The 57,671-nt window shown below is 72.1% G+C and carries 47 protein-coding genes (2 of these 47 only partly in view); 24 read left to right on the top strand and 23 right to left on the bottom strand.

Features of this window, described 5'->3' with window-relative positions; genetic code table 11:
* The 4 genes in view from L7N97_RS06115 to L7N97_RS06100 are tightly spaced (at most 9 nt apart) and all read left to right on the top strand, a layout consistent with a single transcriptional unit that may run on beyond the window.
* Window positions 1–467 carry the 3' portion of a putative selenate ABC transporter substrate-binding protein gene (locus L7N97_RS06115; RefSeq protein ID WP_237477453.1) on the top strand. Its footprint begins 418 nt before the window's first position, so 467 of the gene's 885 nt are visible here — the last part of the coding sequence; the start codon falls outside the window, past its left edge; the stop codon is at window positions 465–467.
* A gap of 7 nt (window positions 468–474) precedes the next feature.
* The gene (locus tag L7N97_RS06110) at window positions 475–1,155 is read left to right on the top strand and encodes an ATP-binding cassette domain-containing protein (protein ID WP_237477452.1); all 681 of its coding nucleotides are present in this window, start codon (window positions 475–477) and stop codon (window positions 1,153–1,155) included.
* A gap of 3 nt (window positions 1,156–1,158) precedes the next feature.
* The gene (locus tag L7N97_RS06105) at window positions 1,159–2,712 is read left to right on the top strand and encodes a PhnE/PtxC family ABC transporter permease (RefSeq protein WP_237477451.1); all 1,554 of its coding nucleotides are present in this window, start codon (window positions 1,159–1,161) and stop codon (window positions 2,710–2,712) included.
* Window positions 2,713–2,721: 9 nt separating this feature from the next.
* Complete coding sequence (locus L7N97_RS06100) at window positions 2,722–3,384, top strand: TQO small subunit DoxD (protein WP_237477450.1); 663 nt, start codon at window positions 2,722–2,724, stop codon at window positions 3,382–3,384.
* Between the two features lie 387 nt (window positions 3,385–3,771).
* Here the strand turns inward: L7N97_RS06100 and L7N97_RS06095 are convergent, their stop codons facing one another.
* The 3 genes from L7N97_RS06095 to L7N97_RS06085 form a co-directional block, all read right to left on the bottom strand.
* Window positions 3,772–4,983: a cysteine desulfurase-like protein gene (locus tag L7N97_RS06095; RefSeq protein WP_342398953.1), complete on the bottom strand. Its 1,212-nt coding sequence runs from the start codon at window positions 4,981–4,983 to the stop codon at window positions 3,772–3,774.
* A 323-nt stretch (window positions 4,984–5,306) separates the two neighbouring features.
* Window positions 5,307–5,978 carry an amino acid ABC transporter permease gene (locus tag L7N97_RS06090; RefSeq protein WP_237477448.1) on the bottom strand — a complete coding sequence of 224 codons (672 nt, stop codon included), beginning with the start codon at window positions 5,976–5,978 and terminating at the stop codon, window positions 5,307–5,309.
* 27 nt (window positions 5,979–6,005) lie between these two features.
* Window positions 6,006–6,821: a transporter substrate-binding domain-containing protein gene (locus L7N97_RS06085; protein ID WP_237477447.1), complete on the bottom strand. Its 816-nt coding sequence runs from the start codon at window positions 6,819–6,821 to the stop codon at window positions 6,006–6,008.
* A 203-nt stretch (window positions 6,822–7,024) separates the two neighbouring features.
* Between L7N97_RS06085 and L7N97_RS06080 the strand changes: the two genes are divergently transcribed.
* Window positions 7,025–7,732 (top strand): FadR/GntR family transcriptional regulator, encoded by a 708-nt coding sequence (locus L7N97_RS06080; protein WP_237477446.1) that lies wholly within the window; start codon window positions 7,025–7,027, stop codon window positions 7,730–7,732.
* 380 nt (window positions 7,733–8,112) lie between these two features.
* Here L7N97_RS06080 and L7N97_RS06075 read toward each other — a convergent pair whose 3' ends face one another.
* Complete coding sequence (locus L7N97_RS06075; protein ID WP_237477445.1) at window positions 8,113–8,946, bottom strand: GNAT family N-acetyltransferase; 834 nt, start codon at window positions 8,944–8,946, stop codon at window positions 8,113–8,115.
* On the opposite strand from L7N97_RS06075, the gene L7N97_RS06070 reads away from it, so the two are divergent.
* Window positions 8,945–10,237, top strand: coding sequence for an NAD(P)/FAD-dependent oxidoreductase (locus L7N97_RS06070; RefSeq protein WP_255721621.1), 1,293 nt, complete (start codon window positions 8,945–8,947; stop codon window positions 10,235–10,237). The two genes, L7N97_RS06075 and L7N97_RS06070, sit on opposite strands and share 2 nt — an antisense overlap.
* 52 nt (window positions 10,238–10,289) lie before the next feature.
* Here L7N97_RS06070 and L7N97_RS06065 read toward each other — a convergent pair whose 3' ends face one another.
* On the bottom strand, window positions 10,290–11,666 hold the full coding sequence (locus tag L7N97_RS06065; protein WP_237477443.1) for an aminotransferase class III-fold pyridoxal phosphate-dependent enzyme: 1,377 nt from the start codon (window positions 11,664–11,666) through the stop codon (window positions 10,290–10,292).
* Between the two features lie 243 nt (window positions 11,667–11,909).
* On the opposite strand from L7N97_RS06065, the gene L7N97_RS06060 reads away from it, so the two are divergent.
* Genes L7N97_RS06060 through L7N97_RS06040 form a run of 5 tightly spaced genes read left to right on the top strand, consistent with a single transcriptional unit; the run spans window position 11,910 to window position 17,230 of the window.
* Window positions 11,910–12,581: a haloacid dehalogenase type II gene (locus L7N97_RS06060; protein ID WP_237477442.1), complete on the top strand. Its 672-nt coding sequence runs from the start codon at window positions 11,910–11,912 to the stop codon at window positions 12,579–12,581.
* A gap of 16 nt (window positions 12,582–12,597) precedes the next feature.
* The gene (locus L7N97_RS06055; RefSeq protein ID WP_237477441.1) at window positions 12,598–13,878 is read left to right on the top strand and encodes an NAD(P)/FAD-dependent oxidoreductase; all 1,281 of its coding nucleotides are present in this window, start codon (window positions 12,598–12,600) and stop codon (window positions 13,876–13,878) included.
* Window positions 13,875–14,567 (top strand): GntR family transcriptional regulator, encoded by a 693-nt coding sequence (locus L7N97_RS06050; protein WP_237477440.1) that lies wholly within the window; start codon window positions 13,875–13,877, stop codon window positions 14,565–14,567. The genes L7N97_RS06055 and L7N97_RS06050 overlap by 4 nt, the downstream gene beginning before the upstream one ends.
* The gene (locus L7N97_RS06045) at window positions 14,564–16,042 is read left to right on the top strand and encodes an aldehyde dehydrogenase family protein (protein ID WP_237477439.1); all 1,479 of its coding nucleotides are present in this window, start codon (window positions 14,564–14,566) and stop codon (window positions 16,040–16,042) included. Before L7N97_RS06050 ends, L7N97_RS06045 begins: the two co-directional genes overlap by 4 nt.
* Before the next feature lie 27 nt (window positions 16,043–16,069).
* Window positions 16,070–17,230, top strand: a complete 1,161-nt coding sequence (locus L7N97_RS06040) for an amidohydrolase (RefSeq protein ID WP_237482063.1) — start codon at window positions 16,070–16,072, stop codon at window positions 17,228–17,230.
* 139 nt (window positions 17,231–17,369) lie between these two features.
* Here the strand turns inward: L7N97_RS06040 and L7N97_RS06035 are convergent, their stop codons facing one another.
* The gene (locus L7N97_RS06035) at window positions 17,370–17,696 is read right to left on the bottom strand and encodes a helix-turn-helix domain-containing protein (protein WP_237477438.1); all 327 of its coding nucleotides are present in this window, start codon (window positions 17,694–17,696) and stop codon (window positions 17,370–17,372) included.
* A gap of 421 nt (window positions 17,697–18,117) precedes the next feature.
* Here L7N97_RS06035 and L7N97_RS06030 point away from each other — a divergent pair, with 421 nt between their 5' ends.
* The 6 genes from L7N97_RS06030 to L7N97_RS06005 are packed head-to-tail and all read left to right on the top strand — an operon-like array spanning window position 18,118 to window position 24,885.
* The gene (locus L7N97_RS06030; protein WP_237477437.1) at window positions 18,118–19,701 is read left to right on the top strand and encodes an ABC transporter substrate-binding protein; all 1,584 of its coding nucleotides are present in this window, start codon (window positions 18,118–18,120) and stop codon (window positions 19,699–19,701) included.
* Between the two features lie 16 nt (window positions 19,702–19,717).
* Window positions 19,718–20,674 carry an ABC transporter permease gene (locus L7N97_RS06025; RefSeq protein ID WP_428981048.1) on the top strand — a complete coding sequence of 319 codons (957 nt, stop codon included), beginning with the start codon at window positions 19,718–19,720 and terminating at the stop codon, window positions 20,672–20,674.
* A complete protein-coding gene (locus L7N97_RS06020; protein WP_237477435.1) occupies window positions 20,671–21,528 on the top strand; it encodes an ABC transporter permease in 858 nt (285 codons plus the stop codon). Before L7N97_RS06025 ends, L7N97_RS06020 begins: the two co-directional genes overlap by 4 nt.
* Before the next feature lie 8 nt (window positions 21,529–21,536).
* On the top strand, window positions 21,537–23,360 hold the full coding sequence (locus L7N97_RS06015) for an ABC transporter ATP-binding protein (RefSeq protein WP_237477434.1): 1,824 nt from the start codon (window positions 21,537–21,539) through the stop codon (window positions 23,358–23,360).
* A 59-nt stretch (window positions 23,361–23,419) separates the two neighbouring features.
* Window positions 23,420–24,130, top strand: a complete 711-nt coding sequence (locus tag L7N97_RS06010; RefSeq protein WP_237477433.1) for an HAD-IA family hydrolase — start codon at window positions 23,420–23,422, stop codon at window positions 24,128–24,130.
* Between the two features lie 26 nt (window positions 24,131–24,156).
* Entirely contained in the window at window positions 24,157–24,885 is a 729-nt protein-coding gene (locus L7N97_RS06005; RefSeq protein ID WP_237477432.1) for a cupin domain-containing protein, read from the top strand.
* Between the two features lie 22 nt (window positions 24,886–24,907).
* Here the strand turns inward: L7N97_RS06005 and L7N97_RS06000 are convergent, their stop codons facing one another.
* The 5 genes from L7N97_RS06000 to L7N97_RS05980 all read right to left on the bottom strand — a co-directional run bounded on the left by L7N97_RS06000 (window position 24,908) and on the right by L7N97_RS05980 (window position 31,845).
* Window positions 24,908–26,236, bottom strand: coding sequence for an NAD(P)/FAD-dependent oxidoreductase (locus L7N97_RS06000; RefSeq protein ID WP_305069250.1), 1,329 nt, complete (start codon window positions 26,234–26,236; stop codon window positions 24,908–24,910).
* A 62-nt stretch (window positions 26,237–26,298) separates the two neighbouring features.
* Complete coding sequence (locus L7N97_RS05995) at window positions 26,299–28,287, bottom strand: hydantoinase B/oxoprolinase family protein (RefSeq protein ID WP_237477431.1); 1,989 nt, start codon at window positions 28,285–28,287, stop codon at window positions 26,299–26,301.
* Window positions 28,287–30,308: a hydantoinase/oxoprolinase family protein gene (locus L7N97_RS05990; RefSeq protein WP_237477430.1), complete on the bottom strand. Its 2,022-nt coding sequence runs from the start codon at window positions 30,306–30,308 to the stop codon at window positions 28,287–28,289. Before L7N97_RS05990 ends, L7N97_RS05995 begins: the two co-directional genes overlap by 1 nt.
* An 84-nt stretch (window positions 30,309–30,392) precedes the next feature.
* Entirely contained in the window at window positions 30,393–31,286 is an 894-nt protein-coding gene (locus L7N97_RS05985) for a LysR family transcriptional regulator (protein ID WP_237477429.1), read from the bottom strand.
* A gap of 67 nt (window positions 31,287–31,353) precedes the next feature.
* A complete protein-coding gene (locus L7N97_RS05980; RefSeq protein WP_237477428.1) occupies window positions 31,354–31,845 on the bottom strand; it encodes an Lrp/AsnC family transcriptional regulator in 492 nt (163 codons plus the stop codon).
* 308 nt (window positions 31,846–32,153) lie between these two features.
* Between L7N97_RS05980 and L7N97_RS05975 the strand changes: the two genes are divergently transcribed.
* Genes L7N97_RS05975 through L7N97_RS05965 form a run of 3 tightly spaced genes read left to right on the top strand, consistent with a single transcriptional unit; the run spans window position 32,154 to window position 35,662 of the window.
* On the top strand, window positions 32,154–33,086 hold the full coding sequence (locus L7N97_RS05975) for a 2-hydroxyacid dehydrogenase (RefSeq protein WP_237477427.1): 933 nt from the start codon (window positions 32,154–32,156) through the stop codon (window positions 33,084–33,086).
* Between the two features lie 28 nt (window positions 33,087–33,114).
* Window positions 33,115–34,578 (top strand): NAD-dependent succinate-semialdehyde dehydrogenase, encoded by a 1,464-nt coding sequence (locus L7N97_RS05970; protein ID WP_237477426.1) that lies wholly within the window; start codon window positions 33,115–33,117, stop codon window positions 34,576–34,578.
* Window positions 34,579–34,606: 28 nt separating this feature from the next.
* The gene (locus tag L7N97_RS05965; protein ID WP_237477425.1) at window positions 34,607–35,662 is read left to right on the top strand and encodes a tartrate dehydrogenase; all 1,056 of its coding nucleotides are present in this window, start codon (window positions 34,607–34,609) and stop codon (window positions 35,660–35,662) included.
* Window positions 35,663–35,979: 317 nt separating this feature from the next.
* On the opposite strand, the gene L7N97_RS05960 is transcribed toward L7N97_RS05965, so the two are convergent.
* The 4 genes from L7N97_RS05960 to L7N97_RS05945 form a co-directional block, all read right to left on the bottom strand.
* A complete protein-coding gene (locus tag L7N97_RS05960) occupies window positions 35,980–37,938 on the bottom strand; it encodes a CHASE2 domain-containing protein (RefSeq protein WP_237477424.1) in 1,959 nt (652 codons plus the stop codon).
* 68 nt (window positions 37,939–38,006) lie between these two features.
* The gene (locus tag L7N97_RS05955; RefSeq protein WP_237477423.1) at window positions 38,007–38,450 is read right to left on the bottom strand and encodes a hypothetical protein; all 444 of its coding nucleotides are present in this window, start codon (window positions 38,448–38,450) and stop codon (window positions 38,007–38,009) included.
* 23 nt (window positions 38,451–38,473) lie between these two features.
* Window positions 38,474–39,043, bottom strand: a complete 570-nt coding sequence (locus L7N97_RS05950) for a hypothetical protein (RefSeq protein ID WP_237477422.1) — start codon at window positions 39,041–39,043, stop codon at window positions 38,474–38,476.
* Between the two features lie 59 nt (window positions 39,044–39,102).
* Window positions 39,103–40,812, bottom strand: coding sequence for a caspase family protein (locus L7N97_RS05945; RefSeq protein ID WP_255721619.1), 1,710 nt, complete (start codon window positions 40,810–40,812; stop codon window positions 39,103–39,105).
* A 610-nt stretch (window positions 40,813–41,422) separates the two neighbouring features.
* Between L7N97_RS05945 and L7N97_RS05940 the strand changes: the two genes are divergently transcribed.
* Window positions 41,423–42,322 (top strand): efflux RND transporter periplasmic adaptor subunit, encoded by a 900-nt coding sequence (locus L7N97_RS05940; protein ID WP_237477420.1) that lies wholly within the window; start codon window positions 41,423–41,425, stop codon window positions 42,320–42,322.
* Window positions 42,323–42,370: 48 nt separating this feature from the next.
* Here the strand turns inward: L7N97_RS05940 and L7N97_RS05935 are convergent, their stop codons facing one another.
* The 4 genes from L7N97_RS05935 to L7N97_RS05920 form a co-directional block, all read right to left on the bottom strand.
* Complete coding sequence (locus tag L7N97_RS05935; RefSeq protein ID WP_237477419.1) at window positions 42,371–45,490, bottom strand: efflux RND transporter permease subunit; 3,120 nt, start codon at window positions 45,488–45,490, stop codon at window positions 42,371–42,373.
* Between the two features lie 49 nt (window positions 45,491–45,539).
* Complete coding sequence (locus tag L7N97_RS05930) at window positions 45,540–46,331, bottom strand: permuted SH3 domain-containing protein (protein WP_237477418.1); 792 nt, start codon at window positions 46,329–46,331, stop codon at window positions 45,540–45,542.
* Window positions 46,332–46,459: 128 nt separating this feature from the next.
* A complete protein-coding gene (locus L7N97_RS05925) occupies window positions 46,460–46,891 on the bottom strand; it encodes an OmpA family protein (RefSeq protein WP_237477417.1) in 432 nt (143 codons plus the stop codon).
* Between the two features lie 762 nt (window positions 46,892–47,653).
* On the bottom strand, window positions 47,654–49,129 hold the full coding sequence (locus L7N97_RS05920) for a caspase family protein (protein WP_237477416.1): 1,476 nt from the start codon (window positions 49,127–49,129) through the stop codon (window positions 47,654–47,656).
* Between the two features lie 596 nt (window positions 49,130–49,725).
* On the opposite strand from L7N97_RS05920, the gene L7N97_RS05915 reads away from it, so the two are divergent.
* Window positions 49,726–50,157, top strand: a complete 432-nt coding sequence (locus L7N97_RS05915; protein ID WP_237477415.1) for an SH3 domain-containing protein — start codon at window positions 49,726–49,728, stop codon at window positions 50,155–50,157.
* A 131-nt stretch (window positions 50,158–50,288) separates the two neighbouring features.
* Here L7N97_RS05915 and L7N97_RS05910 read toward each other — a convergent pair whose 3' ends face one another.
* The 4 genes from L7N97_RS05910 to L7N97_RS05895 form a co-directional block, all read right to left on the bottom strand.
* Window positions 50,289–52,199 (bottom strand): tetratricopeptide repeat protein, encoded by a 1,911-nt coding sequence (locus L7N97_RS05910; RefSeq protein ID WP_237477414.1) that lies wholly within the window; start codon window positions 52,197–52,199, stop codon window positions 50,289–50,291.
* A 348-nt stretch (window positions 52,200–52,547) separates the two neighbouring features.
* On the bottom strand, window positions 52,548–52,745 hold the full coding sequence (locus tag L7N97_RS05905) for a hypothetical protein (protein ID WP_237477413.1): 198 nt from the start codon (window positions 52,743–52,745) through the stop codon (window positions 52,548–52,550).
* Between the two features lie 271 nt (window positions 52,746–53,016).
* On the bottom strand, window positions 53,017–54,984 hold the full coding sequence (locus L7N97_RS30160) for a rhamnan synthesis F family protein (protein ID WP_237477412.1): 1,968 nt from the start codon (window positions 54,982–54,984) through the stop codon (window positions 53,017–53,019).
* A gap of 38 nt (window positions 54,985–55,022) precedes the next feature.
* Complete coding sequence (locus L7N97_RS05895) at window positions 55,023–56,303, bottom strand: nucleotide sugar dehydrogenase (RefSeq protein WP_237477411.1); 1,281 nt, start codon at window positions 56,301–56,303, stop codon at window positions 55,023–55,025.
* Between the two features lie 140 nt (window positions 56,304–56,443).
* Here L7N97_RS05895 and L7N97_RS05890 point away from each other — a divergent pair, with 140 nt between their 5' ends.
* Both L7N97_RS05890 and L7N97_RS05885 read left to right on the top strand, forming a co-directional pair.
* Window positions 56,444–57,469 carry an NAD-dependent epimerase gene (locus L7N97_RS05890; RefSeq protein WP_237477410.1) on the top strand — a complete coding sequence of 342 codons (1,026 nt, stop codon included), beginning with the start codon at window positions 56,444–56,446 and terminating at the stop codon, window positions 57,467–57,469.
* Between the two features lie 31 nt (window positions 57,470–57,500).
* Window positions 57,501–57,671: the start of a DEAD/DEAH box helicase gene (locus L7N97_RS05885; protein WP_237477409.1), read on the top strand. The gene runs 3,225 nt beyond the window's last position; 171 of the gene's 3,396 nt are visible here — the first part of the coding sequence; the start codon lies at window positions 57,501–57,503; the stop codon falls past the right edge of the window.

The raw sequence follows: 57,671 nt of genomic DNA, 5'->3' as shown, positions 1-57,671 counted from the left end.
GCCGCACCTTCACGTTCGGCGCCCGCACCTCGACCTCCGGCCGCGTCATGCCGGAATACTACATCCGCGGAGCCTTCGACGGGAAGGAGCCGGGGCAGATCTTCTCCCGGGTCGGCTTCTCGGGCGACCATTCGCGCACGATCCAGCTCGTGCAGTCGGGCGCCTACGACCTCGGCGTCGTCGATTATTCGGTGTGGGACCTCGACCGGAAGGCCGGCAAGGTCGACGAGTCCAAGGTGTCGGTGATCTGGCGCTCGCCGCCCTTCCCCGACTACCAGTGGACGGTGCGGGGCGACGTCGACGGAACCTACGGGGCCGGCTTCACGCGGAAGCTCCAGGACACGCTGGTGGGCATCACGGACCCCGCCATCCTGGCCCCCTTCGGCCGCTCGAAGTTCGTGCCGGCCGACGATGCCGAATACGCCCCCGTCGAGGCCGTCGCCAAGGCGGCCGGGCTCCTGGACTGAGCGGCCGGTGGGCGGGGCATGCCCCGCGGCGGGGGCCGCGATCCGCGTCACGGAGGCGGCCGTCGGCTACGCGGGCCGCACCGTGCTGCGCGATCTCGACTTCGCGGTGCACGAGGGTGAGCGCGTGGCGCTGCTCGGGCGCTCCGGCGCCGGCAAGTCGACCCTGCTCAACCTCGTCTACGCCCGCGCCGGGGGCCGCGCCGCGCTGGTGCCGCAGGGGGCCGCGCTGGTGCGCAGCCTCAGCGTCTTCCACAACGTCTACATGGGCCGGCTCGACCGCCACTCGGCCCTGTTCAACCTGCGCACCCTGATCCGCCCGCGGCGGCGCGAGGTCGAGGAGGTGCGCGCCGTGCTGGCCGAGGTGGGGCTGGAGCCGGAGATGTTCCGGCGGGCGGGTGAGCTGTCGGGCGGCCAGGGGCAGCGCGTGTCGGTGGCCCGCGCGCTCTACGACGGGCGCCCCGTGGCGGTGGGGGACGAGCCGGTGTCGGCGCTCGACCCCCGGCAGGGCGCCGCCGTGCTGGACCGCCTCGCGGCGCGCCACGGCACGCTGGTGCTGGCGCTACACGACGTGCGGCTCGCCCTCGGCATCGCCACCCGGATCGTCGCGCTCGACGGCGGCCGCATCGCGCTCGACGCGCCGGCGGCGGACCTCGGGCCCGCCGACCTCGCGCGCTTCTACGCGGGCTGAGCCGTGACGGACGCCCCGCTCCGCCAGCCCCTCGCCCCCTTCCGGCCCGGCTTCGTCAACACGAGCCTCGCCTTCCTGCTGCTCGGGGTGGTCGCGCTCCGCTTCGGCGACCTCGCCGTCACGGCCTCGCACCCGTTCGCCGAGCTGTCGCGCCTGTTCAGGGGCCTGCTCACCCCGGACGTGCTCGCGGTGAATGGGCGGGCGCTGGCCGACACCGTGGCCTTCGCGCTGCTCGGCGTCGGCGCCGGGGGCGCGTCCGGGCTCGCGCTCGCACTGGCGTTCCCGAGGTCCTTCGCGGTGCGGGTGCTCTGCGCGCTGCTGCGCTCCGTGCACGAGCTGTTCTGGGCCCTGCTCCTGATGCAGGTGCTGGGGCTCGGGCCGCTCACCGGCGTGCTCGCCATCGCGCTGCCCTACGCCGGCATCTTCGCCAAGGTCTACGCCGAGATGATCGATGAGGCGGACCTGTCGGCCCTCCGCGTGCTGCCCGTCGGCACGGGCACCGCCTCCGCCTTCCTCTACGCTCGCCTGCCCGACCTCCTGGAGCAGTTCGGCCATTACGCCATGTACCGGCTCGAATGCGGGCTGCGCTCGACCCTGGTGCTGGGCTTCATCGGGCTGCCGACGATCGGCTTCGAGCTCGACGCCTACTTCAAGGCGGGGGAGTTCAGCCAGGCGTCCGCCCTGCTGTTCTGCTTCTACGCCCTCGTGGCGACGCGGCGGCTGTGGGCGCGGCCGCGGGCCGTCCCCGTCCTGGTGGTCGCCGCGGTCGTGGTGCTGCCGGCCGGCCTGCCCGGCGGCCACGCGCTGGCGAATCTCGCCCGCTTCCTCGGCCACGACGCCGTGCCGGCCCCCCTCCGGGGCGCCGACCTCGCCTCGGCGGCGCCCTGGGCCGCCTTCGCGCGCTGGCTCGGCGACATCCTCCTCCATCAGGCGCTGCCGGGCGCGCTGCGCACGCTGGTGCTGTCGCAGATGGCCCTCTGCGCCACCGCCCTCCTGTCGCTCGTGCTGTTCCCGCTCGTGTGCCGGCGGTTCGCCGGCCCCTGGGGGCGGCCGCTCGGCCGGGCGCTCCTCGTGGTGGCGCGCTCGACCCCGGACTACATGCTGGCCTACGTGCTGCTGCAGACGCTCGGCCCCTCCATGCTGCCCGCCGTGATCGCGCTCACGCTGCACAACGGCGCCGTCATCGGCTACCTGATGGGCCGGCAGGCCGACGCGCTCGCCTACCGGCCCGACGCGCCGGCGCGCGGCTCCGACCTCTATCTCTACGAGACGCTGCCGCGGCTCTACGGCCAGTTCCTGGCCTACGCGCTGTACCGCTGGGAGATCATCCTGCGGGAGAGCGCCATCTTCGGCATCCTCGGGGTCGCGACGCTCGGCTTCTACGTCGACGGCGCCATCTCGGAACTGCGCCTCGATGCGGCGCTCGTGCTGATCGCCGCCACCGCGCTCCTGTCCCTGTCCGTCGACGCCGTCTCGCGGTGGCTCCGGCGCGCCCTGCGGGTCGGCGACCTCCCGGTCCGCCTCCAGCAGGGCTGCCGGCCCGCCGCAGATCCTTGAGGCCAATCCATGTCGAACCCCTTTGAGGACGCTCTTGCGTTCCTGTCCGCCAACACGGGCGACTTCCTCGCCCTCGGGCTCTGGCGCTTCGCCCTGCTGGCGCTCTTCTACGCGCTGCTCGCGGCGAGCCTGTTCGTCGCCGTGCTGAACCTCGCCGACGACCCGGAGCAGCGCCGCGGCTCGACGCTGTGGTGGTTCTTCGTGCGGGTGATGATCGGCTGCATGTGGTTCCAGGGCACGCTGTGGAAGCTGCCCTTCGGCCTCCACAACGGCCTCCACTACTGGACCGAGCAGATGGTGGGGCGGGCCTCCTTCGCGGTCCAGGCGGATCTCGTGAAGGACGTGGTGCTGCCGCACTTCCTCCTGTTCAACCCGCTGGTCTACTTCGCCGAGCTGTTCTTCGCGGCGGCGCTGATGCTGGGCGTCGTCGTGCGCCTGTCCGGCACGCTGGCGGCGCTGTTCACCGTCAACCTGTGGCTCGGCATCTACAACCAGCGGCCGGGCGACCCGTCGGAGTGGCCCTGGAGCTACGTCTTCCTGATCTTCGCCTGCGGGTCCCTCGCCGTGCTGCCGGCCGGCCGCGCGCTCGGGGTCGACGCCTGGCTGCGGCGCGAGGTCTACGCCGTGCGCGAGCGCCTGGGCTGGGGGGCGTTGATCGGACCGCTCACGTGAGGGCGTCCGGCGGGCCGTCGATCCTGCGCGCGAAGGGCGCCGCGGCCCCGTGGCCCGATCCCGAGCGCGGCCCTGACCTTCGGGCCTCGTGCCGCTTCGAGCCGCCGCCCGATTCCCTCGACGTTCAGCACGGTCGGCGGATCCTGGGTGTAGCGCGCCGGGACGGGGCGCCGCGACGGGTCCGGCCGGTCGAGCGTGGCGTTGAACAGGAATCTCAGGCCCGACACCACATCGTCGATGGCGGGCGGCTTCACCCCGCTGTCGGCCTGATGGTGCCGGAGCGGAAGCCGTCCGCCATGGCGATGCCCTCGCCCTGGTGCTGATCGACGTGGACGTGGCCGTCGATGCCGCCGAGCGGCCCCGACGGATCGGTCAGGACAGGCCTCCTCAGCGCAGCGCTTCGTCGAGGGCGGCGGCGAGCCGGTCAACCTCGCCGAGCGTGTTGTAGTGAACCATCGACACGCGCACGACGCCGCCGTCCCCCGCGAGGCCCAGCCGCTCGACGAGGCGGCGGGAATGGAAGTCGCCGTACCGGATGCCGAGCCCGTGCCGGTCGACGGCGGCCACCACCGCGGCGCTGTCGCACCCTTCCGCCTTGAAGGAGATCGTCGGCACGCGCTCCGGCCCGGCGGTGCGCCGGCCGATCACGCGAACATCGTTGCGCGAGCCGAGGTAGTCGAGCAGCCGCGCCCCGACGAGCGTCTCCTGCTCGGCGATGTCGGCGAAGGCGCGCTCCACCGCGGCGCGGTCGCCCGTGCCGCCGCCGAGTTCGTCGAGATAGTCGACGATGCCGGCCGAGCCCCAGGCGAGCTCGTAGTTGGTGTTGCCGGGCTCCAGCTTCTGCGGCACCTTCTCGCGGCCGTAGAAGTAATGGTAAAGGCCGTCGAGTTCGAGCAGCTTGTCGTATTTGCCGTAGAGCACGGCGAAGTGGGGCCCGTAGGTCTTGTAGAAGCTGAACACGTAGTAGTCGACGTCGAGCGCACGAACGTCGACGGCGCGGTGGGGCGCGTAGGCGACCGCGTCGACCGAGATCTCGGCGCCGCGGGCGTGGACGCGGCGGGCGATCTCGGCGATCGGGTTCACGGTGCCGAGGATGTTGGAGCAATGCGTCACGGCGACGAGCCGCGTGCGCTCGCTCATCAGCGCGTCGAGCTCGTCGAGCGACACCTCGAAGGTGCTCTCGTCGAGCCCCCAGGTGCGGACCACGATCCCGCGCTCCTCCAGGGCCCGCCACGGGCCGATGTTGGACTCGTGGTCGAAGTCGGTGACCACGACCTCGTCGCCGGGGCGGAGCCGGCCCGCCATGGCGCGGGCCAGGAACTGGAACATCACGGTGGTGGAGGGGCCGAGCACGACCTCCTCCGGTCGCTCGGCGTTGACGAGCCGGGCGATGCGCGTCCGCGCCTCGGTCAGGCGCTCCACCGCGCGGCGCGACTGCGGGTAGGAGGCGCCCGTCTGAACGCTGGTGGTGAGCAGGTAGTCGCGCACACGGTCGGCGACGCGCTCCAGCACCAGCGAGCCGCCGGCGTTGTCGAGGTAGCCGAAGCCGTCGGCGAGGGCCGGGAACTGGCGGCGGACGTGGTCGATGTCGAGCGTCATGGTCTTTCGGTTCCGTTCGGGGGGGCGGCCGGCGACGAGGATCGCCGCCGGAAGGCGGTGTTCGATCGTGTCGCCGCCCTTGCCGCGCTCGAAGGCGAGCATCAGCATGTCGCCGCCCGCGTCGAGCGCCACCATGGGGGCGTGCCATTGGCCGTGCCCGTAGCGGATGACGTCGCCGCGCCCGCCCAGGAAGGCGCGCGTCCCGGCCTGGTCGGGCAGGCCGTCCGGGCCGGTCGGCGCCAGCACGGCGCCGAAGGGCGCGAAGGCGGCGGCGTCGAGCGGCTCGGGTCGCAGGAGCAAACGGTGGGATCCCTCATCGGCGGTCATCGGGCGCGGCGCCGGAGGCGCGCCTCGTAGAACCCGACGAAGCGCACGCAGGGCAGCAGCAGCGCGACGTAGATCGCCGCGGCGCCGATCAGCGGGGTCGGATTGGCGGCCAGCGCCTGGGCCTGGGTGGCCTGCTTGAGCAGGTCCGGCATGGCGACGACCGAGGCCAGCGCCGTGTCCTTGAACACGTTGATGGCGTTGGAGGTGAGCGGCGGCACCACGAGCCGGACCGCCTGGGGCAGCACGATGCGCCACATCCAGAGCGGCGGCGGCATGCCGAGCGCGCGGGCGGCCTCGACCTGGCCGGGCGGCACCGCCTCGATGCCGGCGCGCAGGATCTCGGCCGAATAGGCGGCCGACACGAGACTGAGCGCGGCGGTGGCCGAAGCGAAGGGCGACAGGCGCAGCCCGATGAAGGGCAGCGCGTAGTAGATGACGATCAGCAGCACCAGCACCGGGATGGCGCGGAACACGTCGATGTAGGCGACCGCCGCGAAGCGCGCAGGCGACGCGCCGTAGAGCCGGAGCAGCACCAGCGGCAGGCCTCCCGCGAAGCCGAGCGCGACCGCGGCGGCGCCGAGGCCCAGCGTCACCCAGAGCCCGGTGAGCAACAAGGGCAGCGCGTCGCGGAACACGCCCCAGTTCAGGAAGGTGTCGACGAGCGACACGGCCGCGCGCGGCCTTCACGCCCCGCCTCAGGGCTTCGGGATCTCCGCCTTCACCACGGTGCTGGTGGTGGCGTCCGGAGCGACGCCGAACCACTTCTCGTGCAGCTTGGCGATGAAGCCCTCGGACTTCAGCGTCGTCAGGACGGCGTCCACCTTGCCGACGAGCGGGCTGTCCTTGGCGAACATCACCGAGTAGCGCTCGCCCGTGGGGATGCGCTCGACGACCTTGTAGGCCGGCTTGTCCTTCACGTAATACTGCAGCGCCGGGATGTCGCTGACGTAGCCGTCGATGCGGCCCGCCGCGAGGTCCAGCATGGCGGGCGCCAGCCCCTCGTAGCGCCGGATCTCGGCGAACTTGTCCTCGGCCTGGTGCTGCGTCGCGTAGATGTCGCCGGTCGATCCCGTGTCGACGCCCACCACCTTGCCGGCCATGCCCTTGAGGTCCGCGATGCCGGACTTGGCCATCACGCTCAGCGACTGGTCGCTGTCGTAGTAGGGCTGCGCGAAGGACACGCTCGCGAGGCGCTTCGGCGTGATCGTGATGGACGACACGGCGGCATCGATCTGGCCGGACTGAACGGCCGCGAACAGGCCCGTGAAGGGGATGTTGACGAAGGTGACCTCGTCGCCGAGGCGCTTCGCCACCTCCTTCATGAGGTCGATTTCGAAGCCGACCGTTTCGCCGTGCGCGTCCTGGAACTCCCAGGGCAGGTTGCCGATGTTGGCGCCGACCTTCAGGGTGTCGGCGGCCTGCGCACCGTGCAGGCCGAGACCTGCCGCTCCGAGGGCGAGAGCGGCGACGAGAGCGAGACGGCGCGTGACGGGACCGGGGACGAGGCGCATCGGCGTTCTCCGAACAGCAGGCCTGCCGCGCCCATCGCGCGATATTGGCCTGACCGGTTTGACCGTCGTCAGACTGCATGGGATCGTCGCCGGCGACAAGGCGTCGTTGGCTCGAGCGATGGAGAGATGATGGGCGGGGACGCGGAAATATTCGGCTCAACGCCCGCCGCGGGGGCATCTCGGTTCCGCGGCGCCCCCGCTCCATGAACTGGTCGCCCCTGGCCGAACCCGCGCCGGGCGACCGGGTGCCGGTGTCGCGCGGCGTCGCGGAGCGCCTGCAGGCCTTGATCCTGCAGGGCGGCCTCGCGGCCGGCGACAGGCTGCCGTCGCAGAGGGATCTGGCGGCGCGGCTCGGCGTCAGCCGCCCGAGCCTGCGCGAGGCCATGGCGGCGCTCGAGACGATGGGGCTGGTGGTGGTCCGGGTCGGCAGCGGCGTCTACGTCGCTTCGCCCGACCTCCGCGCCCCGCCGTGGCGCTTCGCGGACCGCTGCAGCCCGCGCGACGTCTACGAGGCGCGCCTGGGCCTGGAAGGCTACGCGGCGCGCCTCGCCGCGGCGCGGATGACTGCCGGCGGATCGGCGCGCCTGCAGGCGCCCATCGAAGCCATGGCGGCGGCCCTGGCGCGGGGCGACGTGCCCGCCATGGCGGAGGCGGACGTGCTCTTCCACGACCTCGTGGTGGAGCTGGCCGGCAACCCGGTCCTGGCCGGGATGATCGGGCCGATGCGCGACATGGTGGTCGAGAGCCAGCGCCTGCCGATGGCGCGGGCCGACCGGCTCGCGGAAACGCTGGCCGAGCACCGCGCCATCGCGGCCTGCCTGAGGACGGGCGATGCGGCTGCCAGTGAGGAGGCCATGACGTGCCACATCAGGGCGGCGGCCGACCGCTACGGCATAGCTCTCCTCGAGTGACGGGCCGAGAGGCCCAGTCGTGCCGCCGAACCGATCGGATCGGGCGGATGGGCGACGCGATGTTCCGCGGGATCCTGCGTCTGTCGGTGCAGGCCGAGACGCCCCGCCTGTTTCATGCGACGTCGTCCGGCTCCGCATCGACACAGACCCGGAACCGTGTCCGCCATCCGGCGCCGCGCCATGCACCTCGTGCGCGCCGCCTATGACGAAGGCAGCCTCGCGGTCGGCCGCGAGAACAGCAGATCTCGCCGGGCTCACAGCCGAACCAACGATGTGGAGCCGGGGCGGATCCCCCCGATCCGGTGCGCCGTCCATCGGATCGACCGCGCCCGGCCCGCCGGATCGACCGACGTGACCCGGCGACGGTGGGAGCCGTGCGCCTATCCCAACGCTTGAGAGGCCAGCCCGAAGACCTGCGGCCCTCGAGGAGGCCGCGGTTCTCCGCCCCGGAGCATGGTTCTCACCTCGCCGACCCGGCTCAGCCCCGCGCCGTTCAGCCAGTCCGAAATGATGCGAGCATCGTCCGGGATATCGGCGCGGAGAAAGCCGCCTATCCGCACCGCGGCGGCCGACAGCAGCGCCAGAGCGTCCTCTCCGTCCGTCGCGACCAGCGGGCCGAGGATCTTCCCGCGCCCGAAATCCCTCACCAGCAGATAACCCGTGATGCCGCCCGGACGCTCCGACACCCAGCCCTGCGAAAGGGGAAGCAGGGTTGCCAGGGTCGCGGTGCGGTCCCCCCCGAAGGCGCGCAGGTCGAGGGCCAGGACGGACGCACGGTCGGCCTCCGTCAGGGGGCGCACGTCGGCCGTCGTCGCGACCGCGAGCGCGGAGTCGGCGATGACGCCCTGGTGCTGGTGGATGCCTCCGATCTCCTCGAAGCCGAAGCTGCGGTAGAGGCGGAGCCCCTCGACCGTGGCGTTGAGCTGGATGCGGCGCTCGCCCGCCGCCTCCACGGCAGCCGCCATGAGCCGGCGTCCAATGCCGGATTTCTGCTGGGTCGGCGACACGATCACCATGCCGAGCGTGGCGAAGTCCGCGCCCTGCGGCCACCACATCGCGGCGCCTTGCAGGGCGTCGCGCGCGTCCACGGCCGCGAAGCCTCGGCCGAGGCCGAACATCAGGCGCCAGTCCTCGACGCGGTGAGGCCAGGCGACCGCGCGGGACAGGCCGTGCGCGGCCTCGAGATCTCCGGCCGTCAAGGGCCGCAGCTCCATGGTTTCGCTTCCGGACATCCCGACGACCCCAGCATCACTTTCGTACATCCCTCCAATACAGTATGAGCATCGAAGCGCTCAACGAGCATATTTCGCGGAGCGGCTGCGGCACTTGCAATTTCATCCAAGATCGGCGGCCCGCGGGGCGAGTAGGTTCGTCGGCCGGATGATCGACGCTGGAGGGCGAAGGAACGTGGCCAGGATCGTGATCGTCGGCGGCGGCATCGTCGGCCTGTCGACGGCCCGCGCCGCGCTGAAGCGCGGCCATGCCGTGACGCTGCTGGAACGGGGCGCGCTGCCCAACCGCCAGGGGGCGTCCTACGACCAGCACCGGATGATCCGCATGCATTATGGCGCCCACGAGGGCTACATGCGCATGGTGGGCCAGGCCTTCGAGGCCTGGGAGCGGGTGTGGGACGACCTCGGCGCCCGGCACTTCGCCGACGTCGGGGGCCTCGCCGTGTCGCTCGCGCCCGGCGACTACACCGACGTCACGCGCGACGCCTTCGAGCGCGCCGGCGTCGCCCACGAGGTGCTCGACGCCGCGGCGGTCGAGCGCCTGTGCCCGCACCTCACCGTGCCGGAGCGGGCCTGGGGCCTCGTCGCCCATCCCGGGGGAGCCCTCTACGCCGACCGCATCGTCGACGGGCTGATCGCCCACCTCGGGGCGCAGGGGGCCGACCTCCGGCCGGAGACGCCGGCCGTCGCGGTCGACGCCGCCGCGGGGCGGGTCACCCTCGCGTCCGGCGAGACGGTCGAGGGCGACCTCGTCGTGGTGGCGGCCGGGGCCTGGCTGCCGGAACTGCTCCCCGGCGAGTTCGGCCAGCAGCCGACCTGGCGGCAGGCGCTCTGCTACGTCGAGCCGCCGGAGCGCTACCGCGCGCGCTGGTCCACCGCGCCGGCCATCGTCGTCATCGGCGATTGCGGCATCTACACGCTGCCGTCGTCCGACGGCACGGGGCTCAAGTTCGGCAACGGCCCGCACCGGCGCGAGGCCCGGCCGTCCGAGGGCTTCGGCGCCGACCTCGCCGAGGCGGACAGCATCATCGCGGCCTTCTCGCCCTACCTGCGCGACTCCGGGGAGTACCGCCCGCTGCGCATGCAGGTCGGCTATTACGCCATGGACCCGAGCCGCCGCTTCCGTTTCACGAGGGACGGGCGGCGCGTCGTGGTGACCAACTGCGACGGCCAGATGTTCAAGTTCGGCCCGCTGATCGGCGAGGAGTTGGTGGCGAGCTTCGAGGGGCAGCGCAGCTTCGACGATCTCGCCCGCTGGGCCGCGGGGCACTGAGGAGGCGGGGCGGCCCGCGCGGCCGCCCCGATCCGGAGCGCCAGCCGGCCCGTCAGCGGAGCGCGGCCCGCACGGCGGGGTCGGCCAGCACGGCGTCGAGGGTCGAGCCCAGCCGCTCCACGATGAGATCCACGTCCGCCTCCGTGCAGCACAGGGGCGGCGCGAAGCCGATCATGTCGTCCGCGAAGGCGCGGAAGATGAGCCGGTTCTCGAGGCCCGCCGCGGCGAGCTTGCCCGCGACGCCGAGGGCCCGGTCGGGCTTGGTCCTGCGCGCCTTGTCGGTGACGAGTTCGAGGCCCTGCAGCATGCCGCGCCCCCGCGTCTCGCCGACGAGGGGGTGGTCCGCGAAGCCGGCCAGGCGTTCGGCGAAGTAGGCGCCGACGCGCCGGCCCTGCGCGAGCAGGCCGCCCTCGTAGAGGTCCAGGACCGCGAGGCCGACGGCGGCGCTGACCGGGTGGGCCGAGTAGGTGAGGCCGTGCCCGATCGTGGCACCCTCGGGCGAGCCGTCGCGGATCGTGCGGTAGACCTCGTCCGACATCAGCACCGCGCCCATCGGCACGTAGCCGGACGTCAGACCCTTGGCGATCGTCATCATGTCGGGGACGATCGCCTCGTCCTCGCAGGCGAAGAGCGGGCCGGTGCGGCCGAAGCCGGTGATCACCTCGTCGGCGATGAACAGGATGCCGAGGTCGCGGCAGGCCTGCCGCATCGCCGGCAGCCAGCCCCTCGGCGGGACGATGATGCCGCCCGAGCCCGTGATCGGCTCGACGAAGAAGGCCGCCACCTTGTCGGCGCCGACCTCCTCCACCTTGGCGCGCAGCTCGGCCAGCGAGGCCGCGATGATGGCCTCGGGGTCCGTGCCGACCGGGTTGCGGTACGGGTAGGGGTTCGAGATGTGGTGCTGCCAGGGGAGCGGCAGGTCGGAGTCGCGGTGGAAGGCGGGCAGGCCCGTGACGCCGGCGCCCGTCGTCGACGAGCCGTGGTAGCCGCGCTGGAGCGCGATCACGTGGCGCCGCTCGGGCGTGCCCTTCGCGTGCATGTAGAAGCGCACGAAGCGCAGCGCGCTGTCGATCGCGTCGGAGCCGCCGAGGGTGAAGAAGACGTGGTCGAGGTCGCCGGGCGCGAGCGCCGCGAGCCGCGCCGCGAGGCGGATCGACGGCTCGGCCGCGTAGCCGAAATAGCCCGTCGCGTAGGGCAGGCGCATCATCTGCTCGGTCGCGGCCTCGACGACGCTGCGCTGGCCGTAGCCGACGTTGACGCACCACAGGCCCGCGAAGCCGTCGAGCAGGGTGCGACCCCCGGCGTCGGTGACGTAGGCCCCTTCGCCGGCCGTCAGCACGTGCGGCCCGCGCGCCTCGTGGTCGCGCCACGACATCACCGGGTGGATCAGGTGGGCGCGGTCGAGTTCCGCGAGGTCGTTGGCGAGCATGGGGGAGTCCGATCTGTTCGGTGCGCCCCCGAGTATCGAGCCGGGCCGCAGAAGATGCTGCGGATGTGGCCGGGGCGGCCGGCACGTTTTGCCGAAGGCGCCGCCCCGATCGGCGCGGTCCCCCACCGGAGCCGGGCGCGCGGCCCCGCGACGGCGATAGTAGGATTGTTGACAATCTGAGCCGGAGGCGTTTCCTTCCCGCGGACAGGCCGTCGAAGGCCTCCAGTCCCCGGATGGCAGCCCATGACCTCCAGCTTCAGGCCGAAATACATCTCGTTCGACTGCTACGGCACGCTGACGCGGTTCCGCATGGGCGAGATGGCGCAGGAGCTCTGCGGCGACCGCGTCCCCGCCGACCGCATGCCGGCCTTCGTCAAGGACTTCTCGGCCTACCGCCTCGACGAGATCCTCGGGGCCTGGAAGCCCTACGCCGAGGTGATCGGCAACGCGCTGCGCCGCACCTGCGCGCTCCACGGCGTGCCCCATCGCGAGGACGACGGCCGGGCCATCTACGAGGCCGTGCCGACCTGGGGTCCCCACGCCGACGTCCCGGCCGGCCTGTCGAAGGTCGCGGACCGGATCCCGCTGGTGATCCTGTCCAACGCGTCGAACGCGCAGATCCACAGCAACGTCGGGAAGCTCGGTGCGCCCTTCCACCGCGTCTACACGGCCGAGCAGGCGCAGGCCTACAAGCCGCGGTTCCAGGCCTTCGAATACATGCTGGACCAGCTCGGGGCGAAGCCGGAGGAGATGATGCACGTCTCGTCGAGCTTCCGCTACGACCAGATGTCGGCCTTCGACCTCCACTTCGGCGCCCGCGTCTGGGTGGCGCGCGGCCACGAGCCCCGCAACCCCGCCTATTTCACCCACGAGATCCCGGACATCGGCGGCCTCGCGGCCTGCGTCGGGCTTTGAGGCGGAAGGGCGTCCCGTGAAGCTCGCATCCTACTGGCACGACACCGCCCCGGCCTTCGCGGGGAGCGCTCCCGGCCCGGTCGGCGGCAAGGTCGACGTCGCGGTGGTGGGGGGCGGCTTCACGGGGCTGTCGGCGGCCCTCGCGCTGGCGCGGCGCGGCGCGAGCGTGGCGGTGCTGGAATCCGCCCACGTCGGCGCGGGCGCCTCGGGCCGCAACGGCGGGCAGTGCAACAACGGCTTCTCGCAGGACTTCACGGCCATGGAGGCGCGCTTCGGCTTCGACAGGGCCGTGGCGCTGTACAGGGCCTTCGACGCCGCCGTGGACACGGTGGAGCGCCTCGTCGCCGAGGAGAACATCGACTGCAGCTTCGCGCGGACCGGCAAGCTCAAGCTCGCCGCCAAGCCCGCGCATGCCGAGAAGCTCGCCCGCGCCCGCGACGCGCTGCACCGGGGCGCCGACCCCGACACCGCCTTCGTGCCGCGGGACGCGCTGCCGGCCGAGATCGGCTCGGAGCGCTACCACGGCGGCCTGCTCTACCCGAAGTCCGGCAGCATGCACATGGGCCGCTTCGTCGTCGGCCTCGCCGAAGCGGCCGCGCGCCGCGGCGCCCGCATCCACGAGGATGCGCCCGTGCGCAGGCTCACGCGGATCGGCCGCACGGAGGCGCACGACGTCGAGACGGCGCGCGGCACGCTGCGGGCCGCGCAGGTCCTGCTGGCGACCGGCCCCTCCATGCAGGGGCCGTTCTTCCGCTACCGGCGGCGCATCGTGCCGATCGGCAGCTTCATCGTCGTGACCGAGCCGCTGGGGCGCAACCGCGTGGGCTCGCTCCTGCCGGCGCGCCGGATGTGCACCACGACCCAGAACATCGGCCACTACTTCCGCATCACGCCCGACGACCGGCTGCTGTTCGGGGGGCGGGCGCGCTTCGCCCTGTCGAGCGCGACCTCCGACGCCAAGAGCGGCCGCGTCCTCGAAGCCGGCATGCTCGACACCTTCCCGCAGCTCGCCGGCACCCGCCTCGACTGGTGCTGGGGCGGCATCGTCGACATGACGCAGGACCGCCTGCCGCGGGCCGGGCAGCATGACGGCCTCCACTATTCCATGGGCTACAGCGGCCACGGCACGCAGATGTCGACCCACATGGGCCAAGTCATGGCCGCCGTCATGGCGGGCGACCGGGACGCGAACCCGTGGGCCGGGCTGGACTGGCCCGCCATCCGCGGCCACTTCGGCCCGCCGTGGTTCCTGCCGCTGGTGGGGGCCTGGTACAAGCTCCAGGACCGGCTGCATTGAGGGGCGCCCCCGACCTCGCGCGGCTGCCCCGCGTCACGCTGGCGGGGCAGGTCGCGGGCGCGATCCGCGACGCCGTGCTGTCCGGCGCCTTCGCGCCGGGCCAGCAGATGAACGAGGCGGAGCTCGCGGTGCGCTTCGCCGTGAGCCGCGGCCCGGTGCGCGAGGCGCTGCAGCGGCTGGTGCAGGAGGGGCTCCTGGTCAGCCACCCGCACCGCGGCGTCTTCGTGGTCGAGCTCACCGAGGCCGACCTCGCCGACGTCTACCTCGCCCGCGAGGCCATCGAGGCCACGGCGCTGCGGCGCATCGCGGCCCTGCCGGACCGGGCCGCGCTGGCGCCGCGGCTCGACGCCGAGGTCGCCCGCATGGACGCCGCCGCGGCGGCACGGGACTGGACGGCGGTGGCGGCCGCCGATCTCGCCTTCCACCGCGCCCTGGTCGAAGCGGCCGGCAGCCCGCGCCTGTCGCGCATGTACGACACGGTGCAGGCCGAGACGCGCCTGTGCCTGCATCTGCTCATGGGGGGCTACCGGTCGAGCGCCGGCCTCGCGGCCGAGCACGGCCGCCTCGCCGCGCTCGCGACCCGCGGCGACCTCGACGCGGCGCTGGCAGAGCTCGGCCGCCACCTCGCCGACCCCATCCGATACCTGCGCCGCCTCGGCGCGACCCCTCCTGCTCCGGACGCGCCATGACGGCTCTCGACTTCGATCCCGCGGGCGTGGCCCTGCCGCTCGGCCACTACATCGACGGCGCGCGCGTCGAGACGGCGGAGGACGCGATCCCGGTCCGCCGCCCGTCCGACAGCGCCGTCTACGGCCACGTGCCCGACGGCTCCGCCGACACGGTGGACCGGGCCGTGTCGGCCGCCGCGCGCGCCTTCGCGCGCTCCGATTGGGCCAGCCGGCCGCCGCGCGACCGGGCCCGCGTCCTGCGCCGCTGGGCCGATCTCGTGGACGCCGACGCGCCCGCGCTCGCGCGGCTCGAAGCGGTCGGCTCGACCCGGCCCATCAAGGACGCCCTCGCCTGGGACGTGCCCTTCACGGCCGAGGGCATCCGCTTCTTCGCCGAATTCGCCGACAAGCTCGGCGGCGAGGTGGCGGCGACCCGCACCGACCAGCTCGGCCTCGTCATCGCCGAGCCCTACGGCGTCGTGGGCGCCATCGCGCCCTGGAACTTCCCGCTGGTCATGGCCTCGTGGAAGATCGCGCCCGCCCTCGCGGCCGGGAACGCCGTGGTGATCAAGCCCTCGGAGATGACGCCCTTCTCGCTTGTGCGCCTGGCCGAACTCGCGTCGCAGGCCGGCGTGCCGCCCGGCATCTTCAACGTCGTGCAGGGCCAGGGCCGCACCGCGGGCGACGCGCTGGCGCGCCATCCCGGCATCGGCAAGGTCACCTTCACGGGCTCCACGCGCACCGGCATCGCCGTGATGCGGGCCGCGGCGGAAAGCGGGCCGAAGCCCGTGACCCTGGAGCTCGGCGGCAAGAGCCCGCAGGTGGTGTTCGGCGACGTGCCCGACCGGGATGCCGTCGCCCGCACGGTCTTCGGCGCCTTCACGGGCAACGCCGGCCAGGTCTGCGTCGCGGGCTCGCGGCTGATCGCGCACCGCAGCGTCGCGGACGAGCTCGTGGAGCGCATGGCGGAGCTCGCGAAGGCGCTGAAGCCCGGCCCCACCTGGGACGGGTCCACGACCTTCTCGCCCATCATCTCGACCCCGCAGGCCGACCGCGTCGACGGGCTCGTGCGCGGCGCGCTCCGGGCCGGGGCCGAGGCGGTGATCGGCGGGCGGCGCCTCGCCGCGATCCAGGACGGGGCCTTCTACGAGCCGACGATCCTCCGTAACGTCGCCCCCGGCACCGAAGCGCTGGACGAGGAGGTGTTCGGCCCCGTCCTCACGGTGCAGACCTTCGAGGACGAGGAGGAGGCCCTGGCGCTCGCCGACCACCCCAGCTACGGCCTCGCGGCCGGCGTCCACACGGCGGACCTCGGCCGCGCCATGCGGGCGGTCCGGCGCCTCAAGGCCGGCACGGTGTGGGTGAACCGCTACGGGCGGACGGCCGATTTCGTGATCCCCACCGGGGGCTACAAGGGCTCCGGCATCGGCAAGGACCTCGGCCGGCAGGCCGTGGAGGCCAACCTGCGCCACAAGAGCGCCCTGGTGGCCTTCTGATGGGCGGGCCGGCCCCTCGACCCGGCCCTGCTGGGCGACCTCGTCCGGCTGCGGCGCGACCTCCACGCCTATCCCGAGCTGCGCTTCGCCGAGCATCGCACGGCCGGGATCGTGGCCGAGCGCCTCGCGGAGCTGGGCCTCGACGTCCACCGCGGCCTCGGCGGCACGGGCGTGGTCGGCACGCTGCGGGGGGAGGGCCCGGGCGCGATCCTGCTCCGCGCCGACATGGACGCGCTGCCAATCGCGGAGGCGAGCGGCGTCCCCCACGCGTCGCGGCACGCGGGGCAGATGCACGCCTGCGGCCACGACGGCCACGTCGCCATGCTGCTCGGGGCCGCGGCGGTCCTGGCGCGCGGGGAGCGGCCGCGCGGCACCGTGCACTTCGCGTTCCAGCCGGGCGAGGAGGGCGGCGCCGGCGCGCTGCGCATGATCGAGGACGGCCTCTTCGACCTGTTCCCCGTCGAGGCCTGCTTCGGCCTCCACAACTGGCCGGCCCTGCCGGTCGGGCACTTCGGCATCCGGGCCGGCGCCGTCATGGCGGCGGGCACGCGCTTCACCGTCGCGATCGAGGGCCGGGGCGGCCACGCCGCCCAGCCGCACCTCGCGGTGGACCCGATCGCGATCGGCTGCGCCCTGGTGGGCCAGCTCCAGACCCTGGTGTCCCGCCGCACCGATCCCGTGAAGGCGGGCGTGCTGTCGGTCTGCATGTTCCACGCGGGGGAGGCCGACAACGTCCTGCCGGCGCGCGCCGAGATCAGGGGCACGATCCGCGCGCTCGACGCCGGCGTGATGGCGGACCTCCGGGCCGGCCTCCTCGCCATGGCGGAGGGCCTCCCGGCGGCGCAGGGCGCGCGCGGGCGGGTCGACTTCCACGGCGCCTATCCGCTGACCGCCAATTCGCCGGGCGAGGCGCGCTTCGCCGCCGCGGTCATGCGCGACCTCGTCGGCGCGGGGGCCGTCGAGGACCCGACGCCGCCGAACATGACCTCGGAGGATTTCGGCTTCATGCTGGAGCGGAAGCCGGGCGCCTACGCCCTCATCGGCGTCGCGGAACCGGGCCGCCCTTCGCCGGCCCTGCACGCCCCGACCTACGACTTCAACGACGCCGCGATCCCGCACGGGGTGGCCTATTGGGCCGCCCTGGCGCGCCGATGGTGGGACGACGGCCGCGCGGCGACGCCCGGATGATCGGCGCATTCCCCTACGAAACCGTGCCCGCGCGACCATAGGCCGGCCGTCGCGGCCGGCGGAGCGCTCCTCGACAGGACCGCGCGCGGGTGGGCCGGCCGCCACGCGCGGAGCCCGCGGCCTGGCCGGATTCGGCAGATCATGCCGCGGCGGGGATCGAAGCGGCGTAGCGGCCCGGCGTGGTGCCGCAGTGCCGCTTGAAGTGGCGCGCGAGGTGGCTCTGGTCGAAGAAGCCCACCTCGATCGCGGCCATGGCCGGCGTCAGGCCCTCGCTCAGCAGGGCCTGCGCGGCCTGGACCCGCACCGCGCAGAGGTGGCGGTGCGGCGTGGAGCCGACCTCGTGCCGGAACTGCTTGATCATCGTGAACAGGTTCATGCCCGCGACCGTGGCGAGGTCGTGCAGCGTGATCGGCTCGGAGAAGCGCTCCTCGATGTGCTTCAGCGCGCGGGCGATGGACGGCGACACGAGCGACCGCATCCCGGACCCGTCGCGACTCACGGGAGCGGAAGGTGTTTTCGCCATTGTTCGAACTCCGCTCCCCGACGTGGCCGCTGGGCACACTGAAGGACGAAACGTGGAGGACAGGGTGCGGGACAAGGGTTCGGCAACGGCCGTTTCCACCGAACACCACCGTCTCGTGGCAGGATCTGCCGACCGCCTGCCGAAGCGGCATCCTGCGCCCGATTCGACGCGGGGAGGCTCACGTTTCGAGCAATCAGGGGCGCGCTGATCTGTTGAAAACGGGACAGATCGATGCTTTTGCTGCGGTGCGAAGTCCGGTTTTGGTCAATTTCGTCCTATAGGAACTATAGGGCTAGACTAACGTCGGCGGCGATCCGATCCGGGGAGGTCGGACGCCAACCCAACTCCGAGGCGAGAGATCCACATGGGACCGGCCGAGAGCATCGAGGACGATCGCGTGACGGCAGCCATCAGGGGTGGCGCGACCCGTCGCGAGTTGCTGTCCCTCCTCGCGCTGACCGGCGCGGGGCTGCTCCTGCCGAAGGGCGCCGCCCTCGCGGCCGACGCGCCCAAGCGAGGCGGCCGGATCAGGGTCGCGGGCTATTCCTCGTCCACGGCCGACACGCTCGACCCCGCCAAGGCGTCGCTGTCGACCGACTACGTGCGCTGCAACATGTTCTACAACGGCCTCTTCGCCTTCGACGCCGAGATGACGCCGTTGCCGGCCCTCGCGGAATCGGTTTCGGACGACGACGCCACGGTTTGGACAGTCAAGCTGCGCAAGGGCGTCGTGTTCCACGACGGCAAGGCCCTCGAGCCCGCCGACGTCGTGTTCTCGTTGAACCGCCACAAGGATCCCGCCGTCGGCTCGAAGGCGGCCGCCCTGGCGAAGCAGATCAAGGACGTCAAGGCCGGCGGTCCCGGCGAGGTCGTGATCACGCTCGAGTCGCCGAACGCGGACCTGCCCTCCATCCTGGCCACCCAGCACTTCCTGATCGTCCAGGACGGCACCACCGACTTCTCGAAGGGCAACGGCACGGGGCCCTACAAGTGCAAGGAGTTCTCGCCCGGCGTCCGCTCGATCGGGGTGCGCAACGACAACTATTGGAAGCCGGGGCTGCCCTATCTCGACGAGGTGGAATACTTCACCATCGCGGACGAATCGGCGCGCGTGAACGCGCTGCTGGCCGGCGACGTCCAGGTGATCTCCGAGGTCAACGCGCGCTCGACCAAGCTGATCACCTCGACGCCGGGGTTCGAGCTCTTCGTGTCGAAGAACGGCGACTTCACCGACCTCATCGTCCAGCTCGACGCGCCGGTCACGGGCAGCGAGGACTTCGCGATGGCGATGAAGCTCCTGCAGGACCGGGAACAGCTGCTCAAGAGCGTGTTCCGCGGCTACGGGGTCATCGGCAACGACCAGCCGATCCCGCCCTTCGACCGCTTCTACAACGCCGACCTGCCGCAGCGCGCCTTCGACCCCGACAAGGCGAAGTTCCACCTCAAGAAGGCCGGCCTCGAGAACGCCACCGTCCAGCTCTTCACATCGCCCGCGCCATCCTACGGCCCCGAGTTCGCCCTGCTGATGCAGCAGTCCGCCAAGAAGGCGGGACTCACCATCGACGTCCAGCGGGTTCCGGCCGACGGCTACTGGTCCAGCTACTGGCTGAAGAAGCCCCTGGTGATCGGCAACATCAACCCGAGGCCGACGCCCGACGTCATGTTCTCGCTGTTCTATAAGTCCGACGCCGCCTGGAACGAGTCCCACTGGCACGACCCGAAGTTCGATCAACTCCTCCTCGCCGCGCGGCGCGAGACGGATTTCGCCAAGCGCAAGCGGATGTACGGCGACATGCAGGCGATGATCCACGACAGCGCCGGGGTCGGCATCCCCGCCTTCAAGAGCTCGATCGACGCGCATGTTTCGGCGCTCAAGGGCCTGAAATCCATCCCGACGGGCGAACTCGGCGGGTGGACCTTCGCCGAATACGTCTGGCTCGACGCGTGACCGGCGCGCCGCCATGCTGAACGGCATCGTCGCACGCCTGATTGGGGCCCGGATCCTGACGTCCGCCCTGATCCTGTTCCTCGTGTCGGTGATGATCTTAGTGGCCGCGCAGTTCCTGCCGGGCGACGTCGCTCAGGAACTGCTCGGCCAGAGTGCCACCCCGGAGGCCGTGGCGGGCCTGCGCCACGCCATGCACCTCGACCAGCCGGCCCCGCTGCGGTTCCTGGAATGGCTGATGGACGCGGCGCGCGGCCGGTTCGGCAACTCGCTTGTCAACGGCAATCCGGTCTCGAGCCTGATCGGCGACCGGCTCCGCAACACGGCGGTGCTGGCCGCCATCACGGCGGCGGTCTCGGTGCCGCTGTCGCTGGCGGCGGGCGTCGCCGCCGCCATCCTGCGGGACCGCCCGCTCGACCGCATCCTGTCGCTCGTGTCGATCGCGCTGGTGTCGGTGCCCGAGTTCCTGGTCGCCACGCTGGCCGTGCTGCTGTTCGCCGTGAAGCTGCGCTGGCTCCCCGCCCTGTCGTCCGTGTCGAACACCCATAGCTGGACGGGCTTCATGCGGGCCTACGCGCTGCCGGTCATGACCCTGGCCTGCGTGATCTGCGCCCAGATGTTCCGCATGACGCGCGCCGCCGTCATCGACGCGCTGCGGGCGCCCCACGTCGAGATGGCGCTCCTCAAAGGCGCGTCCCGCTCGCGCATCGTGCTCCGCCACGCGCTGCCCAACGCGGTCGGGCCCGTCGCCAACGCGGTGGCGCTGAGCCTGTCCTTCCTGTTCGGAGGCGTGATCATCGTCGAGGTGATCTTCAACTATCCGGGCATGGCGAAGCTGACCGTCGACGCCGTGTCGACGCGGGACATGCCCCTGCTCCAGGCCTGCGCGCTGATCTTCTCGGCCGGCTATCTCGCCCTGGTGAGCCTGGCCGACATCGCCGCCATCCTGTCGAACCCGAGGCTGCGCCATCCATGAGCGCGACCGACCTTCCCGCCACACCCGCGGTCCCGACCCGTCCCCGGCGGCGGAGGTTCCGGCGCCTGCCCGCCTCGGCCTACCTGTCCGCCGCCATCGTCCTGTTCTGGGTCGCCGTGGCGCTGGTCGGCCCCTTCCTCGCCCCGCACGGGCCGGGCGAGATCGTCGATCCCGACGTGTTCGGGGACGCCTCGCGCGCCTTCCCGCTCGGCACCGATTACCTCGGGCGCGACGTGCTGAGCCGCATCCTCTTCGGCGCCCCCTACACGCTCGGGATCGCGGCGGTCGCCACCGCGCTGGCGTCCGGCGCCGGGACGCTGCTCGGCCTCACCGCGGTGGTGGCCGGCGGCTGGACGGACCGGCTGCTCAGCCGCGGGCTCGACGCCGTGATCTCCATGCCGAGCCTGATGTTCGGCCTCGTCGCCGTGGCGGCGGTGGGCTCCTCGCTGCCCATGCTGATCGCCATCGCGGCGGTGGTCTACACGCCGGGCGCCTTCCGGCTCGCCCGCTCGCTGGGCGTCGGCATCAACGCGCTGGACTACATCGCAGTCGCGCGGGCGCGGGGGGAGGGGCACCTCACCATCGTGGTCGGCGAAGTGCTGCCCAACATCGTCGTGCCCGTGCTGACCGACTTCGGCCTGCGCTTCGTCTACGTGGTGCTGTTCCTGTCGGGCCTGTCGTTCCTCGGGCTCGGCATCCAGCCGCCCGCCGCCGACTGGGGGTCACTCGTGCGCGAGAACCTCGACGGACTGGCCTACGGCGCGCCGGCCGTGATCGTGCCCGCGCTCGCCATCGCCAGCCTGACGGTGAGCGTCAACCTGTTCATCGACGGCACCTTCGGCCGCAAGCGTTGAGGACTGGAATGGAGCCGCTCGTCCGCGTCTCGGATCTCAGGGTCGTCGCCTCGCGCGACGGCGTGACGTCGACCATCGTCGACGGCGTGGGCTTCGCGCTCGACCGCGGCGAGGTGGTGGCGCTGGTGGGCGAATCGGGCTCCGGCAAGACCACGATCGCGCTGTCGCTGATGGGCTACGCCCGCGAAGGGTGCCGCATCGTCGGCGGCAGCCTGTCGGTCGGCGGCACCGACGTGAGGGCGCTCGACCGCGCCGGTCTCGCGCGGCTGCGCGGCGCCCGCGTGGCCTACGTGGCGCAGAGCGCCGCGGCCGCCTTCAACCCGTCGCGCACGATCATGGACCAGGTGATCGAGCCCGCGCTGATCCACCGCACGATGGCGAGGACGGCCGCGAAGGCGCGCGCCGTGGAACTGTTCCGCGCCCTGGCGCTGCCGGACCCGGAGCGCGTGGGCTCGCGGTATCCGCATCAGGTGTCGGGCGGGCAGCTCCAGCGCCTGATGGCCGCGATGGCCATGATCAACGCGCCGGAGCTGATCATCTTCGACGAGCCGACGACGGCGCTCGACGTCACGACGCAGATCGAAGTCCTGCGCGCCTTCAAGGCCGCCATCCGCGGCACATCCACGGCGGCGGTCTACGTCAGCCACGACCTCGCCGTGGTGGCGCAGGTGGCCGATCGCGTCATCGTCCTCAAGGACGGCACGATGCGCGAGACCGGGCCGACGCAGGCCATCCTGACCGCGCCGGAGAACGACTACACGCGCAGCCTCGTGGCGGCGGCCGAGCCCGTGAGGCGCCATGCCGAGGCGCGGGCGGCCGAGCCGGCCCGGCAGGCCCCACTCCTCGAAGTGCGCGGGCTCGTGGCGGGCTACGGCGGCATCCAGCGCGACGGGCTGCCCAACCTGCCGATCCTCCACGATGTCGACTTCTCCATCGCGCCGGCCGCGACGCTCGGCGTCATCGGCGAGTCGGGCTGCGGCAAGAGCACGCTCGCCCGCGTCGTGGCGGGGCTGCTGCCGGCCGCCCGCGGTGAGATCCTGCTCGACGGCCGCCCGCTGCCTCATCGGGTCGCCGAGCGCACGCGCGAGCAGCAGCGGCAGATCCAGCTGGTCTTCCAGATGGCCGACACGGCCTTGAACCCGGCCCACGACGTGGCGCGCCTGATCGGCCGGCCGCTGCGGTTCTTCCACGGGATGAGCGGCGAGCGGCAGAGAAGGCGGACCGACGAGCTGCTCGACCTCGTGAGGCTCCCGAGGGCGGTCGCGGACCGCACCGCGGGCGAGCTGTCCGGAGGCCAGAAACAGCGCGTCAACTTCGCCCGCGCGCTGGCGGCGGAGCCGCGCCTGATCCTGTGCGACGAGATCACCTCGGCGCTGGACACCGTGGTGGCCGCGGCCGTGCTCGACCTGCTCGCCGACCTCAAGCGCGAGCTCGGCCTGTCGCTGATGTTCATCAGCCACGACCTGTCGACCGTCCGGTCGATCTGCGACGACGTCATGATCCTCTACGCCGGCCAGCAGGTGGAGATGGGGAGCCGGGCGGCGCTCGCGGCTCGCCCGCTCCATCCCTATTCGGACCTGCTGCTCGCGTCGGTGCCGCACCTGCGCACCGGCTGGCTCGACGCCCTGCCGCGGCGGGACGACGGGGGCGAGGCGGTCCCGCGCCCGGCCCGCCAGGGCTGCTCCTTCTACCCGCGCTGTCCGGTGCGCGAGCCCGGGGTCTGCGACGTCGTGACCCCGCCGGTGCGGTCCCTGTCCAAGGGGGCGAGGATCCTCTGCCACCGCACCGAAGCCGAGCTGAGCGCCGCGCAGGACCTGCCATCGGCGGCCTGACGGCGCCGGCGAGCGCTTCGCCGATGCCCGGCCGGACGGCCTCGAACGGAGTACAGCCCATGCGCCTCACCGACTTCAAAGTCCTGACCTTCGACGTCGTCGGCACGCTGATCGACTTCGATTCGGGCGTGCTCTCGGCCTTCCGTACCCTCGGGGGAGCCGCGGCCGAGCGCCTCGACGACGACGCCATCTACGCGGCCTACATGAAGGGCCGCGAGGCGCATGGGGGGCGCTCCAGCGAGGTCATGCGGGACGTCTACCGCCACGCCGCGGCGATCCTCGGCTTCCCCGGCGAGGGGCGGCACGCGGAAGCCTTCCAGGCTTCCGTGCTCGGCTGGCAGCCCTTCGCCGATTCCGCCGAAGCCCTGGGCCGGCTGAGGCGGCACTACCGGCTGGTCGCCATGACCAACGCCGACCGGGTCGCCCTGTCGGCCTACGCCCACCGCCTCGGGAACCCGTTCCACGACACGGTCTGCGTGGACGAGACCGGCCGGCCGAAGCCGGACCCGATGTTCTTCCACTACAGCCTCGGCCGGCAGTCGGCCTCCGGCTTCCGGCAGTCCGACATCCTGCACACGGCCCAGAGCCAGTACCACGACATCGGCGTCGCCCACGCGCTCGGCTACGCGACCTGTTGGATCGAGCGCCGCCAGGGCCTGAAGGGCTACGGCGCGACGCCGGATCCCGCGCGCTTCACGACGCCGGATTTCCACTTCCCCTCCATGAAGGCCCTCGCCGACGCCGCGGACGCGGCCTTCCGAGCGGCCTGACCATCCCCGACGACGGACCCCGATCCATGAACGCCGACGCTCCCGCCCGCCGCCCGAGGCTCTTCGACCTCGGGAGCGCCCCCGCGTTTCCGGAGCGGGGCGCGGTTCCCGCCGGGGACGGCGGCTTCCCGGCCCGGCGCGTGCTCCTCGACATCGGCGCCACGGCCGTGCCGACCGGGACCGCGCAGCTGCAGGCCGGCGAGGGCGCGATCGACGGCCATCCGCGGAGCGAGTTCATCCTGGTCACGCGCGGGCGCCTGACGCTGCACTCCTGCGCGGGCCTCTCCGACCTCCGTCCGGGCGACGCCGCCGTGATCCCGCAGGGCGCCGCCTTCCGTTGGGCCGCGGCGGACGACCTCGAATTCGTGTTCCAAACCTACGCAGGCCCCGCGGACGGCGACGCTCCGGTCGCGGTCGACCCCGACGCGGCGCTCGAGCCTTCGCCGGGACCCGACGCCTCCCTCCTCACCACGCCGGCGCCTCGGTGCGGCAAGCGCGTCGTCCAGGCCTCCGCGGACGGGGAATGGACCGTGGGCGTCTGGGCGTCGACGCCGGGCGGGCGCCGCGCGATCACCTACGCGCACACCGAACTGATGCACCTCCTGGCGGGCTCCGTCACCCTGACGGACGCCTCCGGGGAGGCCCGCACCTTCGCCGCGGGATCGACCTTCCTGGTGCCGCGGGGGGCCGTCTACGCCTGGAACAACGACGTGCCCGTCCGCAAGGTCTACGTCAGCCACCGGCCGAGGGGCTGACCGGGGCCCGGCCGCGCCGGGCCTACCGCGGCACCTCACGGTCGCGGCGGTCCTGGAACTGGTACCAGGAGCCCAGGGCCGGCATGAACCACGGCGTCCCGTCGTAGAGCGGATGGTGGGGCGGCAGCCCGGTGTCGTAGCTGTTCACGGGGCCGGTCCCGCCGGCGAGGATCTTCCCGGCCAGGGCGTGGCCCAGGTAGGTCATCATCGTGACCCCGCTGCCCTGGCAGCCGAGCGCGAAGAAGCGGCCTTCGCCCCCGCCGATATGCGGCAGCCGGTCGAGCGTGATGGCGACGCGGCCCCCCCAGCTGTTGGTGATCCGGGTGCCGGCGAGCTGGGGGAAGCGCGCCACCATGGCGCGGTGGAGAAGCGCGGCCGTGCGCCGCTCGTCGAGCGGGAAGAAGCTCGCGCGCCCCCCGAACAGCAGGCGCCGCCCGTCCGGCGACAGGCGGTAGTGGTTGATCACCCGGCGCGACTCGGACACGCCGCGGTTCGTCGGCAGCACGGTTCGGGCGAGGTCGGCCGGCATCTCCTCGGTGGCGATCATGTGGGTCGTGACCGGGACGATGCCGCGACGCAGGTCCGGCGCCAGGCCGCGCCGCTCGGCCGCCACGTAGGCGTTGGTGGCGAAGACGATCCGGTCGGCGAAGACCTCGCCGCGGTCGGTCACCGCCGCATAGCCGCCGGGCACGCGCCCGACCCTCCGCACGGGCGTCATCCCGTGCATCCTCGCGCCTGCCCGCCGGGCCGCGCCCATGAGGCCGCCGTAGAACTCCGCCGGCTGCACGTGGCCGGCGCGGCCGATCGCGGCGGCGCCGTGGTAGAAGTCGCTGCCGAGCTCGGCGCGCGCTTCGTCGCGGCCGATCAGCCGCACGTCCGAGGCCGCGTGCCGGTTCAGCTCGTCGAGGCGACCCCGCCAGCCGGCCGCGTGGACCGGCGTCCAGAAGGCGTTCAGCCGGCCGGACCTGTGATAGCCGCAGCGGATCTGGTGGCGCTCGAGCAGGCTCTCGAAGAGCGTGAAGCCTTCGGCGGCGTCGCGCAGCAGGGCGGCCTTGCGTCCGGGGTCCACGGGCCTGCCGGACGGGCTCTTGCCGACGTTGATGCCGCCCGACACCTGCCCGCCCGAGCGGCTGCTGGCGCCGTGCCCCAGCGCCCCGGCGTCCAGCACCAGCACGTCGTCGCCGGCTTCCGCGAGGCGCAGGGCGCAGGCTGTGCCGGCGTAGCCGGCGCCGACCACGAGGGTGCCGACCCGCCGCGGCAGCGCGTCGGGCGCCTCGGCCGGCGGGCGGAAGCCGTGCCACCACCAGGGCGTCGTCGAGAAGTCGTCGGCGAAGATGTCGGTGCGGGCCATCGGCGGATCCTTGTGGGTTCAGGCTCCAGGCCGCGCCCGCGGTGGCGCGGCCAGGCGGGCCGTCACTGGCGCGCCCGGCCGAGGCCGTCGCTCGCGGCCTGGATGGCCGTGAAGGCTTCGCGGACCACCGCGGCGGCCGGCCGCTCCGCGGGTGCGGCCCGCACCGCCGCGAAGAGCTGCTTCTTCACCGCGGCGCGCCAGCTCACCGGCAGGGTGGCGAGCGCCTCGTGCATCGCCGCGTAGGCGGCCTCGTCCCACCGCCGCTCGTGCTCCAGCCGGGCCTCGCCGAGCGCCAGGGCCGGAAGGTTCGGCGGGTCGGCGCGCAGGCGCGCCGTCTCGGCCTCGTCGACCTCGCCGCCGCCGTCCCGGAGCGCGACGCCGTACTGCCGGAGCGCCGCCTCCGGCGTGACGAGCCCGGCGCGGACGTCGCGCAGCACCGCGGCAGGATCGCGGAGGAAGGGGTCGCCGCGGCCGCCGCCGCCCGGCGAGATGACGCGCAGGACGTCGCCCGGCGCGAGCCGCAGCGCGTCGGTGTTGCCGAGGTCCCGCTCGCCGGGGCGCCCCGGGTTCAGGGTGAAGCTGCCGCTGCAGCCCGGCGCCCCGCCGAGCGTGCCCCAGGGCTGGAACCGGCTCCGGTCGCGGTTGCGCGCGGTCACGAAGGCGTCCGGCGCGGTCGAGCAGAACTCGATCACCTGCGCCATGCCGCCGCGATGGGTGCCGGGGCCGCCGGTGTCCGGCATCAGCCCGTAGCGCAGGATGCGGGCCGGTGCCTCGGATTCCGTGACCTCGATCGGGCTGTTCTTGAGGTAGGCGGCGTCCGCGCCGGACCCGTCCGTGCCGTCGCGGTGGGGCATGCCGCCGCCGCCGCCCACGATGGGGGCGATGGCCGTGATGGTCCGCCGTCCGGTGCGCGGGTCCTGGGCCGCCATGTTGATGATGGAGGTGGCGCCCGCGGGCGCGGCCGGCATGCGGTCGGGGGCAGCCGCCGCGAAGGCGCCGAAGATGAGGCTGCGCAGCCGCCCGCAGGTCAGGCTCCGCATGCCGACGGCCGCCGGGAAGGACGGGTTGAGCACGCTGCCCTCCGGCACCTTGCAGGTGAAGGGGCGGGTCGTGCCGAAGTTCAGCGTGATGCCGGGATGGAGCGCGGAAAGGACGTAGTAGATTCCGACGAGCAGCAGGGAATGCCGGGGATGGCCGCCGGTCGGCACGTTGAGGGACGACAGGGTCTGCGGGTCGGTGCCGGCGAAGTCGAGCTCGGCCTCGTCGCCCCGGATCCGCAGCGTCAGGCACAGCCGGAGCGGGTCGCCGTCGGCGCCGTCCTCGTCGGAATATTCGACGAAGCGGAAGTCGCCGTCCGGCAGGCCGGCCAGCACGGCGCGGGCCTGGCCCTCGGCGTAGTCGAGGAGGTCGGCGAGGCCGTCCTCCACCGTGGAAACGCCGAAGCGGCGCACGAGGTCGAGGACCCGGCGCTCGCCCGTGTTGACGGCGGCCACCAGGGCCTTCAGGTCGCCCCAGTTCTGTTCCGGCACGCGGACGTTGGCCATCATCAGGCGCACGAGCTGCTCGTCGAGCACGCCCTCGCGATACAGCTTGCTGGGCGGTATCCGGATGCCCTCCTGGTGCACCTCCGTCAGCGTCCGCGACAGGCTGGCCGGCACCGCGCCCCCGACGTCCACGTTGTGGATGTGGCCGCCCGCGAAGGCGATCACGCGGCCGTCGTGGAAGATCGGCTTCCACAGCACGACGTCGGGCGTGTGCGTGGCGAGGTAGCCGGAATAAGGGTCGTTCGTCATGGCGATGTCGCCGGGCGCGTAGCCTCCCGGCACCAGGGCCAGCGCCGCCTCGTAGTCGAGGCCCGGATACCAGGTGGCCCCGAGGTCGATCGGCACGGCGCAGGACTTGCCCCGCGCATCGAGGAGCTGGATCGTGAAGTCCTCCGTCTCCTTTACGAAGGTGGAGTGCGCCGTCCGGTAGAGCGTGGTGGCCATGCTTTCCGCGGCCGCGCGCGTGTGGTTGCGCAGGACCTGGAGGGTGACGGGGTCGGTGCGCATCACGCGTGCTCCATCTCGATGTTGCGGAAGCCGTCCACGCGGGCGCGCCAGCCGTGGGGGATCAGGATCGTGCAGTCGGCCTGGCTGACGATGGCGGGGCCGGACAGCTCGGCGCCGGGGTCGAGGTCGGCCCGCTCGAACAGCGCCGCCTCGCACCAGGCCCCGCCGGCGTAGAGCCGCGCCGTGCCGCCGGACCGCGCCGGATGGGCCGCCCCGTCCCGTCGCGGCATGGCCACGGGCGGGGCCGGGCGCGACGCCGACACCCTGAGGCTGACGACCTGCAGGGGCGCGTCCTCCTCGGCATGGCCGAAGGCGCGCTCGTGCGCGGCGTGGAACAGGGTCGCGAGGTCGGCGGGCCCGGCGCAGCCGGCGGTCGGCACGGTCAGCTCGAACGATTGTCCGCGGTAGCGGATGTCCGCGGCCGGCACGAGGTCGGACGTGCCCGGGCCCGCCATGTCGGCCACGGCCGCCGCGGCCTCGGCCGCGAGCTCCGCCAGGATCGCCTGCAGCCCGGGCCAGCCGTCGTCGTCGAAGGGCAGCAGGACCGTGCGCATGCGGTCGACCCGGACGGCGGCGGCGACGGCGCCGAGCGCGCAGAGCGTGCCGGGCGAGGCGGGGACGAGGACGCGCGTCATGCCGGCGGCCTCGGCCAGGAGGGCGCCCAGCATGGGGCCGGCACCGCCGAAGGGCATCAGGGTCAGCTCGCTGGCGTGGACGCCGGCCCGCGCGAGGAGCTGCTCGATGGGCACCAGCATGCCGCTGACGGCGACGCGCAGCACGCCCTCGGCGAGCTCCGCGACGCCCATGCCGAGTTGCTTCGCGACGGGGGACGCGGCGGCTTCGGCGAGGGCCCGGTCGGGCGCGATGGCGCCGAAGCCGAGGGAGCCGTGGCCGAGGATGCCCGCCAGCAGGGCGGCGTCCGTCACCGTCAGGCGCGTCCCGCCGCGGCCGAAGCACGCGGGCCCCGGCGTCGACCCCGCGCTGACGGGGCCGACCTGCAGCACGCCCTGGCCGTCGATCCAGACGACCGAGCCGCCGCCCTGGCCGGAGGACATCACCGCCACGGTCGTCGTGGCGAGCGGGAACTCGCCGACGGCATGGCCGGTCGAGAAGGACGGCTGGCCGTCCTCCAGCAGCGCCACGTCGGCGCTGGTCCCGCCGATGTCGAGGGTCAGAACGGAGCGCGCCCCGGCCGCCCGGGCGACGACGCCGGCGCCCACCACGCCGGATGCGGTGCCGGACAGCAGCATGCCGACGCAGTCGCGCCGCCCCGCCCCGGCCGTCATGGTGCCGCCGGCCGACGTGGTCAGCAGCAGCGGGGCGGCGATCCCGGCCCTGCCGATCTCCGCCTCGACCCGGGCGAGGTAGTCCGAGATGCGCGGATGCACGTAGGCGTTCAACACCGCCGTCGTGGTGCGCTCGTATTCCCGGATGGCGGGCCAGATCTCGCTCCCGCGGAAGACCGTGAGCTCCGGGTCGGAGGCCGCGATCATGGCGGCGACCCGCACCTCGTGGAGCGGGTTGCGCCAGGCGTGGAGGAACGACACCACCACGCCCTCGCAGCCGGCGCGCTGGGCGGCCGCGACGGCCCGCGCCACGTCGGCCTCGTCCGGGGCGAGCAGCGTCGCGCCGTCGTGCGCCATACGCTCCCCGATGCCGAAGACGTGCTCGCGCGCGATCAGCGGGGCCGGGCGCTCGCAGAACAGGCTGTAGGGATCGGGCATGCGCAGGCGCGCCAGCTCCAAAAGGTCGGTGAAGCCCGCCGTGGTGAAGAGGGCGAGGCGGGCGCCGCGGCGCTGGATGATGGTGTTGACGCCCACCGTGGTCCCGTGCACGAAGCGCTCCACGTCCGACAGGGCGATGCCGCCCGCCGCGAGCCGGCGCAGCCCCTCGGCCACGTCCCGTCCGGGGGCGGCCGGGGTGGTCAGGACCTTGAGGGTCGTGAGGCGGCCCGTCGCGGGGTCCAGCGCCGCGAAGTCGGCGAAGGTCCCGCCGATGTCCACCCCGATCATCTCAGCCATCGCGCCTCTCCCCGTCGCGGCGAGACTTCCACGCCGGCGGCGGTCGATCCACGCTCGCCGGGCGGGGCGGGGTATGAGCGCAGGTTATGGGGCGAGCGCGCCGTCCCGGCCCAGCGCTTCCAGCAGCTCGCGGAAGCGCCCCGTGAGGGCGGGCGTGCCCGAGTTCTCGGTCCGCACCATCAAGACCGTCCGGCGCAGCTCCGGCACGAACGGCACCGCCGCCACGGCGTCCGGGAGGTAGGCCTCCGTCAAGCCGTCCACCACCGCGAAGCCGCCGCCGGCCAGGACCATGGCGAGCGCGCCCGTGGTGGTGCCGACCTCGACGGACAGGCGCCGCTCGACGCCGGCCCGCCCGAAGGCCGCCGCGACGGCGCGGCCGAAGTCCTGTTCGACCCCGAACCCGACCTCGGCCGCGCCGGCGAGGTCAGGCGGCCCGAGGGCGGGGCGGGACGCCAACGGGTCGTCGCGCCGCACCAGCACCACGCATCGGACGCTGCCGACCCTCGCGACGTGGAGCCCTGGTACCACCAGGGGCGAGAGGGCGAGCCCCACCTCGACCCGGCGCGCCAGCAGCGCCGTCTCGAGTTCGGGCACCGCCAGCGTCTGGACGATGATCCTCGCGTCCGGAAACTCGCGGCGGAGGCGGGCCAGGGCCTGAGGCACGAGCGAGGAGGCGAGCGAGGAGGTCGCGCCGAGCCGCAGCACGCCGCCGGCCTTTCCGCCGATGCCGCGCGCCAGGGCGCCGAAGCTCTGCACCTGCAGGTAGAGGCGATCGGCCTCGGCGATCAGCGCATTCGCCTCGGCGGTGGGCACCAGGCGCCCCGCGTTGCGGTTGAACAGCCGGTAGCCGAGCCTGTCCTCGCAGTGGCGCAGGGCCTTGGACAGGGCCGGCTGCGTCACGTGCAGGACCTGCGCCGCCGCCGCGAGCGTCCGGTGGTGCATGACGGTGCGGAAGACCTCGATCTCGCGCGCGTTCACGGCCGCATCCCGCGGAGGGAGGCCGCCGCGCCCCGCGGCCCGATCCGACGCCGCCGCATCGGTCCGCTCAGCGCCGGGCGTCGAAAAGCGTCGTCAGCGGCATGTACGGCTTAACGATGGGCGACTTGATGACGATGTAGCTGAAATATTTCGCGATGCCGATGTCCCGCTTCAGCAGGCCCTCGATGACCTCCTGGTAGTGCCCCACCCCGCGGGTGACGAAGCGGAGCAGGTAGTCGTAGCCGCCCGAGATGAGGTGGCACTCGATGAGTTCCTCGACGTTCCTCACCTCCGCTTCGAAGCGCGTGAAGTCGTCGAGCTTGTGGTCGTGCAGCGTGACTTCCGTGAAGATGGACACGGTTTCGCCGAGCTTGGCGAGGTTGAGATGGGCGCCGTAGCCCGTGATGTAGCCCGCCTTCTCCAGGCGCTTGACGCGCAGCAGGCAGGGACTCGCGGACAGGCCGACGGCGTCCGACAGCACGACGTTCGTCATCCGGCCGTTGCGCTGAAGTTGGGCCAGGATCTTGAGGTCGATCCGGTCCAGTCTCGGGTGGGCCATGGCTGCCGCGGCTCTGGAGCGTGCCGGTGCATCCGGTCCGCCCACAGCAGATTATGCCGCGGCGGCCGTCCCCGCAATTCCGTCGCCCGCCCGATCGCCCGCCGATGCGGGCCCTCGGCTCCCGATCCGCGGGGATCGGCGCGATCGGGTCCGGACCCCGGCCGCCGCCGGGAGACCCTGCCGTTTCGCCGGACCGGACGCGCGATCCGCCCGATGATCGCGTCCCATACGGCACGATGTGCCGCGCGGCTCGGACCATGATGGCGGCCTCGGCGGCGCTCGGGCGCCAGGCCGGGAAAAGGCACGCCATGGATCCGGTCACGGTGGTGTACAAGTCGGACGCGAGGCGGGGGGCCGTCTGGCACGGCGTCTTCGCGGCGGAGGCGCCGGACCTCGCGCTGGTCGACTGGTCGCCGGAGGCCGCGGCCGGGGCCCGCTACCTCGTGGCCTGGACGCCGCCCGGCGACCTCGCCCGCGCCATGCCGGCCCTCAGCGTCCTGTTCAACCTCGGCGCGGGGGTCGACCACCTGTCGTCGGCGGCGATCGGTGAGGCGGTGTCGCTGGTCCGCATGGTGGATCCCGAGCTCACCCGCTCCATGGTGGAATACGTGCTCCTCGCGGTCCTGGCCCAGCACCGGGACCTGCCGGCCTACGTCGAGGCGCAGCGGGACGGGCGCTGGGAAGCGCGGCCGGTGCGCCGCGCCGCGGACCACACCGTGGGCATCCTGGGCCTCGGCGTGCTGGGCAAGGCCGCCGCGGCGGCGCTCGCGGGCCTCGGCTTCCCGGTGCGGGGCTGGAGCGCGTCGCCCAAGGCGATCGACGGGATCGAAACCTTCGCGGGCCGCGCGGCGCTGCCGTGCTTCCTGCACGGCGTGCGCAGCCTCGTCTGCCTCCTGCCGCTCACCGACGACACGCGCGGGATCCTCGACGCGGCCCTCTTCGCGGCACTGCCCGAAGGGGCCGGCCTCGTCAACGTCGGCCGCGGCGGGCACCTCGTCGAGGCCGATCTCGCCGCGGCGCTCGACTCCGGCCGCCTCGCGTCGGCGGTGCTCGACGTCCTCGCCGCAGAGCCCCCGCCCGCCGCCCACCCGCTGTTCGCCCACCCAAGGGTGATCGCGACGCCCCACGTGGCCAGCACCACGCATCCGGCCACCGCCGCCCGGCAGGTCATCGAGGCCGTCCGGCGGCACCGCGACGGGCTGCCGATGGCCAACGTGGTCGACCGGACCCGCGGCTACTGACCGTGCCCAAAGCCTTCACGAGGATCCCATGGACGCCCCTTCCGGACTCCGCGACCCGTCCCTGTTCCGCACGGAAGCCTACATCGACGGCGCCTGGACGTCGGCGGAGGACGGCGCCACGCTCGACGTGTCGAACCCCGCCAACGGCGAGCGGCTCGGCACCGTCCCGGTCATGGGCACCGCGGAGACGCGCGCCGCCGTCGCGGCCGCCGAGGCCGCCTGGCCGGCCTGGCGGGCGCTGCCGGCGCCGCGACGGGCGGACCTCCTCCTCGCCTGGCACGGCGCCATGCTGGCGGCGGCCGACGACCTCGCCCTCATCATGACGCTGGAGCAGGGCAAGCCGCTGGCCGAGGCCAGGGGCGAGGTCGCCTACGGGGCGGGCTTCGTGCGCTGGTTCGCCGAGGAAGTGCGCCGCATCTCCGGCTCCAGCGTGCCTGCCCCGACCGCCGACCGGCGCATCCTGGTGCTCAAGGAGCCGGTGGGGGTCTCGGCCGCCATCACGCCCTGGAACTTCCCCAACGCCATGATCACCCGCAAGGCCGCCCCGGCGCTCGCCGCCGGCTGCCCGATCGTGATCAAGCCGTCCGAGCTCACGCCCTTCTCGGCCCTGGCCCTCGCCGCGCTGGCCGAGCGCGTCGGCATCCCGAAGGGCGTCGTCAACGTCGTCACGGGCCTGCCCCAGGCGATCGGGGCCGAGCTGACGGCGAACCCCGCGGTGCGCAAGCTGTCCTTCACCGGCTCGACCCCGGTGGGCCGGCTCCTGATGCGCCAGTGCGCCGACACGGTGAAGCGCGTCTCCTTCGAGCTCGGCGGCAACGCGCCGTTCATCGTGTTCGACGACGCCTCGCTCGACCTCGCCGTCGCGGGCTCCATGGCGTCGAAGTTCCGCAACGCCGGCCAGACCTGCGTCTGCGCCAACCGCATCCTGGTGCAGGACGGCATCCACGACCGCTTCGTGGCGGCGCTGGCCGCGGCGGTTTCGGGCCTGCGCGTCGGCGACGGCCGCGAGCCCGGCGTGACGCTCGGCCCGCTGATCAACGCCGCGGGGCGCGACAAGGTGCTGGCCCACCTCGACGACGCGCGGAGCAAGGGCGCGCGCGTCGCGCTCGGCGGCGGGGGCGGCCGGGGCGGCAGCTTCGTCGAGCCCACCGTGCTGACCGGGGCGACGGCCGAGATGCGCCTCGCCGGCGAGGAAACCTTCGGCCCTCTGGCTCCCGTGTTCCGCTTCCGCCACGAGGAGGAGGCGCTCCGCCTCGCCAACGACACGCCGTTCGGTCTCGCGGCCTATTTCTACACCGACGACCTCCGGCGCTCCTGGCGGGTGGCGGAGCGGCTCGAAGCCGGCATGGTCGGGCTCAACACCGGCAGCGTGTCGATGGAGATGGCGCCCTTCGGCGGCATCAAGCAGTCGGGGATCGGCCGCGAGGGTTCGAGCTCCGGCATCGAGGAATACCTCGAGATGAAGAGCTTCCACATCGGCGGCCTCGACTGACCATGCGGGCTCGGGGCGGAGTGAAGCCATGACGGACTACAGGATCGCCCTCATCCCGGGCGACGGCATCGGCGTCGACGTGGTCGAGGCCGGCTGGTCGGTGCTCCAGGCGGCCTCCAGGCGCTTCGGCTTCGGCCTCAGCGGCGACGCCTTCCCCTGGTCGTGCGAGCACTACCTCCGGCACGGGCGCATGATGCCGGAGGACGGACTGGAGCAGCTCAGGCCCTACGCTGCGATCTACCTCGGCGCCGTGGGATGGCCGCGGCGCGTGCCGGACGCCGTGTCGCTGCACGGCCTGCTGCTGCCGATCCGCAAGGGGTTCGACCTCTACGTCAACGCCCGGCCGCACCGCCTGCTCAGGGGCGTCAAGGGGCCGCTTCGGGCGGAGGACTTCGACATCCTCTGCATCCGCGAGAACACGGAGGGCGAGTACAGCGGCGCCGGCGGCCGGGTGCACGGTGGCACGGCCGACGAGGTCGCGATCGAAACTTCGGTGTTCACCCGCCGCGGCGTCGAGCGCGTGCTGCGCCACGGTTTCGAGCGGGCCCGCAAGCGCCGTGGCCGGCTCGCCTCCGTCACCAAGTCCAACGCCCAGAAGCACTCCATGGTGTTCTGGGACGACGTGACCGACCTCGTCGCCGCCGACTACCCCGACGTCGCGGTGACGCGCTACCACGTCGACGCGATCGCGGCCCGGTTCATCACGGATCCCGGCAGCCTCGACGTCGTGGTGGCCTCCAACCTGTTCGGCGACATCCTGACCGACATCGGAGCCGCCATCCAGGGCGGCCTCGGCTTCGCGGCCTCCGCCAACATCAATCCGTCGGGCGGGGTGCCGTCCATGTTCGAGCCGGTGCACGGCTCGGCGCCCGACATCGCGGGCCGCGGCCTCGCCAACCCGCTCGCCGCGATCTGGTCGGGCGCCCTCATGCTGGAGCACCTCGGCGAGGTCGAAGCCGCCAGGGCCGTGCTCGACGCCGCCGAGCGGGTCGTCGCGACCGGGAAGATCCTGACGCCGGACCAGGGCGGGACCGCCTCGACGGCGGCCGTCGCAGCCGCCGTGGCGGCCGAGGTCGGGCCGTGACGCCGCCGCCTGCGCCTCAGCCCCGGGATGGGGATCTGGTGCGACGACGGTGCTGGTCCTCCGCGGTGCCGCCCCTGGCGCAGCATCGGCACCGCTCACGGGTGGTCGAAGCGCGACGATCGCGATTTCCCGGAGCTGCTGCAGGGCATCGCGGCGAAGGGCGATACGCCGACCGAGAAGGTCGAAGTGGCGCGATCGGGGACATCGGCGCCGCGGTCCTCGCGGAGAGGGGGAAGGCCCACCCTCACGGCTCCGGACATCACGGCAGCCCGTGAAAGCCGGGACGAAGCCGACTCCTCCGATCCGAAGGCGAGGCGTCAGTCGGGCATCGCCGAGACGGTATAGAATGCGACCGGGTCGTCGAACCCCTTGAGGGGCGCTTGCCCGACCAGCACCGCGCGTTCAGGCCGAGTGCCGGCCGGAGGGGCAGCGCTCATCGACTCCACGGTCGATCCAGCGATCACGATATCGATGCCGTGCAGGCGGCATAGCTTTTCGAGGCGGGCGGCGAGGTTCATGGGCTCGCCGATCGCCGAGAAGCTGCTCTTCTGCTCGGAGCCGTACCGGCCCACGAAGGCGACCCCGGTCGCGATGGCACATTTGAAGGTGAGGGGAGACCCCCGGTCCGAACGATCGGCCTCGATCAGGGCGAGGGCCGCCCTCACCGCGCGCGACGCGTGGTCGGGCTGCGGCTGGACGCCGTTCCAGAACGCGATCACCGCGTCGCCGTCGAACTTGTCGAGGCAGCCGCCGTGTCGGTCGATGGCGGACTGAGCCAGAGAGAACTTCCTGTTGATGGCTGCGACGATCGCCTCAGGCCTGTCCCGGTGGGCGGCGCAGAAGGGCGTGAAGTCGTTCAGATCCGCCATCAGCACGGTGATGATCCGCTCGCTGCCGTGCAGGACGGTCCGCCTCGCGTCGAGGGTCGCCTCGACGACGTGGGGCGGCAGCCAGCGCCCGAAGGCGAGCTTGAGATCCGCCAGAGCCATGTCCCGCCTGAGCGCCACCGCCATCGTGCCGGCGATGCAGAAGCCGCTCATCACGGCTGCGACGTTGCCGATCGGGAGCCAGAGGCGCCAGACCGCCAAGCCGAAGGTCGCGATCCCGATCGCGGTCGCGCCCAGCAGGGCGAGCGACGCCGACAGGATCGCGGCGGAGCGGGCCGTCGTGCCCAGCATCCGGCTTCGGCCGGCCGGCAGGCGAACCGAGCGATCGACGAGCCGCATGATGGCGAGGACGAGGCAGGCGAGCGACATGTCCACGCCGATGCGGAGGGGCTCCGGCGCGAGCGCGATCGGTGATCGCGACTGGAGCGCCTCGACGGCCGCGGCCTGGAGGAACGCGCCGGGCACGCGGGCCGCCTTCCGGCCGGAGGCTGCGTCCGTGCGCCCGCCGCAGGCCGGGCCGCCACCGCGCACAGCGACCGATCGGGGCAGGAAGCGGTCCGGACCCGCGTGCTCGTCCTCGCCCCCGAGGCCGGAGCCGATCACGACCGTCCGGCCCCGCAGCAGACGCCCGAGGTCGTCGCGTCCCTCGGGGGTCGCGAGGCAGGTCGCGACCTCCGAGCCGGACAGGTGCGGGATCGTGCCCACCGCGGCCGCCGGCACCATGAAAGTCCGGCCCGCGAGACTGTCTGACCCCTCGGGATCCCGCGCCAGCGCGGCGGCGAAACCGAACCGCCTGTCGCCGTCCGGGAGCCGCACACGGTCGGCGACACTGCGGACGCGGCCGTCGCCCTCGGTCTGCAGATCGATGACGCCCAACCGCGCCGGGCCGACCATCCCCGCGTACCGCGGCGCGGGCGGAACGGAGGCGTCCGTCCCGAGCACCACGTCCTCGCCCCGCGACGCCAGGAGATCCGCGAGCGGGGCGTCGTACCCGGGCGACGCGCCCAGCGGAGGCGGAAGATCGGCCGGATCGAACGCGAACACGAGGTCGTAGCCGATCCGCCGCGCGCCGGCGTCCAGGAGGTCGCGGCCGAGCCGGCCGAGTTGCGGCTGTTGCAGCGCCCTCGGCACCGACGACCAGCCGGGTGCCGTCAGGGTCGTCCGGTCGATGAGCACGACCGCGGTCGTCGGCCAGGGATCGCCGCGGTGCAGGGCGGCGAGGGCGGCGACCGATGCGTCGTAGAGGAAGGCGTCGGCGCCGGACAGAGGGGAGACGCGGCCCGCGAAGTCGCTCTCGACGGCCAAGCCCACCGCGGAGGCGGCCAGGAGCAAGGCCAGCGCGCCGGTCGCCGCACCCGTCGCCCGCCCGCCGGCGAGGACCCGCCGCAAGGCCTGCTCGCACCGCGCCGCCCCGAGCCGGACCGTCGACGCCGTCGTCCGCGCGAATGCCGTCCCGATCATCTCCGGGCAGGCGGGGCGACGTGGCGTAGGCCGCGCAGGATGACGCCGCCGTTCTCGTCCGGGGCGTCGGAGTCGTCGCAGGCGCCGGCGTCGGTGACCCTCGGCGACCCGACCAGGACCGCCACCGCGGAGCCGCCGATGCTGACGGTCCCGGGTCCCTCGATCCGGACGGCCGCCCTGCGTCGGCCGTTGCAGATGACGAGCGCCTCGCCCGGATCGACGACGACGGTCTCGCCGTCGTGCACCCCCTGCAGCACCTCGACGCGGCGCCAGTGGCCCGCAGGGTCTGTGGCCGACGGCCGGCCATGGACGCTCAGGACGACGCCGACGTCGCCCGCCGCCAATGCGGGCCAGGCCGACAGCGCCAGCCCGGCCGCCGCGGCGCGGATGCGGCCGGGCCGGCGGGCTTCGCGGCCGCCCGCGCGCCCGTGGAGCTCCACGGGATCCCGCTTCGCCGACGCGGTCAAAGCTTGACCGCGCTCCAGGATCCCGCGCAGCCGTCCGACTGGCGGAAAGATCCGCTCGCGGACCCGCCGGTGATCTGTCCCTGGCCGGCGATCGTGAGCCCGTTGACGGCGCTCACGATCGAGACCGCGCCGGAGGGGCTCACCCTGCCGCTCCCGTTGCTCGCGCTGATGCGGCCCCGCGAGATCATGACCTGGGTCGTTCCCGCCGCCGAGCAGCCGTTGGACGAGACCGTCCACATGCCGTCGTAGCTCGCGAGCCCTCCGCTGGCCCGCGCGCTCCTGCGCGGCTCCGGGGCGGCCGGGCGTTCGATGTAGCGCGGCTGGTAGACCACCTCGCGCCTGACGATCACCCGTGGCGCGGGCGTGGGCGCGCTGCGGGCCGCCGCCGCGGGTCGCGGGCGCGGCTTGGCCCGCACGGTCCTGGTCGCCGGCGCGGCCAGACTCCCGCCGACCCCGCCGCCGTCCGCCTGCGCCACAACGACGGGGTCGGCGCGGACCCCGTGCGGGACGGCGCCCGTGCCGGCGATCACCGCGCCGAAGCCTGCGAGGAGAACGGCGTAGCGCATCCGAAACCTTTCATCGCGGGAGGGGAGGGGAGGGGCGGTCCGAGGCGGGCGAGGGGCGCCTATTTGAGGCCGTAGCGGGCGTATTCCGCTTCGACCCCGGGATCGAGCGCCAGCGCGTCGGAGATGTCCTTCTCGGCCGCTTCGCGCCGCCCGAGCCGGAGTTTCGCGATCCCGCGCCCGTAGAGGGCCGAGCTCTGCTTCGGGTCCAGCCGGACCGCCGCGTCGTAGTCGACGAGCGCCGCCTCCACGCTGCCCCGCTTCATCTGCACGAGGCCTCGGCTGTCATGCGCGTCGGCGAAGTTGGGCCGCAGCTTCAGAGCCCTGTCGCAGTCGTCCATGGCGGTCTGGAGCTGCCCCACCATGCTCCGCGTCCAGCACCGGTCGTTGAACGCGTCGGCGTCGTCCGGGGCGAGGCTGATCGCCCGGTCGAAGTCCAGCAGCGCCAGCGTGTAGCTCCCGTGCTGGGCGAGCAGGCGCCCGCGCTCGAAGAGGGCGTCCTGGTCGCGCGGGTTGCGTCCGATGCGCCTGTCGAGCTCGGCCTGCCGTGCCCTTTCGAGGGAGCTCATGGGGGTCTCGGCCGGGGCGTCTACAGCGGAGGGAGGGGCCCCGCCGTTCGGCGGAAGCGAGGCCACCTTGACGGGCGGCGCCGGTGCCGCGACTGACCCGTCCGCCGCGGCCGGCGCTGGTCCGGCCGTGGCCGTCGACGCGGGGGGAGGCGGGACGCTCGCCTTCGCCGGCGATGCGTCCGTGGGGGGCGCCGGCGGGGGCGGAGGGGATCCGTGGACGGCCGGCTCGGCGGCGGGTTTGGGGGCGTCCGCTGCGGCCGGCGCGGGCGCGGGCGGAACATCGGCCTTCGCCGGGGGCGCCGACGCGGCAGGCGGCGGATCCGAGGCGGGGGTGGATGCTGCCGGCGGCGGCAGGGCGGCCACCTTCACGGGCGGCGGGGGAGCGGGCTCGGGCGGCGGGGGAGGAACGCCCGCCTTCACCGCGGGCGGCGGGAGGGGTTTGGCGGCCTGCTCGGGGTCGAAGGAGAACGGCACGTCGAGGCCCGAGACCACGCTCGGGTTCTGTTGGCTCTGCGTGCGCGCGGCAACCTGGTCGCGGCAGAGCAGGAAGGCCTGCTCCGCATCGATGCCGGGGGTCTCGATGGCTTTCGCGAACTCTGCCGCGAACACGGCCTCGTCCCCGCTCTCCCCGACGAGCGCTCCCGGGGCCGCGGAGGCGAGGGTCAGCGCTCCCGGCGAGGCCCTCAGGGCGGCGAGGCCGGCCGACACGCTCCTGAACCGTCGCTCGAACGGGTTCCGCCGCGAAGCGTCGAGGATCAGGACTTCGGCCCGTGCGCCGCGGTCCGCCATCGATCGGACGAGCGCGTCGACCGACGTCCCGGCGCGCAGAACGTCGGCGTCGCTCCAGATGCGGGCATCGGTGGGGACGAGGTAGTTCTTGCCGGCGACCTGGATGCCCACCCCGGAGAAGTAGACGGCGGCGACCGCGCCCGGCCTGATCGCATCGAGGAAGTGCCGGACGGCGTCGGCCATGGCCGGACCGCCCGCGTCCACGGCGGTCTGGACCTCGAAACCGCGCCGGGCGAGCGCTTCGGCGACGGCCTTGCCGTCGGAAACCGGCGTCTTCAACGGCCTGTCGGCATCGGGATAGTTCGATTCGCTCAGGACCAATGCGACGCGGGGAGGGGCGGCGGCGGCGTGGGGCGAGGACGCGGCGAGCAGGGCTGACGCGACGGCGATTGGTCGAATCCGTCCTTTGAACATCCGGTCACCCGATGGCTGTCGTCCCGCCGGATTCGAAATGAAACGCGCGCCTTCTGCTTATATCGCGCACAAGGCCCCGTCCAGCCAAGTCGACACCTGCGAGCTGTCCTGACCTAGAAAATCTGTATCGATCGATCCTCCGGCGATGCTCTGTCGGCGTGCACACCGACCCGCAGAGATCGACGAAATCAGGATCGTTCCGCTCGAGCGTCATACAAGGGAGCGCGATATCAGGACATCGCGACCGCTCGATCGGGGCCCTCTCCGTCGAAAGAGCGCGGCGTGTGATCATTTCCCGAGGAGGGCCGCACTGGATAGAGGAAGATCGTATCGATACTTCCGGTCCTTGCCGTCCACCCGAGTTGTGTCATAGTCGTGCGGGAGCGGCGCCTTTGCACGAGATGTCCGCCGGGCGACGGACCGGAAGGCTCGGAGATCTATCTGCGGTTGAGCGATGTCTCGCCCGAAAGGCGAGCCCGTTCATGAGCTCGCGGTGAAGCCATGACAGCGGCGGGACGGGCCAGGGCTGGGAGGACGCGCTGTGGCACACAGGTTCGCGGCAGGCGGGTCCGCCGATCGATCCCGCGCGAGAACCGCATCCACTCGGGTCGTGCGGAGCGGGGGGATCCGCGAGCTCGCCGCCGCCGTCCTGGGGGTGGCCGGCCTGCTCGCGTCGGTCGTGCCGAGCGGGGCTGAACCCCCCGACCCTGACCGCCTGTCCGGCATGGCGGTCAGCGTGACGCCGGCGCGGACCCTGTGCTTCGAGGATCGCGTCGACGTTTCGGGCACGGTGGTGCCGCGGCGGGAGGTCGGCGCCGGCCCGGATCGCGACGGGCTGCAAGTCGGGCAGACGCTGGTCGATGTGCGCGACGAGGTGACCCCCGGGCAGATCCTGGCTCGGCTCGTCCCGGCCGAGGGACAGGGCAACGCGGCCCCGGAGGCGGTGCGCAGCCCGGTGGCGGGCATCGTCGAGGTCAGCGACGCGAGCCCCGGCGCCCCGGCCTCCCCGCGCCAGCCCCTGTTCCGGATCATCGCCGGCGGCGACCTCGACCTGCAGGCCGAGGCGACCGCGGCCGACCTCCTCAAGGCCGCGGTCGGGCAGCCCGTGACCGTGACGCCGCTCGGATCGCCGGACCTGTCCGGGACCGTTCAGGCGATCCTGCCGGCCGTCAGCCCCGGCTCGCAGCTCGGCCGCCTCCGCGTCGCGATCAGCGGGGGGCACGAGGTCCGCGTCGGAACCTTCGCGCACGGCCGCATCGTGGTGGGGCGGCGCTGCGGCGTCGGCGTGCCGTCGTCCGCCGTCCTGTACCCGCCCGACGGCACCGTCGTGCAGGTCGTCGTGGGCCGGCAGGTGCAGGCCCGCCGCGTGAGCGTGGGGCTGGCGTCCGGGACCGAGGTGGAGATCGTCTCCGGCCTCAAGGAGCGCGACGTCGTGGTGGTGCGCGCCGGCCCGTTCCTGCGCGACGGGGAGGAGGTGAGCCCGATCCTCGTCGAGCCGGGCGCGGAATAGAGCAGGCCACGAGCGGGAAACTGCAATTCGTCGCTCGCGGCGGCGACGCTAGACCGGATCGGAGGCGCCCTCGACCCGGCCGTCGATCGCCGGCCCGGCCCGGCCCTGGCGGCCGCGCGCGCCTCCCGCGACGGCGCGGCCCAGCCAGAGGAGGCCGTCGGACAGGGCGCAGACCGCCATGAACACCGACGGGACGAAGACCAGGGACAGCAGGGTCGAGAACACCAGCCCGCCGATCACCGCGATCGCCATCGGCGAGCGGAACTCCCCGCCGATGCCGAAGGCGAGGGCGCTCGGCAGCATCCCGGCCACCATGGCGACCGTGGTCATCACGATGGGTCGGGCGCGCTTCTGCCCGGCCTCGACGATCGCCGCCGCGCGGGGCGTGCCGTCGCGCATGGCCTCGATCGCGAACTCGATCAGCATGATGGCGTTCTTGGTCACGATGCCCATGAGCATCAGGATGCCGATCCAGACCGGCGTCGTGAGCTGCTGGCCGGTGACCATCAGCGCGATCACGGCACCGCCCAGGGACAGGGGCAGGGAGAACAGCACCGTCAGGGGCTGCAGGAAGCTGCCGAACAGCAGCACCAGCACGGCGTAGACCATCATGAGGCCGGCGCTGAGGGCGTGCGCGAAACCGGCCGATAGCTCGTTGAGGCTTTCGGCGTCGCCGCCTTGGTCCACCACCGTGCCGGGAGGAAGCGAGCGCATGACAGGCAGGGCGGCGACGCTCTTCAGCGCGTCGCCGAGCGCGGCGTCGCCGACGAGATCCGCCTCCACGGTGGCCTGGCGCTGCCGGTCGTAGCGCGTGATGTTGGTGGGCCCCTGGCGAGGCGACAGGTCGGCGACGGCTGCGAGCGGCACGCTGCCGCCCGCGCCCGCCGGAACCCGCAGGGACCGGAGCACGGCGAGGTCGTTCCGGGCGCGGTCGTCGAGCTGCACGCGGATGGGCACCAGAGCGCCGCCCGCGTCGAACTTGGGCAGCGCGGGACCCACGTCCCCGATGGTGGCGACGCGGACGGTCTCGGCCAGCATCTCCGGCATGACGCCGAGCCGGGCCGACAGGTCCAGGTGCGGCTCGATGACGAGCTCCGGCCGCTCCAGCGCCGTGCCGGCGATCACGTTTCCGACGCCGTCGATCCGCCGCGCCTGATCGACGAGTTCGTCCGCCACATTGGCGACGATGCGCGGGTCGGGCCCTCGCACCACGTAGGAGATGGCCCGGAGGCCGTTCTCGTCGACGAAGAAGTGCCGGATGTCGGGGATCTTGCGCAGGCGGAGGTCGATCTCGCGTTCGAGCGCGCGCTGGCTGAGGCGGCGGTCCCGCTTCGGCGCGTAGTTGACGATGATCGTGGCGCGCCGCTCGTCGATGTTGCCCTGCGGCAGGCGGCCGCCGTTCACGAAGACGTCGCGGACCTCGGGCAGGCCTCGGATGGCGGCCGTGACGTCTCCCGTGACCTTCTCGGTATAGGCCAGCTCCGACCCGGGCGGCAGCTCGACGCCCATGACCGAGCGCGACGTGTCCTGGGCCGGCAGGAACCCCTTGGAGAGCAGGCCGATGCTCGCGATCGACGCCGCGAAGATCCCGAGGCCGACCAGCAGCGTGATGGGGTAGTGGCGCACTGAGGCCGAGGCGAGGCGCGTGTAGGCGCGCAGAACCGGCCCTTGACGGGCCTCCACGGCGCGATGGGGCTTCATCAGGTACGCGGCCAGCATGGGCGTGACGAAGCGGGCGGCCAGCAGCGAGAACAGCACCTGCACCGCGACCGTGATGCCGAACTGCTTGAAGAACTGGCCGGCGATGCCGGACATGAAGCTGGCGGGCGTGAAGATGGCGATGATGGTGAGGCTGATCGCGATCACGGCGAGGCCGATCTCGTCGGCGGCATCCGAGGCAGCCTGGAGGGCCGGCTTGCCCATCCGCATGTGCCGCACGATGTTCTCGATCTCGACGATCGAGTCGTCGACCAGGATGCCGGTAGACAGGGTGATGGCGAGGAAGCTCACGAGGTTCAGCGAGAACCCCAGCACGTCCATGGCCCAGAACGCGGGCATGATCGACAGGGGCAGCGACAGGGCCACGATGACGGTGGCCCGGATGTCCCGCAGGAACAGGAACACGATCACCACGGCCAGGATCGCGCCCTCGAACAGGGTCTCGATCGCGGCGTCGTAGTTGCCGACGGTGAAGTCGACCGAGGTGTCGATGAGCCGAAGGTCGAAGTCCGGGTGCTCGGCCCTGATGAGGTCGATGCGCCGGCGGACGGCGTCGGCCACGACGACGTCGCTCGCGCCCTGCGCCCGCTTGACCCCGACCGCCACGACGGCGTTTCCGTCCAGCCGGGCGAAGGACCGGCGCTCAGCGATGGAGTCCGTCACCCCGCCGAGGTCCTTGAGGCGGACCTCGCCGCCGGACGGCAGAGTCACCATGGTGCTGGCCAGCGCGTCCAGCGTGGGCGCGGAGGCGAGCGTGCGGATCGCCTCGTCCCGCCCCCCGATGGCGGCCCGCCCCCCGGTCACCGTCACGTTGGTGCCGCGCAGGCGCCGGCTGACGTCGACGGCGCTCAGCCCGAAGGCCTGCAGCCGGTAGGGGTCGAGCGCGACCAGGATCTCGCGCGTCACCCCGCCGATGAGGTCCACCTGGCCGACGCCCTTCACGTCCTGCAGCGAGCGCTTCACCACCTCGTCCATGAAGGCCGAGATCTGGGCCGGGGTCTTGTCCGGCGCCACCGCCGCATAGGTGACGATCGGCAGCCCCACGACGTCGACGCGCTGGATGAGCGGCTCCTCCGCGCTGCGCGGCAGGCTCGCCCGGACGCGCGTCACCGCGTCCTTGACGTCGTTCAACGCCCGGTCCGTGTTGGTTTCCAGGCGGAACGCGATGGTCGTGACCGACAGCCCGTCCGTGATCGAGGACGAGATATGGCGGACGCCCTCGACGCTCGACACGCCGTCCTCCACCGTCCGCGTGACCTGCGCCTCGATCTCGGCCGGGGCGGCGCCGAACTGGCTGACCACGACGGAGATCAGGGGGATGTCGGCGCTCGGCAGGCGCGTGACGGGGAGGCGGAGGAAGCTCGACCAGCCGAGCAGCAGCAGCACGATCGAGAAGACGATCGAGGGCAGGGGCCGCCTGATCGCGAGCGACGAAACGTTCAGCGCCATGCCGACCTCACGACCTTGCCGACGCGCGGATCACGGGGGCCTCGCGCTGTCACGGCTTCGCTGGCGCGGCGGGCGGGCCGGAAAGGGCGTCCGCGGGCAGGCCTTCGACGCCCGACCCCGCCGAAGCCACCACGACGTCGCCCTCGGACAGGCCTTCGCGGACCTGGACGTCGGTGTCGTCCGACAGACCCGTCACGATCGTTCGCCTTTCCAGCGTCGCGCCGTCGAGCACCTGCACGCTGGCGACGCCGTCCTTCAGCGTGACGGCCGCCTGCGGGATCGTGACCCTGCATTCCCGCCCGACCTCGATCCTGACGCTCGCGAACTGCCCGGGCCTGAGGTGGGACGCGGCGTCGACCGCGACGCGAGCCTGGCCCAGCTGCGTTGCCGGGTTCACCGTGCTCACGGGGTCCTTGACCGTGGCACCGGCGTCGGCGCCGTGGAGGCCGCGCACGCGGGCGCCCGCGCCCCTCCGGATGCGCGCCGCGAAGGGGCTCGGCACGTCGACGACGACGTCGATGGCGGCGTCGGTGGTGATCGTGAGCAGGGGCTGGCCCGCCGATGCGGCACCCGTGAGGTCCCCCGCGGCCGCGGCGAGTTGGGTGACGGTGCCGGCCGCCGGCGCGCGCAGGACCGCGGGTGCGGCGGTCGCGGCCGGGCCCGGGTCGGTCGGCACGGCCCGTATGAGATCCTGGCTCGCCGCGACGGCGTCCCCCTCGCTCACCAGGACCTCGCTGATCCGGTAGCCGGGCATCGGCAGGGCGAGGCGACGTTCGCCACGGGCGACCGCGAAGCCGGTCACGCGGACGGTTTCGGTGATGCAGGCCTTCGCGACCCTCATCGGGCCGATCGAGGGCCTCTCGATGGGCGCCGCGGAGGCCGCACAGGCGAGCGCCCCGCCCACGACCGACGCCAGCGCGGCACCGCACGCGGCCCGGCGAGCGCGACCGCGCGGGGGCGCGCGATCGCTCACTTCGCCGCGCTTCTGGTCGGCAGCAGGTTCACAGCCTGGACGCGCCGGTTGATGGCCGCCGTCGGGTCGGCGGGGTCCTTGAGGTCGGTCTTGCCATAGCCCACCGCGATCAGGTCCGACGGTGGCACGTGGTAGCGCTGGATCAGGAAGGCCCGCACGGACGCGGCGCGGCGCTCCGACAGAGCCTGGTTGAACTGGTCGCTGCCCTTCGCGTCCGTGTAGCCGGCGATCAGGAAGGTCCGGCCCCTGAACTCGGGGCTCGAGATCGCTTCGCCGAGCATGACCGCGGTCTTCATCGCCTGGCCACGCAGCGCGTCCGAGTTGAAGTCGAACTGCAGCACGAGGTCGATGGACGGTTTGTCGGCCTTGAAGGTCGCCAGCTTGGCGCGGTCGTCGCCCGTGAAGGATGTCGCCGGCCTGTTCCGCAAGGAATCGACGAACCCGGAGTTGTCGTCGCCGGCTTCGGGCCTGTGCGCGGACAGGCTCCGCGTCAAAGGCGCCGCGGGCGACAACGCCTGCCTGATGCGATCCACCGTCAGCTCTTGCGCCGACGCTGAGGCTGTCAGGCACAGGCCGGCGACGATGCAGATGGCCGCGAGCGCAGTCGGGAAAGGTCTGTCTGTCATCGTGAGCCCCCGGCGGACGGTTTCCGGTCGCCGCTCGTCTCGTCACGCGCAGTCCCCATGCCGACCTCTGGTGATGAGGGGCATCAGCCTGGCGGCGGGAAGGGCGGGGGGCACCAGGGTCGACCCTGTAAACGGTGCCCGCAGATTGCGGCCGGCGACTCCGTTCGATGAATGATCGGAAAAGATCGAAGCAAACACTTGAAGAGAGATGAACGTGCCACGCCGTCTCTGTCACGGCAAGCAGTTTGTGGCCCGATCCTGATCCGACCGTGACAGGGCATCTCCCCCGATATCGTCTATGATCGGGTTGAATCAGGGTGCATAGGTTTCCGGTGAAGACATACGAGGATATTTCATCGAACGAATTTATTTTATCCGGTCTACCGCCTTTTCGATGGTAAATGACACGTCGTTGTTTGCACGTTTAGAGCTCAAAGGGGAGGTGTTCCTAGGGTCTATCGTGCGCCGGCGTCACCGAATTCTGGTCGTGAGCCGTGTTCATCATGCGGCTGGGGAGCAGTGAGTTCATCGTCGTCTGGTCGAGGCCGCAGACGGATGTCAGCGTCACTGCGGTTTCAGCTCCGCCCTGCGGCCGGAACCGTCCGCGCAGACCGCGTCGACGACGCGACAGGCGATCCCGCGCGCCCCGCACTGTTTGAGCGCTTCCTCGCGCGCGTGGTCCATGTCGTCGCGCCAAGCCATGAAATACGACACCGACGACGCCGCCAGAGCACCGCACTGCTTGCCGGAGTAGCTCACGACCTGGGTGCAGTCGACGGCCCCGCAATGCTTCCGCGCCTGTGAGAGGGCCTCGCGCCGGCTCGGCTTGTCCCATGTCAGCCCGAAGCGCTTCGCGCGGGGGCCGAACGCGATCGCCCCCCAAGGGGAAGGTGGTCTGGTGTTGCGCAGGGCATCCAGCAACTGCGGCGTCGGTCGGTCGGTGCGCGGCAGGCCCGCACGGCCCTCGAAGCCCTGGATCGCCGACACCATGGCGGCAGAATCCGCGTCCCCCGGATCGAAGCCCTGGTCGAACAGGCGATCCCCGATCTCGCGCAGGTAGATGGGGTCGGAGACGGTCCGGTTCGGGGAAGCTTCGAGGCTCGCCACCTGGGCGGCGGCCGGCTGGGCGGCCGGGGCCGGCTTCGAGGGCGTATCGGCAGGCCGTTCCGGCGTGGGGGCATCGATCCGGGGAGCCGAGCCCTCGTCCGTGGGAGCCAGATAAACCCGCCCTCCGGTGATCTCGTTGTACGAGGCCGGCGTCTGCGGGTGGTGATCAGGCGTCGTGGCGGCGAGCTGGGACACGTTCTCCCGAACCTCGTAGGCCAGATCGTCGAGGTTCAGGCCCGGGCGCGTCAGCAGGGGCAGGAGCACGCGCGTGAACACCGAGTTGGGATCCGGGTCCGCGTCGGACAGCCGGTCCAGAGCCGACTGGCCGTAGCCGGCGGAATACAGGGAGAACACCCCGGTCGCCTCCGGTGGGTGGGCGAAGCCCCGAATGAGCCCGACCGAGCGCAGGCCCGGCTTCCTGAACGGGTTGTCGCGGCACGAGTCGAGGATCATCACGGTCACCCGCGGCCTGTTCTCCTGGAGGGCGGCGATGATGTCCGCCTCAGACATGGCCTGATTGGCGAGGCGCTGTTCCTGCCCCTGCTCGATGTCGGGGATGTCCGACGGCACGACGTAGTTGCCGCTCCCGAGCGCGATGCCGTGCCCTGCGAAGTAGAACAACGCGGTGTCGCCGGGATGGATGAGCGCGCTGAGTTCGTAAAGCTTGTCGACGATCTGAGATCGCGTGAGGTCCGTGCCGCGCAGGACCTTGAACCCGTCCCGCTCGAGCGCATCGCCCACGGCGGTGGCATCGTTGACGGCCTTCACGAGTTGCCGGTCCGCTTCGAGGTGGCTGTAATGATTGTTGCCGACGACGAGCGCGAAACGGTGGTCGGCAGGAGTCGCCAGGGTGCGGTCGGGTCGCAGGACCGAGCCTGCCACCAAGGAGGCGAGGACAATTGAAAGGCGGAGGAGCAGCTTTCTGCTCGGCACCGCCGCTGCGAGGATCTCCGCGCCGGCGAGGGCCGATGCCGAAGGCCGCCAACGCTGCCGACCCCGTCCCGGCGCGACGTCCGACCCCTGGCGACCCGTGAAACTCGACGAAGCAGGAGGCATGTCTGGTCCCCAGATGTGGGACGGCGGGGTGCGCTTCCGAAGACGCCGCGCGCAGGGATGGTCCCCCATCATACGGAGTGGGCCGACAGTGGCAACCGGTCGTCGCACTCCTCCGGGGAAACTCTGCCCTATGACGGTGTTTGCACAAGTTGACTGGGCCGATGAAGCGATAGTACTTTCGGCTCTGAGGAGGAGTTGTAAAGCGAGATAAAACTATCCGATGTAAAAAATGTTTGAAAATCAAACAAGTCGACTTACGATAATCATAGATTTTCCAATTCAGAGAGACGTGACGATGCGAGGAAAATCGATGATAAGACGCTGTTATGGATAGAAATTTATTCTGCAAAGGTGTGAACTTTGTGCGCCGATGTCGCAACAGCCGTGTGCTGCGCGCGGCAATCCTCTGTGGTAGGAAGTGCGGGGCTCGACGTGCCGTGCTTCAGCCCGCGGCGGACGATTCGAGGTGCCACATGCGGTACGCTGTCCTCGTCACCTGCTCGCTCGCCATCCTCACCCCCGGTGTCCCCTCAGCGCTGGCGCAGCAGGAAGGGGGCGGGGTCGGCGGCAGCCTGGTCGCCCCGGAGACCAGCTCTCGGCGGGTCCAGCCGGGGCCGGGCTCCACGGGGAAGCCTCGGAAAATCGATCCGCAAGCTCCCGTCGGACAGTCCGTCGGCTCCGCGCCAGCCATCTATTCCTATCCGATCAACACCCAACCGGACGGCTGGGCGGCGCTCAAGGCCGAGCCGAGGGGCGACGCGCAACGCCTGACCAAGGTCCACGACGGTACCCTCTTTCTCGTGGTCGGTCGTGTGCCGGGCTGGAAGCTCGTGCAGTTGGGATCGGGCGAGCGAGGCTGGATCGCGGAGCGGCTCGTCGGATGCTGCCAGCCGCCACGTCGTTGAGGTGTATCCCCGAGAGGGGCTGAATCCGGCCTTCCCGTCCGCACGCTGCGCTCTTCGGGCCCGGCTCCACACGCCGTCCGGTCTCACCGAGCGGGTTTGCGCGGCGCGCATGGACCGGGCTGGACCACCGCTCACGGGATCCGCGCGGGTCGCGGTCCGGCCGTCGCGACATTGGCCTCGGGCGCGTCGAGGCTTCCGCCGACACCGCCGCCCTCCGGCTGCGCGCCTTCGAAGGACGCGGCCGAACCGTCGAGCTGGCGCGGCGGCGTCGCGACGTCGGCCGGCGTGGCCCCGCCTCGGTCCGGCCGGACCTCTGCCAGGAGGCTCCCGCCGATGCCGCCCCCGTCCGGCTGCGCCACCTCGGCGGCGGCGTCCGAACCGTCGAGCTGGCGCAGGGCGTTCCCGGCCTCGGCATCCGCCGGTGCGGCCGCGACGGCCGCGGCCAGGTCCGACCGGGCTTCGACCCGCCGGCCGAGCCGCGCGTAGGCGATCCCCCGTTCCCGCAGCGCGGGTTCGTTGCCCGGGTCGATCGCGTGGGCCGCCTCGAAGTCCCGCAACCCCCCTTCGACGTCGCCCATCCTCACCAGGGCCCGCCCCCGCTCGACGTGGGTCGACGCGTCGTTGCCGTTGATCGCGAGCACGGCCGAGAAATCCCGCACGGCCGAGCCGAAATCACCCTTCGCGACATACACGGCTCCGCGGCCATATAGCGGGAACGCGTAGGTGGGAGCCATGGCGACCGCGGTGTTGGCATCCTGCAGCGCGAGATCCAGGCGGCCGGCACCCTTGTAGGCGCGCATGCGGTTGTCGTAATACCCGGCGATCTTCGGATTGATGCGGATGACGCTGGAATAATCGGCTGCGGCCAGATTAAAATCCCCGGTCTGCTCCTCGGCCATCCCCCTGCGATTGTAAGCCCGCTCCAGCAGCCTCGGGTCGCTCGACAGGCCGATCACGACCGAGCAGGCGCTGATCACGGCGGACCGTTCGGAAGCCTGCCTGCAGAGCTCGGTCGCGCTCTGCACGGCGCTGGCCTGCTGCTCGGCCTTGGCCCTGCGATCCGCCTCGGCCTGACGGACGAGCCGGTCCGCCTCCGTCTTGGCCTGACGGTCGGCCTCCTCCTGCGCGGCCCGGCGCCGGGCATCCTGATTCGCCTGAAGGATCGCTTGGCTCACGGTGTCCGCGCCGGCGTTGGTCGGCGTGGCCCCGGAGAACGCCACGGCGTCCGGGAAGGTTTGCGGATCGGCGGCGTCGGAGGCGCCCGGCAGGGCATCGAAGATGTCGGCCTGTCGGCCGGAGTCGGACACCATGTGCCGGGGATAGAGCTCGTTGGCCATGACCACGGCGAGGCGTGACGCGTTCGGGAATGCATTCCTGTTCCAGGAGAGTGTGAAGCCCGAGATCCCGCCCCGCACGACGATGTAGCGCGAGTAGCTGGACAGCGTGTCCGTTCCGCTCGCGACGGCCAAGAACGTCGGGCGGATCACCTTCATGTCGACGTGCCGATCCGCGGCCGGTCGGGTCAGGTTGTCGAGAACGGCGCTGAGCGTCATCTCGCCGTCCGCGAAGAACGAGAAGTCGATGCTGATCGTGCGCTTGCGGTTTTCCAGAGCGAAGCCGTTCCGAGTCGGCGACCGGGACAGCCCGAAGTTGCCGGGCACGACCACCGAGGCGGGTGCGAACGGGTGGTCCAGGAACTCGAAGCCCCAGCTGTTGAAGATGCGTCCCCCGACGACGCTCAGCGCCCGGCGCGTCTCCGGCGTGAGGACGCCCGTCGGAGCGATGTCGTGGTCGGCTTGGAAGCTGCCCGTCGCGTCATAGAGACGGCCGCTGAAGTCGTTCGACGCCATGGCGTTGAAGTCCCCGGTGGCCATCAACTCCAAGAACACTTCGTTGCGGTCCCGCGCCGGCAGGCCGTCGAAGATGGCCTGAGCCTGCGCCATGAAGGGGCGCGAGGCCGCCTCGGCGGGCGACATCGCCATCGCGAGGAGGGTGGATGCCACGTAGGCCGCGGCGGAGCTTCGACCCCCCCTCACGTTCATCGCCCCCTCCCGCGTCGACACGCTCAAGTTACTCAGCCTTCAGAGCGATGCAACTGCGATCGCGCCCGGATCATCGATTTCCGGACGGTAGATCAGCCGCGCCGGGTGGATCGGACGACCGCCCACAGTTCCATCGTCGATCGGTTCCGCTCAGACCGATGATCAGGTGCGAAGTCAACGATCTACAGAAACCGGGTAGTCCCGTGAAGGTTGGAGGACGGATGTCGCATATCGATCGATTCGAGTGAGTGTATCCAGATTGTAATTCATCACTGGGTGATCGATCCTGTGATCGCGAACGCGACAATTCATTTCACGATGTTTCTCGTGATCGACTCACTTGTGCTCTCAACCCATCGAGTGATTCGCATCGAGTTTGGGATGTGCGAGCCTGTTGGCGTGTTCGAGGCCGTATCCGTCGTGCTGAAGGCGCAGACCCGACACGCCCTGCGCCGGTTCGCCGGCGACCGGCAGCGGCCTCGCACCCACACCTTGCGCGCTCGGATCGTGCTCCTGGCTCGATGCCGTCGAGGGCTTCTTGTCCAAGCTGGCCCGACAGGCCTCCCGACGCGACGTGTTCCAGTGTGTCGACGGTCTCGTGGCCACCATCGAACGCTCCATCGCGAGCACCGACGACGATCCCACACCCTTCATGTGAACCGCTCCAGCCCCCACCATCTCGGCCGAGCTCAGGAGGCATCAGCCGAATGCCTCGAGGCACCGGCGCCTCTCATCGGACCCTTCGCACGTGATCGTCGGCTCCGCGCCCGGCGGGTCGCGCCGAAGCGGATGGTGAAGCGCGCCCCATCGATCGCGCTCACTCAGCCTGATCTTCGTCGAGAGACGCCGCGATCAGCTGTCCTTCGAATTCGAAGGTCGCATCGAAGCGAGACGTGTCGTAGCCTCGTCCGTCCAGCGCTGCCCGCACAGCGGCCTCGGCTCCCCTGTGCTCGCCGATCAGCAAAGAGGCCTTCACGAAAGGCATGCCGGCCTGGAGCAGCTGCTTCCAGTTCAGGATGGTGCGGTTGCCTTCGAAGGCGTGGCGGGTCGTCATGGGAAAGATCGGCTTGGCGGAGAAGCCCGCGGCCACGAGCCGTGCCGTGAGCGTGATTTCGTAAGATCGGATCACGGCATCCTTGTTCGTTCTGTTCACAACGTCGCGCCAAAAGGACCGGAATGCGTCAGATGTCAGGCAGCGCTTCTTGATCGCCAGGAAAAAGCTCTGAAGATGCCACGCGTAGAATCTGTTGTCTGTCAGGCCGACGATGTCCTCGTCGCTCGCAGAGATGCTTTCGATCAGGTTTTTGAACGTGATACGATCGACGGGGCCGACGATGCTGTCATTCGTCAGGTAAAGGACGGGAGATTCCAAGACTTCTGGGATCCGATCGATCACATGAGCCCAGGCTGCGAAGTCGAAGCCCGAGTTCTCGCGCAGGTAAACGGCGGCGCAGCTGTCGATCAGGTCGGGCGGCAGCACTGTCGTACGTTCCGGGGCGGCCACGATGAGAACCACGTCGATCCCCTGCTGCCGCATGGCGTCGGCATAGTGAGGAACATGGCTCTTGATGCGCCCCCGGGCCGCGAAGGTGACGAACAAGGCGGTCGGCCGAGCACCCAGAGAAGATCCCTGCTTGATGCAGGTCATCCGCACCGCCGAGGCCTTGAGCCGAGCGATCGCGTCGTCCTCGACGGGGTGGGCCGGCCGGCCAGCGTCCATCCCGTCGAGCATGAAGTCCGACAAAGGATCGAGGCGCGATGTCGAGGCGTGGTGGGAACGCCGGTATCGGATGGCGTCGAAGAAGAGAGATGGGTTGGTCGCGTAGCCGCCGACGCGCATGAAGTGTGACACGGGCGTCTCGTGGGGGCGCATGGTCGCCCCGTATTTGCGCTTGTACCATGCGTTGTCGAACCAAGTGTTGGGATTGATGTTCAACGCCGAACCGACCCTCGCGTAATGCCAGACGACGTTGTCCTCATCGCCGTTCTTCGGCGAGATCTGATCGAGGTAGAAACCGACGTCGAACAGCGGATGGGGCTGCCGCCCTTCGCGGCTGCCGTGATCGACGTAGTGGCGGAGGGGATCGATGCCGGCCGCGGCGATGTCCGGATTGAGGCGACGGTAGAGGTCGGGATCGAACAGGCCGTCGGCCCGCATCTTGCAGACGATCTGTTCCGTGGGATCGACCTGCCCGGCGTGGGTCGAGAGTCCCAGCCGCCATCCGTGAGCGCAGAAATGCGCGAAAGGTCCCCACGCGTTGATATGGTGCGACGGATAGGTGGCGGCGTACCAGACGGGATCGAATTCGGGGTTCGGGCGCGCGCCCTCCTGCTCCCCCTGCGCGAGATAATGCGTGAGCGGATCCAGGCCGGATCGGCGCAAGGCCGGGAAGGCATCGAGGTAGTGCCGAGTGTCGAAGAATCGGTTCGGCCGATGACCCCGCCATGCGCCTTCGGTTTTGAAGTGATCTTCGGGCGTTCCTGCCCATCCCGACCCGCCGAGGTACTCGTCGCGGTACCAGCACGGGTCGAAGACCCCGGTGGCTGTGAGGGATGCGAAGCGCTGGGGGACGTCACTCGGTCGGTCTGCCGGTTCGATCAATCGGTGCTCCTCGCCCTTGCTCTGTTCGGCCGAGTCCTCGGCCGGCTGCCTCGACATCTTACCATGAGCTTCGCCGGCGACGGCCACGCCGCGGCGGCGGTCGACAACGATCCCGCCGCCGTCGCCTCCGTCGAAGCCATGATGACCGCCGTGGGCACCCCGTCGCCCCAAGGCCTCAGCCACGCCGCGGTCGGCCTCCGGGCCCGAGCGGCGGGGCTCCGCTAAAGCCGCCACAGCTCTACCCCCGCCGGCACGGCGGCGCGGTCGAGCGCGTGCTTGACGTCGAGCACCCAGCCGCCTTCGGGCCGGAGCAGGCGCGACACCATCGGCCAGCCGCCCGCCCGGAACCGGGCATGCGCCACAGCCAGCACCACGGCGTCGGCGGGGGCGAGCCGCTCGGGCGGCACGAGCGCGATGCCGTATTCGCGCATGGCCTCCTCGGCGTCGACCTCGGGGTCGCACACCTGCACCCGCAAGCCGAAGCTCCCGATCTCGCGCGCGATGTCGATTACCTTGCTGTTGCGGATGTCGGGCACGTCCTCCTTGAACGACAGGCCGAGCAAGGTGACGACCGGCGAGGCGCGCCCGAGCGCCACCACGCGCCGCACGCATTCCCGGCCCACGTGGGCCCCCATGCCGTCGTTGACGCGCCGGCCCGCCAGCACGACCTGCGGGTGCAGCCCCGCCTCCTGGGCCTTGTAGGTGAGGTAATAGGGGTCGACGCCGATGCAGTGGCCGCCGACGAGGCCGGGCGTGAAGGGCAGGAAGTTCCACTTGGTGCCGGCCGCCGCCAGCACGTCCGCCGTGTCGATCCCGAGCCGGGCGCAGATCAGGGCGAGCTCGTTCATCAGCGCGATGTTGAGGTCGCGCTGGGTATTCTCGATCACCTTGGCGGCCTCGGCCACGCGGATCGAGCCCGCGCGGAACACGCCGGCCTCGACCACGGCGCCGTAGGTGTCCGCGATCACGTCGAGCGTGCGGCTGTCCTGCCCCGCCACCACCTTGCGGATCGTCTCGAAGCGGTGGCGCCGGTCGCCGGGGTTGATGCGCTCGGGCGAGAAGCCCACGGTGAAGTCGCGGCCCCCCACGAGCCCCGAGGCGCGCTCCAGCACGGGCAGGCAGTCCTCCTCGGTGCAGCCGGGGTAGACGGTCGACTCGTAGACCACGATGTCGCCGCGCTTCAGCGCGGCTCCCACGGTGCGCGAGGCCGCCATCACGGCCGACAGGTCCGGCTGCAGGGCGGCGTCGATCGGCGTCGGCACCGTCACGATGTAGAGGTCGGCGGCGCGCAGCGCTTCCGGATCGTCGGTCGCCCGCAGGCCGGAGGCGAGGAGCGCCCCGGGCTCGACCTCGCGCGTGCGGTCGTGGCCGCGGTTCAGCTCGGCCACGCGCGCGGCGTCGATGTCGAAACCCACCACGCCGAAGCCGGCGCGCGCGAAGGCGACGGCCACCGGCAGGCCCACGTAGCCCAGCCCGATCACGGCCAACCGTCGACGCTCCATGTCCTGCCCGTCCTCTGCCCGGCGGCCGCGCTCGCCCGCGGCCGTGGTGGACCGGGAGGCCCGGCCCCGCAAGCTTGCATTTCGACGGTGGCCTTCGCATAGCTGGCCGCCCGCCACCCGCGCCGAGGGACCGACCGACTTTGAGCACGCTCGACAGGCCGCGCCGGGTGCTCGTGACGGGCGCCGCGGGCTTCATCGGCTACCACCTCGCCGCCCGGCTGCTGGCCGAGGGCGACGCGGTGGTGGGCCTCGACAACCTCAACGCATACTACGACGTGTCGCTGAAGGAGGCCCGCCTCGCGCGCCTCGTCGCGCAGCCGGGCTTCACCGCCGCGCGGCTCGACCTCGGCGACCGGGCCGGCCTCGGCGCGCTCTTCGCGGACGGGTTCGACCTCGTGGTCAACCTCGCGGCGCAGGCCGGCGTCCGCTACTCGCTGGTGAACCCGCAGGCCTACGTCGACAGCAACATCACGGGCTTCACCAACCTGCTGGAATGCTGCCGGCACGCCCGCGTGGGCCACCTCGTCTACGCGTCGTCGAGCTCGGTCTACGGGGCGCTCACGGCCACGCCCTTCTCGGTGCGGCAGACCGTGGACCACCCGGTCAGCCTCTACGCCGCCACCAAGAAGTCCAACGAGCTCTTCGCCCACACCTACAGCCACCTGTTCGGGCTGCCCACCACGGGGGTGCGCTTCTTCACCGTCTACGGGCCCTGGGGGCGGCCCGACATGGCGATGTTCCTGTTCGCGCGCGCGATCCTGGAGGGGCGGCCCATCGACGTCTTCAACGACGGCCGGATGGAGCGCGACTTCACCTACATCGACGACATCGTGGAAGGGCTGGTGCGGCTCGGGCGCCGCCCCGCCGCCCCCGACCCCGCCTGGGACGGCGCGGACCCGGACCCGGGCACGAGCGCCGCGCCCTACCGTCTCTATAACATCGGCAACAACCGGCCCGTGCCGCTCATGCGGATGATCGCGGTGCTGGAGGACTGCCTCGGGCGCCAGGCGGAGAAGCGCTTCCTGCCGCTCCAGCCCGGCGACGTGCCGGCCACCTTCGCAGACATCGACGACCTGCGGCGCGACGTCGGCTTCGAGCCGTCCACGCCCATCGAGGTCGGCGTCGAGCGGTTCGTGCGCTGGTACCGGGACCACTACCGGGTGTGACGGCGCTCCGGACGGCCGCGCGGGGCAGGGGATGATCGGATACGAGATCGGCGACATCCAGCGGCGCTGCGGCTACGCGGCCTCGGAGAACGGGCGCCGCTACCAGGCGAAGGGCCAGGTCGTCGCCTTCGACTGGACGGGCGACACGATCTCCTCCGCCGTGAAGGGGACCGAGGCGCGACCCTACCGGCAGACCGTCACC

This window comes from Lichenibacterium dinghuense, from assembly GCF_021730615.1.
GTDB lineage: Bacteria > Pseudomonadota > Alphaproteobacteria > Rhizobiales > Beijerinckiaceae > Lichenihabitans > Lichenihabitans dinghuensis.
This window is presented reverse-complemented; position numbering and strand designations above follow the sequence as displayed.

What these genes read in the sequence shown, in the direction of transcription:
- L7N97_RS06085 (WP_237477447.1), bottom strand. Translation starts at nt 6,821, where the DNA reads ATGCGCCTCGTCCCCGGTCCCGTCACGCGCCGTCTCGCTCTCGTCGCC.
- L7N97_RS05990 (WP_237477430.1), bottom strand. Translation starts at nt 30,308, where the DNA reads ATGGCTGAGATGATCGGGGTGGACATCGGCGGGACCTTCGCCGACTTC.
- L7N97_RS06015 (WP_237477434.1), top strand. Translation starts at nt 21,537, where the DNA reads ATGGAGCCGCTCGTCCGCGTCTCGGATCTCAGGGTCGTCGCCTCGCGC.
- L7N97_RS05995 (WP_237477431.1), bottom strand. Translation starts at nt 28,287, where the DNA reads ATGCGCACCGACCCCGTCACCCTCCAGGTCCTGCGCAACCACACGCGC.
- L7N97_RS05910 (WP_237477414.1), bottom strand. Translation starts at nt 52,199, where the DNA reads ATGAACGTGAGGGGGGGTCGAAGCTCCGCCGCGGCCTACGTGGCATCC.
- L7N97_RS05950 (WP_237477422.1), bottom strand. Translation starts at nt 39,043, where the DNA reads ATGCGCTACGCCGTTCTCCTCGCAGGCTTCGGCGCGGTGATCGCCGGC.
- L7N97_RS05970 (WP_237477426.1), top strand. Translation starts at nt 33,115, where the DNA reads ATGGACGCCCCTTCCGGACTCCGCGACCCGTCCCTGTTCCGCACGGAA.
- L7N97_RS06045 (WP_237477439.1), top strand. Translation starts at nt 14,564, where the DNA reads ATGACGGCTCTCGACTTCGATCCCGCGGGCGTGGCCCTGCCGCTCGGC.
- L7N97_RS06075 (WP_237477445.1), bottom strand. Translation starts at nt 8,946, where the DNA reads ATGGAGCTGCGGCCCTTGACGGCCGGAGATCTCGAGGCCGCGCACGGC.
- L7N97_RS05980 (WP_237477428.1), bottom strand. Translation starts at nt 31,845, where the DNA reads ATGGCCCACCCGAGACTGGACCGGATCGACCTCAAGATCCTGGCCCAA.
- L7N97_RS05895 (WP_237477411.1), bottom strand. Translation starts at nt 56,303, where the DNA reads ATGGAGCGTCGACGGTTGGCCGTGATCGGGCTGGGCTACGTGGGCCTG.
- L7N97_RS05935 (WP_237477419.1), bottom strand. Translation starts at nt 45,490, where the DNA reads ATGGCGCTGAACGTTTCGTCGCTCGCGATCAGGCGGCCCCTGCCCTCG.
- L7N97_RS06005 (WP_237477432.1), top strand. Translation starts at nt 24,157, where the DNA reads ATGAACGCCGACGCTCCCGCCCGCCGCCCGAGGCTCTTCGACCTCGGG.
- L7N97_RS06100 (WP_237477450.1), top strand. Translation starts at nt 2,722, where the DNA reads ATGTCGAACCCCTTTGAGGACGCTCTTGCGTTCCTGTCCGCCAACACG.
- L7N97_RS05965 (WP_237477425.1), top strand. Translation starts at nt 34,607, where the DNA reads ATGACGGACTACAGGATCGCCCTCATCCCGGGCGACGGCATCGGCGTC.
- L7N97_RS05930 (WP_237477418.1), bottom strand. Translation starts at nt 46,331, where the DNA reads ATGAGGGTCGCGAAGGCCTGCATCACCGAAACCGTCCGCGTGACCGGC.
- L7N97_RS06000 (WP_305069250.1), bottom strand. Translation starts at nt 26,236, where the DNA reads ATGGCCCGCACCGACATCTTCGCCGACGACTTCTCGACGACGCCCTGG.
- L7N97_RS06080 (WP_237477446.1), top strand. Translation starts at nt 7,025, where the DNA reads ATGAACTGGTCGCCCCTGGCCGAACCCGCGCCGGGCGACCGGGTGCCG.
- L7N97_RS06095 (WP_342398953.1), bottom strand. Translation starts at nt 4,983, where the DNA reads ATGACGCTCGACATCGACCACGTCCGCCGCCAGTTCCCGGCCCTCGCC.
- L7N97_RS06070 (WP_255721621.1), top strand. Translation starts at nt 8,945, where the DNA reads ATGGTTTCGCTTCCGGACATCCCGACGACCCCAGCATCACTTTCGTAC.
- L7N97_RS05975 (WP_237477427.1), top strand. Translation starts at nt 32,154, where the DNA reads ATGGATCCGGTCACGGTGGTGTACAAGTCGGACGCGAGGCGGGGGGCC.
- L7N97_RS06030 (WP_237477437.1), top strand. Translation starts at nt 18,118, where the DNA reads ATGGGACCGGCCGAGAGCATCGAGGACGATCGCGTGACGGCAGCCATC.
- L7N97_RS06060 (WP_237477442.1), top strand. Translation starts at nt 11,910, where the DNA reads ATGACCTCCAGCTTCAGGCCGAAATACATCTCGTTCGACTGCTACGGC.
- L7N97_RS06020 (WP_237477435.1), top strand. Translation starts at nt 20,671, where the DNA reads ATGAGCGCGACCGACCTTCCCGCCACACCCGCGGTCCCGACCCGTCCC.
- L7N97_RS05915 (WP_237477415.1), top strand. Translation starts at nt 49,726, where the DNA reads ATGCGGTACGCTGTCCTCGTCACCTGCTCGCTCGCCATCCTCACCCCC.
- L7N97_RS06065 (WP_237477443.1), bottom strand. Translation starts at nt 11,666, where the DNA reads ATGCTCGCCAACGACCTCGCGGAACTCGACCGCGCCCACCTGATCCAC.
- L7N97_RS05945 (WP_255721619.1), bottom strand. Translation starts at nt 40,812, where the DNA reads ATGTTCAAAGGACGGATTCGACCAATCGCCGTCGCGTCAGCCCTGCTC.
- L7N97_RS06010 (WP_237477433.1), top strand. Translation starts at nt 23,420, where the DNA reads ATGCGCCTCACCGACTTCAAAGTCCTGACCTTCGACGTCGTCGGCACG.